This window comes from uncultured Allobosea sp. (assembly GCF_945957345.1).
GTDB lineage: Bacteria > Pseudomonadota > Alphaproteobacteria > Rhizobiales > Beijerinckiaceae > Allobosea.
Genome location: NZ_CAMFKW010000015.1, coordinates 1 through 53,469, shown reverse-complemented (window position 1 = coordinate 53,469; position 53,469 = coordinate 1). Strand labels below are relative to the sequence as shown.

General features: G+C 66.6%; 56 protein-coding genes (1 of these 56 only partly in view). 24 read left to right on the top strand and 32 right to left on the bottom strand.

Features of this window, described 5'->3' with window-relative positions; all coding sequences use genetic code 11:
- The 5 genes from Q0Q36_RS09860 to Q0Q36_RS09840 form a co-directional block, all read left to right on the top strand.
- A protein-coding gene (locus tag Q0Q36_RS09860; RefSeq protein WP_293797777.1) for an NADP-dependent oxidoreductase crosses the window boundary here: on the top strand, positions 1-660 show its 3' portion. The gene continues 360 nt to the left of window position 1, outside the view; the window shows 660 of its 1,020 coding nt (coding positions 361-1,020); its start codon lies off the left edge, out of view; its stop codon occupies positions 658-660.
- Positions 661-744: 84 nt separating this feature from the next.
- On the top strand, positions 745-1,599 hold the full coding sequence (lgt, locus tag Q0Q36_RS09855; protein WP_265055759.1) for a prolipoprotein diacylglyceryl transferase: 855 nt from the start codon (positions 745-747) through the stop codon (positions 1,597-1,599).
- Positions 1,596-2,687, top strand: coding sequence for an SAM-dependent methyltransferase (locus tag Q0Q36_RS09850; protein ID WP_293797775.1), 1,092 nt, complete (start codon positions 1,596-1,598; stop codon positions 2,685-2,687). Before lgt ends, Q0Q36_RS09850 begins: the two co-directional genes overlap by 4 nt.
- 45 nt (positions 2,688-2,732) lie before the next feature.
- On the top strand, positions 2,733-3,497 hold the full coding sequence (gene pgeF, locus Q0Q36_RS09845) for a peptidoglycan editing factor PgeF (RefSeq protein WP_265055757.1): 765 nt from the start codon (positions 2,733-2,735) through the stop codon (positions 3,495-3,497).
- Between the two features lie 139 nt (positions 3,498-3,636).
- Positions 3,637-3,921: a hypothetical protein gene (locus Q0Q36_RS09840; protein ID WP_293797772.1), complete on the top strand. Its 285-nt coding sequence runs from the start codon at positions 3,637-3,639 to the stop codon at positions 3,919-3,921.
- Between the two features lie 17 nt (positions 3,922-3,938).
- Here the strand turns inward: Q0Q36_RS09840 and Q0Q36_RS09835 are convergent, their stop codons facing one another.
- Positions 3,939-4,685 (bottom strand): SDR family oxidoreductase, encoded by a 747-nt coding sequence (locus Q0Q36_RS09835; RefSeq protein WP_293797770.1) that lies wholly within the window; start codon positions 4,683-4,685, stop codon positions 3,939-3,941.
- A complete protein-coding gene (locus tag Q0Q36_RS09830) occupies positions 4,678-5,493 on the bottom strand; it encodes a glycosyltransferase family 2 protein (RefSeq protein WP_293797768.1) in 816 nt (271 codons plus the stop codon). The genes Q0Q36_RS09835 and Q0Q36_RS09830 overlap by 8 nt, the downstream gene beginning before the upstream one ends.
- 374 nt (positions 5,494-5,867) lie before the next feature.
- Here Q0Q36_RS09830 and Q0Q36_RS09825 point away from each other — a divergent pair, with 374 nt between their 5' ends.
- Positions 5,868-6,524 carry an outer membrane protein gene (locus Q0Q36_RS09825; RefSeq protein WP_293797766.1) on the top strand — a complete coding sequence of 219 codons (657 nt, stop codon included), beginning with the start codon at positions 5,868-5,870 and terminating at the stop codon, positions 6,522-6,524.
- Between the two features lie 159 nt (positions 6,525-6,683).
- Here Q0Q36_RS09825 and Q0Q36_RS09820 read toward each other — a convergent pair whose 3' ends face one another.
- The 4 genes from Q0Q36_RS09820 to Q0Q36_RS09805 all read right to left on the bottom strand — a co-directional run bounded on the left by Q0Q36_RS09820 (position 6,684) and on the right by Q0Q36_RS09805 (position 9,375).
- Entirely contained in the window at positions 6,684-7,286 is a 603-nt protein-coding gene (locus tag Q0Q36_RS09820) for a glutathione S-transferase (protein WP_293797764.1), read from the bottom strand.
- A gap of 36 nt (positions 7,287-7,322) precedes the next feature.
- Positions 7,323-8,174 (bottom strand): 23S rRNA (adenine(2030)-N(6))-methyltransferase RlmJ, encoded by an 852-nt coding sequence (locus Q0Q36_RS09815; RefSeq protein ID WP_293797762.1) that lies wholly within the window; start codon positions 8,172-8,174, stop codon positions 7,323-7,325.
- Between the two features lie 63 nt (positions 8,175-8,237).
- Positions 8,238-8,903 carry a ribonuclease T2 gene (locus Q0Q36_RS09810; protein WP_293797760.1) on the bottom strand — a complete coding sequence of 222 codons (666 nt, stop codon included), beginning with the start codon at positions 8,901-8,903 and terminating at the stop codon, positions 8,238-8,240.
- 13 nt (positions 8,904-8,916) lie between these two features.
- A complete protein-coding gene (locus tag Q0Q36_RS09805) occupies positions 8,917-9,375 on the bottom strand; it encodes a hypothetical protein (protein ID WP_293797758.1) in 459 nt (152 codons plus the stop codon).
- Positions 9,376-9,557: 182 nt separating this feature from the next.
- Between Q0Q36_RS09805 and Q0Q36_RS09800 the strand changes: the two genes are divergently transcribed.
- Positions 9,558-10,193: a pyridoxamine 5'-phosphate oxidase family protein gene (locus tag Q0Q36_RS09800; protein WP_293797756.1), complete on the top strand. Its 636-nt coding sequence runs from the start codon at positions 9,558-9,560 to the stop codon at positions 10,191-10,193.
- 10 nt (positions 10,194-10,203) lie between these two features.
- On the opposite strand, the gene Q0Q36_RS09795 is transcribed toward Q0Q36_RS09800, so the two are convergent.
- On the bottom strand, positions 10,204-11,106 hold the full coding sequence (locus tag Q0Q36_RS09795) for a DMT family transporter (RefSeq protein WP_293797754.1): 903 nt from the start codon (positions 11,104-11,106) through the stop codon (positions 10,204-10,206).
- Between the two features lie 136 nt (positions 11,107-11,242).
- Here Q0Q36_RS09795 and Q0Q36_RS09790 point away from each other — a divergent pair, with 136 nt between their 5' ends.
- Together Q0Q36_RS09790 and Q0Q36_RS09785 are read left to right on the top strand one after the other, a co-directional pair.
- Positions 11,243-11,566: a metalloregulator ArsR/SmtB family transcription factor gene (locus Q0Q36_RS09790; RefSeq protein WP_293797753.1), complete on the top strand. Its 324-nt coding sequence runs from the start codon at positions 11,243-11,245 to the stop codon at positions 11,564-11,566.
- On the top strand, positions 11,563-12,117 hold the full coding sequence (locus Q0Q36_RS09785) for an SRPBCC family protein (RefSeq protein ID WP_293797752.1): 555 nt from the start codon (positions 11,563-11,565) through the stop codon (positions 12,115-12,117). Before Q0Q36_RS09790 ends, Q0Q36_RS09785 begins: the two co-directional genes overlap by 4 nt.
- Positions 12,118-12,130: 13 nt before the next feature.
- Here the strand turns inward: Q0Q36_RS09785 and Q0Q36_RS09780 are convergent, their stop codons facing one another.
- From Q0Q36_RS09780 to Q0Q36_RS09765, 4 genes are all read right to left on the bottom strand, one after another.
- Positions 12,131-12,655 (bottom strand): winged helix DNA-binding protein, encoded by a 525-nt coding sequence (locus tag Q0Q36_RS09780; RefSeq protein WP_265055744.1) that lies wholly within the window; start codon positions 12,653-12,655, stop codon positions 12,131-12,133.
- Positions 12,656-12,821: 166 nt separating this feature from the next.
- Complete coding sequence (locus tag Q0Q36_RS09775) at positions 12,822-13,811, bottom strand: TRAP transporter substrate-binding protein (protein ID WP_293797750.1); 990 nt, start codon at positions 13,809-13,811, stop codon at positions 12,822-12,824.
- Positions 13,812-13,851: 40 nt separating this feature from the next.
- On the bottom strand, positions 13,852-15,156 hold the full coding sequence (locus Q0Q36_RS09770; protein ID WP_293797748.1) for a TRAP transporter large permease subunit: 1,305 nt from the start codon (positions 15,154-15,156) through the stop codon (positions 13,852-13,854).
- Positions 15,157-15,158: 2 nt separating this feature from the next.
- Positions 15,159-15,707, bottom strand: coding sequence for a TRAP transporter small permease (locus Q0Q36_RS09765; protein WP_293797746.1), 549 nt, complete (start codon positions 15,705-15,707; stop codon positions 15,159-15,161).
- 222 nt (positions 15,708-15,929) lie between these two features.
- On the opposite strand from Q0Q36_RS09765, the gene Q0Q36_RS09760 reads away from it, so the two are divergent.
- Entirely contained in the window at positions 15,930-19,529 is a 3,600-nt protein-coding gene (locus tag Q0Q36_RS09760; protein ID WP_293797744.1) for a hydantoinase B/oxoprolinase family protein, read from the top strand.
- A gap of 27 nt (positions 19,530-19,556) precedes the next feature.
- Here Q0Q36_RS09760 and Q0Q36_RS09755 read toward each other — a convergent pair whose 3' ends face one another.
- Positions 19,557-20,348, bottom strand: coding sequence for a class I SAM-dependent methyltransferase (locus tag Q0Q36_RS09755; RefSeq protein WP_293797742.1), 792 nt, complete (start codon positions 20,346-20,348; stop codon positions 19,557-19,559).
- Between the two features lie 95 nt (positions 20,349-20,443).
- Here Q0Q36_RS09755 and Q0Q36_RS09750 point away from each other — a divergent pair, with 95 nt between their 5' ends.
- Positions 20,444-21,139, top strand: a complete 696-nt coding sequence (locus tag Q0Q36_RS09750) for an SDR family oxidoreductase (RefSeq protein WP_293797740.1) — start codon at positions 20,444-20,446, stop codon at positions 21,137-21,139.
- Positions 21,140-21,151: 12 nt separating this feature from the next.
- Here Q0Q36_RS09750 and Q0Q36_RS09745 read toward each other — a convergent pair whose 3' ends face one another.
- Positions 21,152-21,769, bottom strand: coding sequence for a LysE family translocator (locus tag Q0Q36_RS09745; RefSeq protein WP_265055737.1), 618 nt, complete (start codon positions 21,767-21,769; stop codon positions 21,152-21,154).
- 89 nt (positions 21,770-21,858) lie between these two features.
- On the opposite strand from Q0Q36_RS09745, the gene Q0Q36_RS09740 reads away from it, so the two are divergent.
- Positions 21,859-22,443 (top strand): GNAT family N-acetyltransferase, encoded by a 585-nt coding sequence (locus Q0Q36_RS09740; RefSeq protein ID WP_293797737.1) that lies wholly within the window; start codon positions 21,859-21,861, stop codon positions 22,441-22,443.
- A 14-nt stretch (positions 22,444-22,457) separates the two neighbouring features.
- Here Q0Q36_RS09740 and Q0Q36_RS09735 read toward each other — a convergent pair whose 3' ends face one another.
- Positions 22,458-23,447, bottom strand: a complete 990-nt coding sequence (locus Q0Q36_RS09735; protein ID WP_293797734.1) for an alpha/beta hydrolase — start codon at positions 23,445-23,447, stop codon at positions 22,458-22,460.
- A 183-nt stretch (positions 23,448-23,630) separates the two neighbouring features.
- Between Q0Q36_RS09735 and Q0Q36_RS09730 the strand changes: the two genes are divergently transcribed.
- The 6 genes from Q0Q36_RS09730 to Q0Q36_RS09705 all read left to right on the top strand — a co-directional run bounded on the left by Q0Q36_RS09730 (position 23,631) and on the right by Q0Q36_RS09705 (position 30,212).
- Positions 23,631-25,307 (top strand): methyl-accepting chemotaxis protein, encoded by a 1,677-nt coding sequence (locus Q0Q36_RS09730; RefSeq protein WP_293797732.1) that lies wholly within the window; start codon positions 23,631-23,633, stop codon positions 25,305-25,307.
- A gap of 82 nt (positions 25,308-25,389) precedes the next feature.
- Positions 25,390-26,481 carry an ATP-dependent RecD-like DNA helicase gene (locus Q0Q36_RS09725; protein ID WP_265055732.1) on the top strand — a complete coding sequence of 364 codons (1,092 nt, stop codon included), beginning with the start codon at positions 25,390-25,392 and terminating at the stop codon, positions 26,479-26,481.
- Positions 26,482-26,507: 26 nt separating this feature from the next.
- Positions 26,508-26,906, top strand: coding sequence for a DUF1801 domain-containing protein (locus Q0Q36_RS09720; RefSeq protein ID WP_293797728.1), 399 nt, complete (start codon positions 26,508-26,510; stop codon positions 26,904-26,906).
- Between the two features lie 100 nt (positions 26,907-27,006).
- Positions 27,007-28,479, top strand: a complete 1,473-nt coding sequence (locus tag Q0Q36_RS09715; RefSeq protein WP_293797727.1) for a DUF1800 family protein — start codon at positions 27,007-27,009, stop codon at positions 28,477-28,479.
- 2 nt (positions 28,480-28,481) lie between these two features.
- A complete protein-coding gene (locus Q0Q36_RS09710) occupies positions 28,482-29,735 on the top strand; it encodes a DUF1501 domain-containing protein (RefSeq protein ID WP_293797725.1) in 1,254 nt (417 codons plus the stop codon).
- Positions 29,736-29,840: 105 nt separating this feature from the next.
- Entirely contained in the window at positions 29,841-30,212 is a 372-nt protein-coding gene (locus Q0Q36_RS09705) for a GIY-YIG nuclease family protein (RefSeq protein ID WP_367187168.1), read from the top strand.
- An 11-nt stretch (positions 30,213-30,223) separates the two neighbouring features.
- Here the strand turns inward: Q0Q36_RS09705 and leuD are convergent, their stop codons facing one another.
- From leuD to kynA, 6 genes are all read right to left on the bottom strand, one after another.
- Positions 30,224-30,826, bottom strand: a complete 603-nt coding sequence (gene leuD, locus Q0Q36_RS09700) for a 3-isopropylmalate dehydratase small subunit (RefSeq protein ID WP_293797721.1) — start codon at positions 30,824-30,826, stop codon at positions 30,224-30,226.
- A 29-nt stretch (positions 30,827-30,855) separates the two neighbouring features.
- Positions 30,856-31,302 (bottom strand): metallopeptidase family protein, encoded by a 447-nt coding sequence (locus tag Q0Q36_RS09695; RefSeq protein WP_293797720.1) that lies wholly within the window; start codon positions 31,300-31,302, stop codon positions 30,856-30,858.
- Positions 31,302-31,547, bottom strand: coding sequence for a hypothetical protein (locus Q0Q36_RS09690; RefSeq protein ID WP_265055726.1), 246 nt, complete (start codon positions 31,545-31,547; stop codon positions 31,302-31,304). The genes Q0Q36_RS09695 and Q0Q36_RS09690 overlap by 1 nt, the downstream gene beginning before the upstream one ends.
- A gap of 22 nt (positions 31,548-31,569) precedes the next feature.
- Positions 31,570-32,988: a 3-isopropylmalate dehydratase large subunit gene (leuC, locus tag Q0Q36_RS09685; protein WP_293797717.1), complete on the bottom strand. Its 1,419-nt coding sequence runs from the start codon at positions 32,986-32,988 to the stop codon at positions 31,570-31,572.
- A gap of 109 nt (positions 32,989-33,097) precedes the next feature.
- Complete coding sequence (locus Q0Q36_RS09680; RefSeq protein ID WP_187640076.1) at positions 33,098-33,250, bottom strand: hypothetical protein; 153 nt, start codon at positions 33,248-33,250, stop codon at positions 33,098-33,100.
- A 103-nt stretch (positions 33,251-33,353) separates the two neighbouring features.
- A complete protein-coding gene (gene kynA / locus Q0Q36_RS09675) occupies positions 33,354-34,202 on the bottom strand; it encodes a tryptophan 2,3-dioxygenase (protein WP_293797713.1) in 849 nt (282 codons plus the stop codon).
- A gap of 87 nt (positions 34,203-34,289) precedes the next feature.
- On the opposite strand from kynA, the gene Q0Q36_RS09670 reads away from it, so the two are divergent.
- Positions 34,290-35,510 carry an aminotransferase class V-fold PLP-dependent enzyme gene (locus Q0Q36_RS09670; protein WP_293797711.1) on the top strand — a complete coding sequence of 407 codons (1,221 nt, stop codon included), beginning with the start codon at positions 34,290-34,292 and terminating at the stop codon, positions 35,508-35,510.
- Here the strand turns inward: Q0Q36_RS09670 and Q0Q36_RS09665 are convergent, their stop codons facing one another.
- The 4 genes from Q0Q36_RS09665 to rplS form a co-directional block, all read right to left on the bottom strand.
- Complete coding sequence (locus Q0Q36_RS09665; RefSeq protein ID WP_293797710.1) at positions 35,511-36,551, bottom strand: HlyD family secretion protein; 1,041 nt, start codon at positions 36,549-36,551, stop codon at positions 35,511-35,513.
- Positions 36,552-36,564: 13 nt separating this feature from the next.
- Complete coding sequence (locus Q0Q36_RS09660; protein WP_293797708.1) at positions 36,565-38,199, bottom strand: MFS transporter; 1,635 nt, start codon at positions 38,197-38,199, stop codon at positions 36,565-36,567.
- Entirely contained in the window at positions 38,196-38,645 is a 450-nt protein-coding gene (locus tag Q0Q36_RS09655; RefSeq protein ID WP_293797707.1) for a MarR family transcriptional regulator, read from the bottom strand. Before Q0Q36_RS09655 ends, Q0Q36_RS09660 begins: the two co-directional genes overlap by 4 nt.
- Positions 38,646-38,822: 177 nt before the next feature.
- Complete coding sequence (gene rplS, locus Q0Q36_RS09650) at positions 38,823-39,218, bottom strand: 50S ribosomal protein L19 (protein ID WP_265055719.1); 396 nt, start codon at positions 39,216-39,218, stop codon at positions 38,823-38,825.
- A gap of 176 nt (positions 39,219-39,394) precedes the next feature.
- Here rplS and Q0Q36_RS09645 point away from each other — a divergent pair, with 176 nt between their 5' ends.
- Positions 39,395-40,183 (top strand): SDR family NAD(P)-dependent oxidoreductase, encoded by a 789-nt coding sequence (locus Q0Q36_RS09645; protein WP_293797706.1) that lies wholly within the window; start codon positions 39,395-39,397, stop codon positions 40,181-40,183.
- A 144-nt stretch (positions 40,184-40,327) separates the two neighbouring features.
- Here the strand turns inward: Q0Q36_RS09645 and Q0Q36_RS09640 are convergent, their stop codons facing one another.
- Positions 40,328-40,516, bottom strand: coding sequence for a hypothetical protein (locus tag Q0Q36_RS09640; RefSeq protein WP_293797704.1), 189 nt, complete (start codon positions 40,514-40,516; stop codon positions 40,328-40,330).
- Positions 40,517-40,958: 442 nt separating this feature from the next.
- Between Q0Q36_RS09640 and Q0Q36_RS09635 the strand changes: the two genes are divergently transcribed.
- The 3 genes from Q0Q36_RS09635 (at position 40,959) to Q0Q36_RS09625 (ending at position 46,183) form a co-directional block, all read left to right on the top strand.
- Positions 40,959-43,043, top strand: a complete 2,085-nt coding sequence (locus Q0Q36_RS09635; RefSeq protein WP_293797702.1) for an elongation factor G — start codon at positions 40,959-40,961, stop codon at positions 43,041-43,043.
- Between the two features lie 216 nt (positions 43,044-43,259).
- Positions 43,260-44,975, top strand: coding sequence for an AMP-binding protein (locus Q0Q36_RS09630; RefSeq protein ID WP_293797700.1), 1,716 nt, complete (start codon positions 43,260-43,262; stop codon positions 44,973-44,975).
- Positions 44,976-45,073: 98 nt separating this feature from the next.
- Positions 45,074-46,183: a sulfite oxidase gene (locus tag Q0Q36_RS09625; RefSeq protein WP_293797698.1), complete on the top strand. Its 1,110-nt coding sequence runs from the start codon at positions 45,074-45,076 to the stop codon at positions 46,181-46,183.
- A gap of 129 nt (positions 46,184-46,312) precedes the next feature.
- On the opposite strand, the gene mtaB is transcribed toward Q0Q36_RS09625, so the two are convergent.
- Together mtaB and dapF are read right to left on the bottom strand one after the other, a co-directional pair.
- A complete protein-coding gene (gene mtaB / locus Q0Q36_RS09620) occupies positions 46,313-47,578 on the bottom strand; it encodes a tRNA (N(6)-L-threonylcarbamoyladenosine(37)-C(2))-methylthiotransferase MtaB (protein ID WP_293797833.1) in 1,266 nt (421 codons plus the stop codon).
- 127 nt (positions 47,579-47,705) lie between these two features.
- Entirely contained in the window at positions 47,706-48,590 is an 885-nt protein-coding gene (gene dapF, locus Q0Q36_RS09615) for a diaminopimelate epimerase (protein ID WP_293797696.1), read from the bottom strand.
- Positions 48,591-48,790: 200 nt separating this feature from the next.
- Between dapF and Q0Q36_RS09610 the strand changes: the two genes are divergently transcribed.
- Positions 48,791-49,615: a GyrI-like domain-containing protein gene (locus Q0Q36_RS09610; RefSeq protein WP_293797694.1), complete on the top strand. Its 825-nt coding sequence runs from the start codon at positions 48,791-48,793 to the stop codon at positions 49,613-49,615.
- A gap of 129 nt (positions 49,616-49,744) precedes the next feature.
- Here Q0Q36_RS09610 and Q0Q36_RS09605 read toward each other — a convergent pair whose 3' ends face one another.
- From Q0Q36_RS09605 to Q0Q36_RS09585, 5 genes are all read right to left on the bottom strand, one after another.
- Complete coding sequence (locus Q0Q36_RS09605; protein ID WP_293797692.1) at positions 49,745-50,803, bottom strand: MBL fold metallo-hydrolase; 1,059 nt, start codon at positions 50,801-50,803, stop codon at positions 49,745-49,747.
- 33 nt (positions 50,804-50,836) lie between these two features.
- Complete coding sequence (locus tag Q0Q36_RS09600) at positions 50,837-51,445, bottom strand: bifunctional 2-polyprenyl-6-hydroxyphenol methylase/3-demethylubiquinol 3-O-methyltransferase UbiG (protein ID WP_293797690.1); 609 nt, start codon at positions 51,443-51,445, stop codon at positions 50,837-50,839.
- An 8-nt stretch (positions 51,446-51,453) separates the two neighbouring features.
- Positions 51,454-52,080, bottom strand: coding sequence for a LysE family translocator (locus Q0Q36_RS09595; RefSeq protein WP_293797689.1), 627 nt, complete (start codon positions 52,078-52,080; stop codon positions 51,454-51,456).
- Positions 52,081-52,164: 84 nt separating this feature from the next.
- Positions 52,165-52,590 carry a hypothetical protein gene (locus tag Q0Q36_RS09590; protein ID WP_293797688.1) on the bottom strand — a complete coding sequence of 142 codons (426 nt, stop codon included), beginning with the start codon at positions 52,588-52,590 and terminating at the stop codon, positions 52,165-52,167.
- A gap of 34 nt (positions 52,591-52,624) precedes the next feature.
- On the bottom strand, positions 52,625-53,179 hold the full coding sequence (locus Q0Q36_RS09585) for a CAP domain-containing protein (protein ID WP_293797687.1): 555 nt from the start codon (positions 53,177-53,179) through the stop codon (positions 52,625-52,627).
- Between the last annotated feature and the right edge of the window lie 290 nt (positions 53,180-53,469).

The following is a 53,469-nucleotide window of genomic DNA, read 5'->3' as shown; positions in this document are numbered from 1 at the left end:
GTGACGACGGCGCTGGGCGTGCTCGGCATGCCCGGCTTCACCGCCTATGCGGGCCTGCTGACCATCGGCCAGCCCAAGCCCGGCGAGACGGTCGTGGTCGCGGCGGCAAGCGGGCCGGTCGGTTCTGCGGTCGGGCAGATCGCCCGGATCAAGGGCGCGCGGGCGGTCGGCATTGCCGGCGGCCCCGAGAAATGCGCCTTCGTGCGCGATACCTTCGGCTTCGATGCCGTCATCGACCATCGCGATCCCGAGATGGCGGCCAAGCTCGCCGCCGCCTGCCCGGATGGTATCGACGTCTATTTCGAGAATGTCGGCGGCCATGTCTGGGATGCGGTCTTTCCGCTGCTCAACACCTTCGCGCGCATTCCGGTCTGCGGCCTCGTCGCGCAGTACAATGCGAGCGGCGAATTTCCGGGACCGGACCGGCTGCCGGGGATGATGCGGCAGGTGCTGTCGAAGAGCCTGACGATCCGCGGCTTCATCCAACGCGAATTCGTTGCCGCACAGGGACCCACCTTCCGCGAGGACATGGCGCGCTGGATCGCTGAGGGCACGGTGAAGTACAAGGAAGATATCGTGACCGGACTGGCGAACGCGCCGGAAGCCTTCATCGGCCTGCTGGAGGGCAAGAATTTCGGCAAGTTGATCGTCAAGCTCTGAGGCAGGCTGCCACGGACAAGCCTTTTTCCTTGACCATTGAGCGGGCGCGCGGCCATCTCGCGGCGCCCGCCATCGGAACTTCCCATGCCCGTCTTCGCCATTCCCTTCCCGATGATCGACCCCGTCGCGGTGCAGCTCGGGCCCTTGGCGATCAAATGGTACGGGCTCGCCTATGTCGTCGGGCTGCTCGGCGGCTGGTGGTATGCGCGCAGGCTCGTCGCCTCCGACAGGCTGTGGGGCGGTAGGGCGCGGCCTCAAGCCGTCGAGCTCGACGACATGCTGCTCTTCGTCGCCTTCGGCGTCGTGCTGGGCGGGCGCATCGGCTTCGTGCTGTTCTACGACCTGCCGCGTTATCTCGCCCGCCCGCAGGACATCTTCGCGATCTGGCAGGGCGGTATGTCCTTCCATGGCGGGTTGATCGGCGCGACGCTGGGGCTGTGGTTCTTCGCCAAACGGCGAAATTATCCGGCGCTGTCGGTGTTCGATCTCGCAGCCGCGGTGGTACCGATCGGACTCATGCTCGGGCGCATCGCCAATTTCATCAATGGCGAGCTCTGGGGCCGGCCGGCCCCCGATTTCCCCTATGCGATGATCTTCCCGAATGGCGGGCCGTTGCCGCGCCATCCGAGCCAGCTCTACGAGGCCTTCGCCGAGGGGCTTCTGCTTTTCGTGCTGGTCAATCTGTTCGTCCGCTTCGGCGGCTTCCGGCGGCCGGGCCTCGTCGCCGGCGTCTTCGGCATGGGCTATGCTGTCGCCCGGATCGTCTGCGAGTTCTTCCGTGAGCCTGATCCGCAACTCGGCTTCCTGTTCGGCACGTCGGTCGACGCGCTTTCGGGCGGCATCACCATGGGCATGCTGCTTTCGCTGCCGGTGTTCTTCGCCGGCCTGTGGCTGGTGCTGCGCAGCCGGCGGGGGATGCCCGGCGGGGCGCGGGCGTGACCGCGCTCAAGGCCGAGATCATCGACCTGATCCGGCAGGAAGGCCCGATCGGTATCGGCCGCTACATGGCGCTGGCGCTCGGCCATCCCCGCCATGGCTACTACATGACCCGCGATCCGCTGGGGGCCGAGGGCGATTTCACCACGTCGCCCGAGATCAGCCAGATGTTCGGCGAATTGATCGGGCTCTGGGCGGCCCATGCCTGGCAGGCGATGGGCGCGCCGGCGCGGTTTCGGCTTGTCGAGCTCGGGCCGGGCCGGGGCACGCTGATGGCCGATATGCTCCGGGCGACGCGGATCGTGCCGGGCTTCCATGCGGCGCTCTCCGTCCATCTCGTCGAGACCAGCCCGGTGCTGCGCGCCCGGCAGGCGGCGACGCTGAAGGGATACGACCCGATCTGGCACGATACCGTTGCCGGCGCGCTCGAAGGCCCGGTGATCGCGGTCGCCAACGAATTCCTCGACGCGCTGCCGCTCGACCAGTTCGTGATGATGCCGGAGGGCTGGCACGAGCGGCTGGTCGGGCTCGACGATGCAGGCGCGCTCGCCTTCGGCCTTGCCGCGGCAAGCGAAGATGCGCTGCGAATCGCGGCTGCGGCCGGCGCGGTGTTCGAGCAGCCTGCCATCGCGCTCGATATCGTCACGCAGCTTGCGGGCCATCTGGCCTCGGCAGGTGGGGCGGCGCTGCTGATCGATTACGGCTCGATACGTTCGGGCTTCGGCGACACGCTGCAAGGGATGAAGCGGCATGAATTCGTCGATCCGCTGGCAGAGCCCGGCGATGCCGATCTCACCGTCCATGTCGATTTCGAGCGGATGGGGCAGGCAGCGCTCAAAGCTGGAACTGCCCTGCACGGGCCGGCGACCCAGCGGGATTTCCTGCTCGCTCTAGGCCTCCCGCAGCGGGCGCAGGCCTTGTCGCTCAAGGCGAATGCGCGGCAGCGCGACGCGATCTCCGATGCGTTCGACCGCCTGATCGCGCCGGGCGAGGCCGGCATGGGGGATTTGTTCAAGGTTCTCGCGCTATCGCAGCGGAACCTGCCGCCTCTGCCTGGATTTGACCTTCATCGGCTGCCAGATCGGGGCTGAACTCAGCGGAGCCGCTCGCGGCGCTGCGCAACTGGACCTGCTCCCATGTTCATCACCGCCCGCGAACTCGCCGGAGAAGCCGGAATACGCCACGCCTTCTTCACGCGCGAAGGCGGGGCTTCAAAGGGGATCTACGCTTCGCTGAACGGCGGGCTCGGCTCTTCCGACGATCCGGCGGCGATCACCGAGAACCGGGCGCGGATGGCGCGTCATCTCAGCGTCACGCCGGAGAACCTGATCAGCCTCTACCAGGTCCATTCCGCGGATGTCGAAGTGGTGACGGGGCCTTGGCCGGGCGAGCGGCCCAAGGCCGATGCGATGGTGACGACGGCCTCGCATGTGGCGCTCGGCGTCTCCACCGCCGATTGCGGGCCGATTCTCTTCGCCGATGGCGAGGCGCGGGTGATCGGCGCCGCCCATTCCGGCTGGAAGGGTGCTTTCACCGGCATCGTCGGCGCGACGGTGACGGCGATGGAGAAGCTCGGCGCGCGGCGCGAGCGCATCACGGCCGTGCTTGGTCCGACGATCAGCGCCAAGGCCTATGAGGTCGGGCCGGAATTCATCGAGCGCTTCAAGGCCGAGAACCGGACCTATTCGCGCTTCTTCGTTCCGTCCGAACGCCCGGCCCGCGCGATGTTCGATCTGCCGGCCTTTATCGGACTCAAGGCGCAGGAGGCAGGGATCGGCCGCTTCGTCGACATGGGCCTGTGCACCTATGGCGACGAAAAGCGCTTCTTCAGCTATCGGCGCACCACGCATCGCGGCGAGCCTGATTACGGCCGCCTGATCGCGGCAATCGTGCTCGATTGAGCAGATAGCGGTTGACGAGACGGTGCGGCGACTTGTCGCACCGCTTCAACTGGAGCATCGTTCCCGCTGCCGCGGGGAACGCATCGCTTCCTCCAGGCCCATGTTCTTCGGGCGATGCATCGAGATGCAGGGGGCCGGGATGGAACAGATCCTGATGAACCTGATCGCCGGTGCGATCGGCGGCAATGCGGCGGGCAAGGCCAGTCCGAGCTTCGATCTCGGCACGCTCGGCAATACGATCGCGGGGCTCGTCGGCGGTGGCGTGCTCGGGCAACTGATCCCGATCCTGCTGCCGGCGATCAGCGCAGCGGCGCAGGGCGGCAATCTCAGCGTCGGCGGTGTCCTGACCAACCTGATCTCGGGTGGTGCCGGTGGCGCGATCCTGACCGCGATCATCGGAGCGGTGAAGAACAAGGCGGCCTGAGGCGCCGCCTTAGCGATTCAGCCGATGATGTCGGGCGTGCGCCAGCCGAGATGCTGGCCGGCATCGACGGCGATCATCTGGCCGGTCACGGAGCTGGCGCGGGCGAGATAGAGTACGGCCTCGGCGATCTCGTCGGGCGAGATCCGATGCCCGAGCAAGGTTCCCGCAGCTTCCTGCTGCAGCCGGTCCAGCCCGTCATAAGTGTTGGGGAAGGTCGGGCCGGGGCCGACCGCGTTGACGCGGATGCGCGGGGCCAGCGCCTGGGCCAGTGTCTGGGTCGCGGTGAGCAAGGCCGTCTTGGTCAGGGTGTAGGAATAATATTGCGGCGTCAGCTTCCAGACGCGCTGATCGACGATGTTGACGACGGCACCCTTCGCATCGGCCGGGAGACGTTCGGCCATGATTCCGATCAACTGCGACGGCGCGCGCAGGTTGATCGAGAACTGGCGGTTCCAGGTGGCGATGTCGAGCGAGCGAACATCGTCGGCAACGAAGCTCGCGGCATTGTTGACCAGGAGCGTGACCGGGCCGAGCGCTTCCTCCGCCGCGGGAATCAAGGTCGCGACCTGTGCGGGGTCGACGAGATCGGCGCCGAGAAGGCAGGTCTTCGTGCCGCCTGCTTCGAGTTTTCGGGACAGGACCTCGGCCTCTTCGCGGCTGCCGCCGTGATGGATCGCGATCGCGTAGCCGGCGTCAGCCAGCTTCTCGACGATGGCGCGGCCGATTCGTCTGGCGCCGCCCGTGACCAGCGCGACCTCAGTCATCGCGGCCATCGTAATTCGCGGGAGGCGCGGCGTTCTTAACCGAGGCACGCCGCTGCAGGCGGCGCTCCCAGTGCTTGGCGGCGCGCAGATAGCGGTAGAAGGCGAAGTTCATCGCGGTCATGAAACCATAGATGCCGCGCAGCGCGTGACGGCGCCCGATATAAGCCTTGAGGAAATTGGCAGGAAATTCGGCGACCAGTCGGAAGACTGAAAGCGTCCCGCCACGGGCGTCGAGGTCGTCGGCCTGCGCATCGCTATAGGCGTTGAGCTTTTCCATCTGCTCGCCGAGCGAGCGGACGGAGAAGTGATGGATCGTCCCGCGCAGGCGTCCGACACGCGCATCAGGCGCGAGATCGACGCGGTCATGCACAGGGGAAGAGGAATAGCGGCCCTTGCTCTTGCGATAGAGGCGCACGGGTGCGAGCGCGTAGGCAAAACGATGCGGGGCGCCTTCACCCGGAAAGATCTCGGCGATTCGCAGCTTGTAGGCATCCTTCGGCGGTAGTCCGCTGGCGAAGAGTGCGGTGATCTCCGCGGCAAGATCGGGCGGAATTACTTCGTCGGCATCGAGATTGAGCAGCCAGTCGTGACGGCATTGCTCCTCGGCGAAGCGCTTCTGCTGGCCATAGCCCGGCCAAGCATTGAAGATGACACGGGCGCCGCGCGACTCGGCCACGGCCTGCGTGCCGTCGGTCGAGCCGGAATCGACGACGATGACGTCATCGCTCAGCCCGCGCGCGGCTTCGATCGTGCGGCCGATCCGGTCTGCCTCATTCTGGGCGATGATGAAAATCGAAAGAGGCGGCACTGTCTTCTTGGTTTCCTGCTTGTCTCTAGGCTTAAGCACGCTCGCACGGGAGCGGCAAGATAGGCCAAAAAAGCCGCAATCTACGTGGGAACCTTGATAAATCTCCGGCGTTTGTAGGCCGGGCCATGTTCCTATGCCAGTGGGGCTTCATAGCTCTGTTAGTATTCGATTTACCATGCTGGCTAGTCTGTGGTTGGTTAACTCGGTTTTACCTATTTGCGTCCAGTTATCGCATTCGTGCCGCATTTCTGCCGCGGTCTGCAAGGCAGATGTGCTTCCGATGCAACAGACAAAGCCGGCTCCCGGTCTTATAACGGGTTCATCGAAATCAACCGCCGGGTTTTCCGGCGACAGCGACGACTAAGGAGTTTGTCATGAAGAAGTATCTGCTTGCGAGCGTTGCCGCGCTCGGTCTCGTCGCCGCTGGCGCCGCTTCGGCTGCTGACCTGCCGTCCCGCAAGGGCCCGGTCGCTGCCCCCGTCTACATGCCGCCGGCGTTCACCTGGACCGGCTTCTACGTCGGCGCCAACGCCGGCTATGGCTGGGGCAACGTGAACACCAACGGTTTCACGGTGACCAACACCGGTGACCTCGACGGCTTCGTCGGCGGTGGTCAGGTCGGCTACAACTACCAGATGGGCCAGTTCGTCGTCGGCCTGGAAGCCGACATCCAGGCGGCTGACCTCAGCACCGGCAACACCTTCGCCGGCGTGCGCGTCAAGACCGACTACTTCGGCACCGTCCGTGCCCGCGTCGGCGTCGCCTTCGACCGGTTCATGCCCTACGTGACCGGTGGTTGGGCCTACGGCAACGTGAAGACCTCGATCCCGGCTCTCGGCTTCTCGTCGGATGCCAGCCACACCAGCGGCTGGGCTCTCGGCGGCGGTCTCGAGTACGCTGTCACCAACAACCTGATCGCCGGCGTCGAGTACCTCTACGTCGACCTGGGCGACAAGCGCATCCTGAACACGGGCACCAAGATCGGCACCGACTTCTCGGTCGTCCGCGCCCGCCTCAGCTACAAGTTCTGATCCTCTCCTTCCGGAGACAGAACGGACCCGGTGGCTTCGGCCACCGGGTTTTTTGTTGCCTAGGTGCCGGTCGCGTATGAGGGCGAGACGTGAAAAAAGCCGGCGACTTCGGGCGCCGGCTTTGCCGTTCGAGCGCGGTTTCGGCTGCGGCCGCCTCCGTCAGCCCTTGAAGCGGGTCGTCTCGAAGGCGGGGACTCGGGCGGCGAAATCGTCGAGCCAGGCGACAAGCTTCGGATGTTCGGCGCGCCATTTTCCTTCGAAGCGCAGGTCGAGATAGCCGAGCGCGCAGGCCAGAGCGATCTCGCCGATATGCGGGCGATTCGCGAAGGCGGGCGGAGCGGCTTCGAGGGCCGCCAATCCGCGGGCGACCTTGCCGTCCTGATGCGCGACCCAGTTGGCATTGCGGGCTTCCTCCGGCCGGAAGCGCCCTTCATAGACCTTGAGCAATGCCGCGTCGCAGATGCCGTCGGCCAGCGCCTGGAGCCGCAATTGGGCGAAGCGCGCCTCGCCGGCCGGGATCAGCTTCCCGCCGCTGAGATGGTCGAGATAGTCGACGATGACGCGGGAATCGAACAGCGTCGTGCCGTCCTCCAGCACCAGCGTCGGGATCTTGCCGAGCGGGTTCTGCTGGCGCAGGACTTCGGACGGGTCGTTCGTATCGGCGGCGACGATCTCGATCCGGTCCATCAGCCCGAGTTCGATGGCCGCCATTTTGACCTTTCGGCCGAACGGGGAGGCGGGGGAGGAGCGCAGGACGAGCATCGGCGATATCCTTGATGCGAGGCGAAAAGAGATCGATCAGCCGTCGGGGCGGATCGCCTCGCAGTGATAGCGCGGTCGCGGTCCCTGGGCGAGCCGCTCGGTCAAGGCTGGCAGCAGTGCTTCGGCTTCCTCCGCCAGGCGCCAGGGCGGGTTGACGACGAGGAGGCCAGTGGCGCTGAGTCCGCCGGCCGCTTCAGGGCGGTCGACATCGATCTCGAGGCGCAGGAGCCGGCCGATTCCGGCATCGAGCACCGCGCCCATCAGGGATTCGACGCCGCTGCTGCCCTTGATCGGATACCAGAGCGCGTAGGTCCCGGTCGGCCATTTGCGATGCGCCGCGATGAACTGGTCGGCGAGGGTGGCGAACTCGTCCTTATCCTCGAAAGGCGGGTCGATCAGGACGAGGCCACGGCGCTCCTTCGGCGGGACGTTGGCCCGCAATGCCGTCCAGCCGTCGATGGCGAGCGGCTTGCAGCGCTTGTCCTTGCCGATCGATTCGACGAGCTTCCTGTAGGTCGGGGGATGGAGCTCGGCAGCGACCAGCCGGTCGTCCGGCCGCATTACATGGCGGCAGAGCCAGGGCGAGCCGGGGTAGGCACCGGCGCCATAGAGCGCGCGGGCGCCCGCCAGAGCGGCACGATAGGGAACGAGCAAAGCCTCGACTGCGGGAGACAGAGGCGAGCGGTCGATGCGCGCGATGCCGTCCTTCCATTCATGCGTCCTGAGCGCCTCTTCCGAATCGAGGTCATAGCGGCCGCTGCCGGCATGGGTGTCGATGATGCGGTAGGCCGCCGGTTTGGCGTTGAGATGCAGCAGGATGCGCGTCAGCACGACGTGCTTCAGCACATCGGCGAAATTTCCGGCGTGGAAGCCATGGCGATAGTTCATGACGCCGTTGGTAGAGGAAGCTGCTGCCGACCGGAAGCGGCAAAGTCCGGCCGTCTCAGGCTTTCAACGCGGCGCGACCACGGTGAAATCGCGCGCGCGGCAGCCGGAACGGTCGATCTGCTGGCACGTCCGGAAATCGCGGAGATCCTTGGTGAGGCAGATGCGGACTTCCTGCAGCACGCCGCGCTTGCAGGTGACAGACATCATGTCCGTACGCAGGCCTGGATTGGCCGCGGCGAAGGCGCGCTCGAGATCGATCGCGGTCCAGGTCTGGTCGCGATCAGCCTTGGCCAGGGCAGGCGGGATCGCGATCTTGTCGCGGGCGCGGCGGACATCGCGGAAATAGTCGCTGGGGCTCGAACCCGTGCAGGTGCCATGCTTGCGCCACTCGTAGCGGGCGAGGTTCTCGGTCGGGAACACGCCTTCGGCCTGTTCCAGCGCGATGCGCGAGGGCGAGCGGCCGGCGGGGCCGCAATCGCTGGGATAGCCGCGCTCGTTCTGCGGCCAGAGGCCATGCACCACGAAGCGCAGGCCGGCGCCTTCGCCGCATTGCTCGCGATTGCGCGAACGGTCGCCGTCGAGCTCGCAGAAGCCCGGCGACCAGGACAGGGCCAGAACGTAGAAGTCGAAATCGCCGGGCGCGCTGCTGCGCTGGCCGAAGCCCTGCGCATGCCCGGCTGTGGAGAAGCCGAGCAGCGTCAGGGCCGCGATCGCCAGCCACTTCTTCATCGGTCGACCTGCGTCAGGGGCGTGCCATCTTGCAATCGGGCGCGTAGGTGCGCTCACGATCGAGGCCGTTTACGCACCAGTTGACGTTCCAGGTCATGCCGAAGAGGCCCAGGCTTTCGCGCACGGAGTAGTCGACCCGGCGGAATTTGCCGTCGTTGAGCAGGACACGACCGCTGCAGAAACGCCGCGGGATGAAGTCCGCGCCCCAGCTGCGATAGCCGATCTGCGCGATGCGATCATAGGACAAGGCCTGGAGCGGACCCCAATAGGTGTCCTCGCGCGAGTTGAAGTGGCTTGTGACTTTGCCGAGCACAGCCGGATCGTCGCAGCCTGGAAGGTCACCGCTCATCGGGAAGGTCCGGTTCTCGGCCCGGTCGGCGGGGTTGACGAAACGGCCATTCGCCGCGCCGGCGGCAAAGGCCGTGAAGCAGGCGAAGGAGACAAGGGCGGTTCGCAGCAGGGCGCGGCGCATCGAATCAGGCCTCGTACGGGAGGGCGAAACTAAGGCGCACGATGGCGATGCGCCGGTCACCGGTCAAGGCCGCAGAAGGCCGGAGGGCGCCATGCGGGGAAAGGCTGGCAGGCACGAGCCGCCCGCGCTGGCGCCAAGGACGGCAATCGGACAGATTGAGCGGAGAAAAACGGGGAAACGATATGACGGACTGCTTCGACGATCCGGCGGCGCGTATCGAGGATGCGGACGCGCTGCGCGGGCATATCGGCCCGGTCTCGCCCTTGGCGACCGGCAAGGTGCTGCGCCGGCTCGACCAGTTCTGCCGGGACTTCATCGCGCTCTCGCCCTTCCTCGTGCTCGCGAGCTGCGATGCGCAAGGCAATGCCGATGCGAGCCCGCGTGGCGACGGGCCGGGCTTCGTGCGCGTGCTCGATGACACGACCCTGCTGATCCCCGACAGGCGCGGCAACAACCGGGTCGATTCCTTCGGCAATATCCTATCGTCGCCGGGTGTCGGGCTCGTCTTCATGGTGCCGGGCATCCCCGAGACTCTGCGCGTCAACGGCAAAGCGCATGCGACGCGCGATGCCGCCCTGCTGGCTCCTTCCGTCATGCAGGAGCGTGCGCCGGTAACCGGCCTCATCGTCGCGGTCGAGGAAGCCTATTTCCATTGCGGCAAGGCGCTGATCCGCTCGAAGCTGTGGGACCCTGCGACACAGGTGCCGCGCCACTCCTTTCCGACGCTCGGCCGCATCATCGCCGACCAGACCAAGGCAGTCGACGGCGACGAGGCTGATCGCAATCTCGAGGAAGCCTACCGCCTGCGCCTTTACTGAGGCGGGATCGTCAGGGTGCGCCGGCGCCTGTCGCTTCGAGCACCGCCGGCGCCGATGAAGCCCGGCGTTCGAGAATGAGCAGGACGAGCCCCGCCGCAACGATCAGGGCCGCGCCGCAGAGCATGGCCGGCGTCGGCCAGTCGCCGAAGACGAACCAGCCGAAGACCAGCGCCCAGACGATCAGCGTGTACTGATAGGGCACGACCACGGAGGCCTCCGCCAGCTTGAGCGAGCGGGTGACGCAGATATGGGCGCCCATCGCGACGATGCCGAGCAAGGCGAGGAGGGCGGTGTCCTTCAGGCTCGGCGTCACCCAGCCGAAGGGCAGGAGCGCGAGGCCCATCAACAGGGCGCCGAACGTCTGCCAGGCGACCAACGTGACATCCGGCGTGCCGCGCAGCCGGCGGCCCGCGATCATCATCGCGGCGAACAGGAAGCTGCCGAGCAGCGCGATCAGCGCGGGCATCGAGAAGCTGGCGCCGCTCGGATTGAGCGAGACCGCGACGCCAGCGAAGCCCAGCGCGATGGCGAGCCAGCGCCGGCTGTCGATGCGCTCGCCGAGCAGCAGCGCGGCGAGGATCACGACCCAGACGGGAGCCGCGAGCCAGATCGTCATCGCGTCGGCGAGCGGCAAGTAGGTCACGGCGAGATAGAACAGCGCGACCTCGCCCGAGCTGAACAGAACGCGCAAGGCCTGCAGCCCGGGCTTCTCCGGCCGCAATGTCCGCTGCACGCCTTGCTTGAAGACGAAAGGCAGGATCACGACCAGCGCCGCCAGGCTGCGGATCAGCAGGAGCTGGCCGACCGTGTACGTCGCGACCAGCCATTTGCCCATCACGTCGTTCAGCGAAAACAGCAGGATGCCGATCAGCATCATGGCGATGCCGGTGACAGAGGCGTTGCGGGTGGTCATGTCAGGCGAAAGGGGTCCCAAAGGCGCGCTTCAACTGGCCGAGTCCAGCGCGCGTGGCAATCCGCCTCGCCGCATGCCTGCATGATCTCCTGATATTAAGTGTTGACTTAATTAAGTATAATCGAAATCATTGGCCATGGATCGTTTTGCCGCCCTTGCCGACCCGACACGCCGCAGCATCATGGAGATGCTGGGGGAGCGGGCCCTCTCGGCCGGGGAGATCGGCGCCCACTTCAGTGCCAGCGCGCCGGCGATCTCGCAGCATCTGAAGGTGCTCAGGCAGGCCGGGCTGGTGAGCGTCGAGGCTCGCGGCCAGCAGCGGATCTACAGGCTCGATCCGGCGGGGCTCGAGGCTTTCGATGCCTGGATCATCAAGGTCAGGCGCTTCTGGAGCCGCCATCTCGATGTCCTCGAACAGGAACTCGCAAAGCCCGAAACGGGCGAGGGAGACAACCGATGAACGCCTATGGAGTCGTGCTGGAAAGCGGCGCGGTGCGCTTCGAGCGCCTGCTGCCGGGGCCCATCGAGCGGGTCTGGTCCTATCTCACCGAGTCGGAGAAGCGCGGACGCTGGCTGGCGTCCGGCGTCTTCGACCTGAGAGTCGGCGGCCGGACGGAAATGCTGTTCAAGCATTCCGAGATCACCGACGAGACGCCGCCGGAAGCCTATCGCGAGGTGCATGAAAACGGCGTGCGCTCGACCGGAACGATCACGCGCTGCGAGCCGCCGCGGATCATCGCCTTCACCTGGGGCGGTGACGGTGAGCCGGAATCCGAGGTCGAGTTCGAGCTGGTGCCGAAGGGCGAGAAGGTCTTGCTGGTGCTGACGCATCGCAAGCTCACCAGCAAGGCGGAGATGACCAGCGTCTCCGGCGGCTGGCACATGCACCTGGACCTGCTGGAGGATCAGCTCGCCGGCAGCAAGCCGCGCGGATTCTGGTCGCGGTTCAAGGCGCTCGATGCGGAATACGCTGCGCGTTATGCGGACCTGCCCGAGCCGGGCAAGGGCTGACGGGCGAGGCCGATCAGAGGCTCGCCGCCGCACGTGCCGCCTGGTCGTACTGGCCGGAGAGCGAGCGCATCGCGGCGGCGATCTCGGAGAGCCGCGCCGGGTCGGCGCCGGTGGCGCGGACCGATTTGACCAGAAGCTGCTCGCGGATCTGGGCATAGCGCCGGCAGGCTTCCTCGCCGGCCGGCGTGACCTCGACGGTCTTCTCCTTGCCCTTGCGGCCGCCCTTGAGCAGCTTCAGCCGCTCGAGCTTCTTCAGCGAATAGTTCACCAGATGCGTGTCCTCGATATTGAGGACGAGGCAGATATCGGCGAGCCGCTTGGCCTTGCCGCGGTGATTGACGTTGTGCAGCACGAGCACGTCGAGCGGCGAGAGATCGGGCATGCCGGCGGCCGCCATTCCGCGCACGATCCAGCGGTGAAAGGCATGGACCGTCATGCTAAGCGCGAACTCGAACTCCGAGAGCGCGGGAAGAGCCCCGGCGGCGAGATGGCCGGAGGAGACGATCGGGCCGAGATTGTCAGGGGCGGGAGAGGTCATCGCGCTCAATCATCCTGAATAGAAGCAACACGTCATCCCGGACAAACCGCTTCGGTGGCGCCGAGCCGGGATCCATGCCTGAACCGCTTCGGTATGGATCCCGGGCCTCCCTCCGGTCGCCCGGGATGACTGCATTCTTGATGCGAAGCGTGGCGGAGTGCCCGCTTCACATCTTCTTGTAGGCGTCGACGATGGCCTGGCCCTCGGCGCCGGCCTTCTTCAGCCAGTCGGCGGTGAGCTGCTCGCCCGCCTTCTTGAAGCCGGCGGAGAGCTCGGGTGACGGGGGCTGCACCTTCATGCCCTTGGCCTTGAGCTGGTCGAGATACCAGCCGGCCTTGTCCTGCCACATCTTCCAGCCGCGCTCTTCGGCCGTCGCTGCGGCCTTGAGGATCGCGTCCTGCGTCGCCTTGTCGAGGGCGTTGAAGGCGGCCTTGTTCACGAAGGTCGCATCCTTCGGGATCCAGGCCTGCACGTCATAGAAATGGTCGAGGGATTCCCAGACCTTGGAATCATAGCCCGTGCCGCCCGACGACATGAAGGAATTGACCACGCCGGTCGCCAGCGCCTGCGGCAGCTCCGCCGCCTGGATCGTGACCGACTGCATGCCGAGCAATTCGCCGAGGCGGGCGGTGCCGACATTGTAGGAGCGCCATTTCAGCCCCTTCATGTCCTCGACCGTGTTGATGTCCTTCTTGGCGTAGACGCCTTGCGGCGCCCAGGGGACCATGAAGAGGAGCTTGATGCCCTGGGCGTCGAGCTTCTTCTCGATCGCCGCCTTGGAGGCCGTGTAGAGCTTGCGCGAGTCGGCAAAGGAGGTCGCCAGGAACGGCACCACGTCGACGCCGAAGATCGGATCCTCGTTCTCGTGGATCGACATCAGAATCTCGCCCATCTGGGCCTGGCCGGAGGCGACGGCGCGTTTGATCTCGGGCGCCTTGAACAGCGCGGCGTTGGCGTGGACCGTGATGAGGAGCTTGCCCGAGGTCGCGGCCTCGACGTCTTTGGCGAAGAGGGCGAGATTCTCCGTATGCGGATTGTCCGTGGGATAGGCGTTAGGCAGGTTCCACTTGGTCTGGGCTGCCGCCGGCATGGAGAAGGAGAGCGCGCTGACGCCAAAAGCGAAGGCGGCAGCGGCAAGATGTCTGCGGTTGATCATGTCATTCCCTCTCTGTTGCTTGTGGTGATTGGGCCGAAGATCAGTCCGGGAAGGCGAGCTTCGGCAGGTAAAGCACGATCTGCGGGAAGGTCGTGATGATGATGACGGCCACGTTCAGCAGAATGAAGAACGGAAACGCTGCCTTCGCAATCGTCATCGTGTCCTTGCCGCTCATGTTCTGCAGCACGAACAGGTTGAAGCCGACCGGCGGGGTGATCTGCGCCATCTCGACGTGGATGACGAGGTAGACGCCGAACCAGACGAGGTCGAAGCCGGCTTCCTTGACCATCGGGAGGACGATGACGGCAGTCAGCACGATCATCGAGATGCCGTCGATGAGGCAGCCCAGGATGATGTACATGCAGGTCAGCGCCAGCACGAGCATATGCGGCGATAGCGACTGGCCCTTGACCCAATCGGCCAGTGCCGCCGGGATGCCGGTATAGGCCATTGCCGCGGTGCAGAAGGCCGCACCCGCCAGGATCAGCATGATCATGCAGGTCAGGCGCGTCGCGCTCATCACGCTTTCATAGAAGGTCTGCCAGGTCAGCGTGCCGCTCCACCAGGCCAGCACCAGCGCGCCGGTGACGCCCCAGGCTGCGCATTCGGTCGCCGTCGCGAAGCCGAGCACGAGCGAGAGGAAGACGGCCGCGATCAGCAGCAGGCAGGGCGCAAGATTGGCCGACTGGCGCACCTTGGCCATGAAGGACATCGGCGGATCGCGCGGCGGAATCTTGCCCGGGTTCAGCCAGGACCAGACGATGACGTAGCCCATGTAGAGCGCCATCACGAGAGCACCGGGCAGGAAGCCGCCGAGGAAGACCTGCAGCACAGAGACATTGGCGGTGACGGCATAGACCACCATCGGGATGGACGGCGGAATCAGCAGGCCGAGCGTGCCGGAGCCGGCGAGTGTGCCGATGCTGATGCCCTCGTCATAGCCGCGCTTCTTGAGCTCCGGCAGCGCGATCTTGCCAATGGTGGCGCAAGTGGCGGCCGAGGAGCCGGAGACGGCGGCGAAGATGCCGCAGCCGACGATATTGGTGTGGACGAGGCGACCGGGCAGCCATTGCAGCCAGGGCGAGAGGCCCTGGAACATTTGCGCCGAAAGCCGCGTCCGGAACAGGATTTCGCCCATCCAGATGAAGAGTGGGAGCGCGGCCAGCGTCCAGGACGCGGAGGCACTCCAGACGGTGGTTGCCAGGACCTGGCCGATCGGGATGTCGGTGACCAGCATCATGGCGAGCAGGCCGACGAGGCCGAGGCCCACCGCGATCCAGACGCCGCTGGCGAGGATCAGGACGAGGAAACCGAGCAGGACGATCGAAAGAATGGGGAGGCTCATGGTCAGACGCCTCCGCCCTGCGCGACGCGCTCGATCAGTTCTTCCGTCGTCGTCGGCGGCTCAGGCTCGTAAGTCGGCTTGCCGCCGCGCGCGACGATGACCCATTCCTCAGCGACCGCGATCAGGAGGATTGCGAGGCCGGCGACCATGCCGAGCTGCGGGATCCAGAGCGGCACCGAGATGACGCCGGTCGACATGTCGAAGAAGCGCCAGGAATCATAGGCGAGGCGGCTGGCCTGCCAGGTGAAATAGGCGAGGAAGGCGGCCGCGATCGTCAGCGAAACCAGCTCGGCGATGCGGCGTGTCCGGCCGTGCAGGCGCTCCAGCAGCAGGCCGACCCGGATCATCTCGCCGCGCTTGAAGGTATGGGCGAGGCCGAGGAAGGCCATCGCGACGAGCGACCAGCCGGCGAAATCGTCTCCCGAGGGCACGTTCAGATTGATCTCGCGCCCCACGGACAGGAGCATCATCAGGACGAAGATCGCGACGAGGAAAAAGCCGGCGAGATAGCCCGCGAGCAGATAGAGCGCATCGAGCGAACGGCGGATCATGGGGCGCGGTGCTCCCATCGGACGGAGGCGCCTGCGCGCCCGGTTGCCAGGATTGCCCGCATCGTCGCATCCTCCGCTTTCTGCCGGCCTGGCCCCTCAGCCATGTTCCAGCCACAATTGGGATCGTAGCCGGCGGAATCGCCTTGTCAATAACTCATCGACGATTTATCGATAAAACGTCAGCATAGATCACGGCTGGCTTGACGAAGGGGAGAGCGTCTGATGTTGGCAGCCCATTGGGATTTCTGGATCGATCGCGGCGGCACCTTCACCGACGTGATCGGGCGTGATCCGGCTGGCAATCTCCATGCCAGGAAGATGCTCTCCGAAAATCCCGGCGCCTATCGCGATGCGGCGGTGCAGGGCATCCGCGAGCATCTCGGGCTGAGGGCAGGCGAGCCGATCCCGACCGGGACCATCGGCGAGGTGCGCATGGGCACGACGGTCGCGACCAACGCACTGCTGGAGCGCAAGGGCGATCGCACGCTGCTGGTGACGACCAAGGGTTTCCGTGATGCGCTGCGCATCGGCTACCAGGCCCGGCCCGACATCTTCGCCAAGCAGATCATCTTGCCCGAGGCGTTGTACGAAGCGGTCGAGGAGATCGAGGAGCGCGTGCTGGCCGACGGCACGGTCGAGCGTGCGCCCGACGAGGTAGCGATCCGCAGCGCCCTGCAGGCGCAGTACGATGCGGGCTTCCGAGCCGTCGCGATCGTCTTCATGCATGGCTATCGTTACACGGCGCATGAGCAGATCGCGGCCCGGATCGCGCGCGATATCGGCTTCCCGCAGGTTTCGGTCAGTCATGAGGTCTCGCCTCTGGTGAAGCTGGTCGGGCGTGGCGATACCGCCGTGGTCGATGCCTATCTCTCGCCTATTCTCGGCCGCTATGTGCAGCAGGTCTCCGAGGAGCTCGACGTCGCCCGCACCGGCGCGCGCCTGATGTTCATGATGTCGTCGGGCGGGCTCACCGCCGCCGAATTGTTCCAGGGCAAGGACGCGATCCTCTCCGGTCCGGCCGGAGGCGTGGTCGGCCTCGCCGAGACCGGCCGCTCGGCCGGGTTCGACAAGGTGATCGGCTTCGACATGGGCGGTACCTCGACCGACGTCGCGCATTTCGACGGCGAGTATGAGCGCGCCTTCGAGACCGAGGTCGCCGGCGTGCGCATGCGTGCGCCGATGATGCTGATCCATACGGTCGCGGCCGGCGGCGGCTCGATCCTTCACTATGACGGGGCGCGCTTCCGCGTCGGCCCGGATTCGGCCGGCGCCAATCCGGGCCCGGCCGCCTATCGTCGCGGCGGGCCGCTCGCGGTGACCGACGCCAATGTCATGGTCGGCAAGCTGATCCCGTCCTATTTCCCTGCGATCTTCGGACCGAAGCAGGATGAGCCGCTCGATGTCGGCATCGTCCGCAACAAGTTCGCGGTGCTAGCGGCCGAGGTCGGCGACGGGCGCACGCCTGAGGAGGTCGCTGATGGCTTCATCCAGATCGCCGTCGCCAACATGGCCGAGGCGATCAAGAAGATCTCGGTGCAGCGCGGCTACGACATCACCCGCTATGCGCTGAATTCCTTCGGCGGCGCCGGTGGGCAGCATGCCTGCCTCGTGGCGGATGCGCTCGGCATCAAGACCGTATTGCTGCACCCGTTCTCGGGCCTGCTCTCGGCCTACGGCATGGGACTCGCCGAAATCCGCTCGACCCGCACCGCGGCGCTGGACGTTGCGCTTGACGGCGAGGCAAAGGCGGCGATCGAGGCGGTGGCGGCGAAGCTCGCCGCCGACACGAAAGCGGAAGTCGCGGGGCAGGGCGTCGCCGAGGGCGATATCGCGATCCATACACGCGCCCATATCCGCTATGCCGGTACCGATACCGCGATCGCTGTGCCGGCAGGCACGCGCTCCGAGATGCAGACGGCCTTCCAGACCGCGCATAAGGCGCGCTTCGGCTTCATGGACGAGACCAAGGCGCTGGTCGTCGAGGCGGTCGAGGTCGAGGCGGTCGGTGGCGGCGCGAAATTCGAGGAGGCCGCCGCGGCCGAGCAGGCGGGCGAGCCTATTGCTGCCGAACGCACGCGCTTCTTCGCGAAGGGACAGTGGCATGATGCGGCGATCGTCCGCCGCGAGGCGATGAAGCCCGGGCACAACGTCGCCGGTCCCGCCATCATCATCGAGCCGAACCAGACCGTCGTCGTCGAGGAAGGCTGGAGCGCGCAGCTCACGGCCAAGGACCATCTCGTCCTCGTCCGTGTGAAGGCGCTGGTCCAGCAGGCAGCGATCGGCACCAAGGCCGATCCGGTGATGCTCGAGATCTTCAACAACCTGTTCATGTCGATCGCCGAGCAGATGGGCGTGACGCTGCAGAACACCGCCTATTCCGTGAACATCAAGGAGCGGCTCGACTTCTCCTGCGCGGTGTTCGACCAGACCGGCGCGCTCGTCGCCAATGCCCCGCATATGCCGGTGCATCTGGGCTCGATGGATCGCTCGGTCGAGACGGTGATCGCCAACAATCCGGTGATCAGGCCGGGCGACGTCTACTGCCTGAACGCGCCCTATAACGGCGGCACGCATCTGCCGGATATCACTGTCTGCACCCCGGTCTTCGACCCCGAGGAGAAAGGCATCCTGTTCTGGGTGGCGAGCCGCGGCCATCATGCCGATGTCGGCGGCACCGCGCCGGGCTCGATGTCGCCGCTGGCGACCAATATTGAGGAAGAGGGCGTCTATATCGACAATTTCAAGATCGTCGATCAGGGCCGCTTCTGCGAGGAGGAGCTGGTCAAGCTCCTGACCGGCGCGCGCTATCCCGTCCGCAACGTCGTGCAGAACGTCAACGACCTGAAGGCGCAGATCGCCGCCAACGAGAAGGGTCTGGCGGAGCTGAAGAAGATGATCGGCTCCTTCGGCCTCGATGTCGTGCAGGCCTATATGGGTCATGTCCAGGACAACGCGGCCGAGAGCGTAGCGCGGTTGCTCACCAAGCTGCACGATTCCGAGTTCACCTATCCGATGGACCAGGGCTGCGCGATCAAGGTGAAGATCACCATTGATCGCGCGAAGCGCGAGGCGACGGTCGATTTCACCGGCACCTCCGAGCAGCGGCCGGACAATTTCAACGCGCCCGCGCCCGTCACCCGCGCCGCCGTGCTCTATGTCTTCCGCGTGATGGTCGACGACGCGATCCCGATGAATGCGGGCTGCCTGCGCCCGATTAGGATCATCGTGCCGGAGGGCTCGATGCTGGCGCCGCGCTATCCGGCTGCGGTCGTCGCGGGCAATGTCGAGGTGTCGCAGGCCGTGACCAACACGCTGTTCGGCGCGCTCAAGGCGATGTCGTGCTCGCAAGGCACGATGAACAACCTGACCTTCGGCAACGACCAGTATCAGTATTACGAGACGATCTGCTCGGGCTCGCCGGCCGGCCCCGGCTTCAACGGCACGTCGGGCGTGCATGTCCACATGACCAATTCGCGCCTGACCGACCCGGAGATTCTGGAGACGCGCTTCCCGGTCGTTCTGGAGGATTTCCACATCCGCAAGGGCTCGGGCGGCAAGGGCGAATGGTCGGCCGGCGACGGCACCTCGCGCACCATCCGCTTCCGCGAGACGATGGATTGCGCGATCCTCGCCTCGCATCGCCGGGTCCGGCCTTTCGGCGTCGATGGCGGCGAGGCGGGCGAGCTCGGCAAGACGCTGGTACGCAGGCTCTCCGGCGCGGTCGAGGAGCTGAAGCCCTCCGACCAGACCCTGCTTCAAGCCGGCGAGGCGGTGACGGTGATCACCCCGACGGCCGGCGGATACGGCAAGGTGAAGGGCTGAAACCCGAGGGCTGGGGACTGCGTGACCTCAGCCCGCGGGCACCCGGCCTTTCACGGCGTTGGCGCGCGCGACATAGGACGCGCTGCCATCGTCCGCGATGGCGATGCGCGCGCGGACCTTGTCCTTGAGCTGGGCGAGGTTCTCCGGAGATAGGGCTGCAACGGCCGGTGCCACCGTCGCGCCGAGCGTGCAGGCATGCCAGAACGCGTCGAAATCGGCGAAATGGCGGCGCACGCTGATCTCGTGCGTTTCGACATCGCGCAACCCGGCCTGCGTCCAGAGCGCGACCAGGCTTTCTAGCCGCGAGACATCCGCGCTCGGCGGGCGCGGCGGGGTCATCCCGAGAGCCTTGAGTTCGGTCAGGACGGGATCGAGCGGAAAGCCGCCGCCCGGCATGTCCCAGGCATAGGCGGCGATGAGCCCGCCCGGCCGTGTGATCCGGACCATCTCCGCCACGCCCTTGGCCGGGTCGGGCACGAAGAAGATGACCAGGGCCATGATCGCCGCGTCGAAGCTCCGGTCCGGATAAGGCAGCTCCATGGCATCGCCCAACGTGAATTCCGCCAGGCCCGCGACAGGGCGTTTGCGGGCATAGTCGAGCTGCCCCGGCGACGGATCGATGCCGCTCAGGGCCGCCGGTGCGCAGCGATCGAAGAGCAATTGCGTCGAAGCGCCGTTGCCGCAGCCGATATCGGCCCAGCGCAGGCCTGCGGGCGCAGCGAGCCAGTCGAGGAAGACATCCCCGGCAAGCCGGCTCCACTTGCCCATCATCTCTTCATAGGCGGCGCCATCATTGAATCGGATCTGCTGTTCGGTCATGACGACGGCCTTCTCCAACTATTCAAGATAGGACGAACGATCTGGAAATAAGGGCCGCAACGCCCTACCTCCAGTCCCTCTCACGGAGAAGTCTCATGCCCCAGACCTGGATGATCACTGGCGCCAATCGCGGCATCGGGCTTGCCGTCACCATCGAGTTGCTGCGCCGGGGCGATCGTGTGATCGCGGCAGCGCGCAATCCCTTGGGCGGAGCGCTTGCCGAGCTTGCGGCCGAGCATCCGGCGGCGTTGATCCCGCTGGAGCTTGACGTCACCTCCGATGCCAGCGTCGCGGCGGCCAAGGAGGCCCTCGCCGGGCAGCCGATCGACGTGCTCCTGAACAATGCCGGGCTTTATGGTCCGCGCGACCGGCAGACCGGGCTCGATGTCGATTTCGACGCCTGGCGCGAGGTCTTCGAGGTGAATGTCTACGCGCCGATCCGGGTGGCGCAGGCCTTCCTGCCGAATATCGAGGCCGGGCAGGCCCGCAAGATCGCGACGATCACGAGCCGGATGGGGTCGATCAGCGCCAATCCCGGCAACGCGCTGATCTACCGCTCGTCGAAATCGGCGGTGAACATGGCGATGGTCGTGTTCGGCAATGCCGTGCGCGACCGCAATGTCAGCGTGATGCTGTTCCATCCGGGCTGGGTTCAGACCGACATGGGCGGCAGCGGCGCCGACATCACACCGGCGCAGAGCGCGGGCGGGCTGATCCGCACCATCGACGCCTCCGGGATGGCGCAAACCAACAGCTTCCGCGACTATACCGGCGCGGCTATCGCCTGGTGAGGGCAGACGGCCTCAGCTCGCCCGCGTCGAGGCGAGCCAGAGGCCGCCGCCGACCAGGAAGCCGCCGCTGAGCTTCGACAGCAGCCGCACGCGGCTGCGCGACAGCAAATGGCCGGCCTTGCCGGAGAGCAGGGCATAGGCGCCGTCGCTGAGCGCCGCGAAGGCGAGCGCGGTCGCCCCCATGATCGCGATCTGGGTGGCATGGTCGCGCGCCGGATCGAGGAATTGCGGGAAGAAGGCGCCGAAGAACAGCAGCGTCTTCGGGTTGCTGAGGGCGACCAGCACGCCCTGCAGGAAGAAGCCGCCGCGCGGCGGCTTCGCCGGGGCCGAGCCGTCGAGATCGGCGCCGGCCGAGCGGAACATCTTCCAGCCCAGCCAGATGAGATAGGCCGCGCCGGCCAGCCGTACCCACTCGAACCAGTGGCCGAGCGCTGCGATGACCGAGCTCAGCCCGATGCCGGCGACGAGGACCATGATACCGAGGCCGAGCTGGGTTCCTGCCACGTTGAGGAGGCCGGCGCGGGTACCGTGCTTCAGGCTGTTGGCGACGATCAGCGTGACCGTCGGCCCGGGAACGATGATGATGACGATGCAGGCGAGGAGATAGGCGGCATAGGTTTCGAGCGACATGGCGCTGAGCTCCGGCGGTGTCGCGTAGTGATCTGCCGATCCTGTTGCCTTGTCCAGATGCTCCGCATGATGCGGAAGGGGAGGTGGCGATGAACCGGCCGGGTTTTGACGTAAAGCCCCTCACGCCTGAGCGCTGGAGCGATCTGGAGGACCTCTTCGGTCCGCAGGGGCCCTGCTACGGCTGCTGGTGCAACCATTTCCGCATGCCGCAGCGGCTGCGCAAGCCTCTGCTTGGCGATGGCGCCCGGCAGCTTTTCGAGGACCGGGTGAAGAAGGGGCCGCCGCCCGGCGTGCTCGCCTATGCCGATGGCAAGGCCGTCGGTTGGCTGCAGGTCGGCCCGCGCGTGGACGTTCCCGAATGGAACAACCCGCACCGGGCTTCGACGCCGCTGCCGGATGCGCCTGCAGAGGATGCCCGCAACTGGGCTGCGTCCTGCTTCTTCGTGCGCCGGGGCTTTCGTGGGAGGGGCGTCACCGGCGCATTGATCGAGGGGGCCGTTGCCTTTGCACGGGAGAGCGGTGCGCGACTGATCGAAGCCGCTGCCATGGACAACGAGGAAAAGCGCAGTGCGGAGGGGCTTTATGTCGGGGCCGAGAGTACGCTCCTGCGCGCCGGATTCGTGGAGGTCGCCCGGCAGAAGCCGGGTCGGCCATTGCTCAGGCTAGTGCTGTAGGCAGGGCGGGGCGGTCAGCGCGAGAGTCCGTTCAGGAAGACCGTCAGCCGGTCGAGCGCCTGCTTCCCTTCCGGGCGATTGAGATCGAACTGGTATTCATGCGGCAGCTTGGGCTCGGTCTCGAGCGGGAAGAACAGGGTGTCGGTCCTGACACCACGATCGCGCAGGGCCTGCGCCATCACCACCGATTGCGGCGCCAGCGGGTCGCCATTGCCGACCGAGATGAAGCTCGTCGGGAAGGCCTCCGTGACATAGCGCGGCACGGCGGCCTCGGTGATGCGTTCGCTGTCGAACGGGTTCGAGGTGCCGAAATAGGCGAGGAGCACCGAGCGGACGAAGCCGCCGAACGGACCGGTCAGCTCGAAAGCCGTGGGATCGAAGGCGCCGCAGAACAAGATCGTGCCGCGCAGGTTCTCCGGCCCGACAGCCGGTTTCAAGCCCAGCAGCTCCGCGTAGTCCTTTCCAGTCAGGCCGGCTGCGAGCTGCGACGCGATATGCGCGCCCGCCGAGTCGCCTGCCAGCACGATCCGCGACGGATCGATCCCGAGGCGTTGTCCTTCGCGCTGCAGGAAGCCCAGAGCCGCGTTGGTCTGCAGCACGGGGCCGGGATAGCGGGCGGTCGGTGCGCGGGTATAGCCGATTGCGACGGTGGCGAAGCCGCGTCCAGCCAGGATCTTGAGATAAGGCGCGACATCCGCGCGGTCTCCCGCGACGAAGGCACCGCCATGGATCCAGACGACGGTCGGGCGGCCTGTCTGGGCTCCGTCTGGCGGGAGATAGATATCGAGCTTTTCGTCCTCGGCGCTGCCGTAAGCGATGTCGCGCCGCTCCCGGATGCCGGCGGGGACGTGGGAAACGAGCGCTGCGGTGGTCTTCGAGGCGCCGTAGCCGAAGGCGAGACGGGTCAGCAACGCCGAAGGCCAGGGCGACAGCACGAAAGCGGCGTAGCCCAGGAAGGCGAGGCCGAGGCAGAGCAGGAAGATTCGTCGGGCGCGTCGTCTCATGACGCGAAGCTAGGCTGCCCGTCGATCCCTAGCAATCGCGGCGGAGGGGCGTTCTCAGGGTTGCACGACGTATGGTTCGATATCCGGCTAAGTTATTGATATCTCTGCGTCATGATGCCTCGCGTTAACCTCGTGTTCGCTCGCATCTGCGAAACGGGCGGGGGTTACGGGACTGAGGCGACGATGCGGCGACTGGGACTGACGGCGAAGATCATGATTTTCTTCGCGCTGCTGGGTCTCGCCGGGGCGCTGGGCCTCGCCAGCGCCCTGCGCGGCTTCGATGAGGCGCGGCGCATCGATGCCGCCGCCTTCTCGGATATCCGCCTCGCCGGCAGCGCCTCGTTGCTGTCGAGCCGGATCGCTGCTGCCGCGCTGCTCAGCCGGGTCGAGGCGGACAGCTCCCCGGAGGAGATCGCGGCGATGCTCGGCCGGCTCGATGCGGCGATCGAACAGGTCGACGCGGCGCGGGCGCATCTGCTCTCCGCACTGCCGGCCAGCCTGCGCGAGGCCAATCCGACACTAGACGCCAGGATCAGGACCTTCATCGCTTTCCAGCGCGGCATCGTCGATATCGGCCAGCGCGTCTCGGCCAAGGCCGCCTTGCTGGAGGCGGGCGCAGCCGAGGCACGCGCCAATGTCGACGAGATCGTCGCGACGACGGCTGCCCTGCGCGACGAGCTCGCCAAGCGGGCAGGAGAGGCTTCCATGCGTGCCGCTGAACGAGCCGAGGCTGTTCGCTTCCGGACGATCCTTTTGGCCATCCTCCTGCCGCTCGGCGGCGGACTCCTGGCCCTGCTGATGCTGCGCAGCCAGTTGACCCGACCCCTGTGCAACCTGATGGAAGCGATCCGGCAGGCCGCAGAATCCGATCGTGTCATCGCCGTGCCGCATCGTGACCGCGCCGACGAGATCGGCCAGCTTGCCCGTGTCGTGCGCCAGTTCAGCGAAGTCAGGGCGACGCTGGTGACGCGCGAGAGCGAGGCCGATGATGCGCGGCGCCTGGAACAGCTCCGCAATGCCGAGCTGGCGGGCATCGCCGACGAGTTCGAGGCGCGGCTTGGAGTCCTGCTCGGCGAGATCGGTCAGGCCAGCGAGGTGCTGCGCATGGCATTGCAGGACGCGGCAGTGCGTGTTCACCAGATTTCGCGGAGCACCGAGACGGCGGCTGCCTCCGTGGACGGCGCAGGGATCGACGCGCGCCATACCAGTGAGGCCGCGCTGAGGCTCGACCATGTCGTCGGCCAGATCAATATGGAAGTCCGGCGCGTATCGGAAATGGCGACCGAGGCGACCCGCGAGGCCGCGGGAACCCATGCGCTGGTGACGCGTCTGACCGAAAATGCCGCCCAGATTCGCGATGTCGTGGGGATCATCGAAGCCGTGGCGCGCCAGACCAACCTGCTGGCGCTGAACGCCACGATCGAGGCCGCGCGCGCCGGAAGCCATGGCCGCGGCTTCGCGGTGGTTGCTGCCGAGGTGAAAACGCTTGCCAACCAGGCTTCGGAGGCCGCCGGCCGGATCGTCAGCCGGATCGCGCAGGCTGAAGAGGCCTTGTCCCATGCGGCGGAAGCCGTTTCGGCGATCGGCGCCAGCGTCGCGGCGGTCGAGCAGACAGGAACCGAGATCGCGACCATGGTCGGTTCGCATGTCGAGTTGCTGGGCTCGCTCGGCGAGACCGTAGCCCGCATCTCCGACGTGACCGGCACCGCTGCGTTGGCGATGGGCGAGATTGCGGCGGCCAATCTCCAGACCGTCGGCCAGGCCGATACCGGGGCGGCAAGCGCAAGGGAACTCGATCAGCGGATCAACGCCCTGCAGGCGGAAGCTACCGCCTTCGTCCAAAGGCTGCGTGCTGCCTGAGCGGTTTCGGGCATCGCCGGGCTTGCCTCGCGGCCCGACTCGGCCCCATCTGCGGCATGCCCTTTTCGACGATGGTCGCGCGATGAGCTGGTCGCCCCAGCAGGATATGGCTTTGACTGCCGTGGCGCGCTGGCTGCAATCCGGCGAGCCGCAGCTCTTCCGCATGTTCGGCTATGCCGGCACGGGCAAGACCACGCTGGCGCGCCATATCGCGGAAGCCGTCGACGGCGACGTCGTCTTCGCCGCCTATACCGGCAAGGCCGCGCTCGTGCTGCGCAACAAGGGCTGCCATGGCGCGCAGACCATCCACTCGCTGATCTACCGCTCGCGCGGCGTCGAGGAGGAGAGCCCGATCTTCGCGCTCAACCGCGACAGCGCGGCAGCAAAGGCCAAGCTCATCATCATCGACGAGTGCTCGATGGTCGACGAGGAACTCGGCCGGGATCTGCTCTCCTTCGGCACGCCGGTGCTGGTGCTCGGCGATCCCGCGCAGTTGCCCCCGGTCAAGGGCGGCGGCTTCTTCACCGAGCAGGAGCCGGACGTCATGCTGACTGAGGTCCACCGGCAGGCGGCGGACAACCCGATCGTGCGGATGTCGATGATCGTGCGCGAGGGTGGGCAGCTCGAACTCGGCGAATACGGTCCGAGCCGCGTGATCCGGCGCGGCGAGATCAACCCCGAGATCGTCATGGGCGCAGATCAGGTTCTGGTCGGCATGAACAAGACGCGGCGCAACTACAATGCCCGCATCCGCCAGCTCATGGGCCGCACCGATAACAGCCCCGTCGCCGGAGAGAAGCTGGTCTGCCTGCGCAACGACAAGAGCAAGGGGCTGCTCAATGGCGGTTCCTGGATCGTGCAGGAGATCAAGACCTCGAAGAAGGGGCTCGTCACCATGCGCGTCACGCCCGAGGACGATGTCGGCGGCAAGGCGGTGAAGGTCTCGGTGATGCCGAATTTCTTCGACGGCACCGAGGACGAGGTGCCGTGGGAGCTGCGCAAGCACACGGACGAATTCACCTTCGGCTATGCGCTGACCGTGCATAAGTCGCAGGGTTCGCAATGGGATGATGTCGTGCTCTTCGACGAGAGCTTCGCCTTCCGGGAGCACCGCGCCCGCTGGCTCTATACCGGCCTGACGCGCGCTGCCGAGACGGTTACGGTCGTGGTCTAGGCACTCCGGCAGGGAAGGACGTCGCCATGGCGAAGGACGAGGCTCAAGACCAAGCTGCTTCCCGGCTGATCGACGAGAAGATCGCGGCGCTGACCGACTGGCGGGGCGCGATGCTGGCGCGTATGCGTGCCTTGATCCATCAGGCCGACTCCGACGTCATCGAGGAGGTGAAGTGGCGCGGCGTGCCGGTCTGGTCCCATGGCGGGATCATCTGCACCGGCGAGACCTACAAGAGTGTGGTCAAGCTGACCTTCATGAAGGGCGCTTCGCTTGCCGATCCCGCTGGCCTGTTCAACTCGAGCCTGGAGGGCTATGCCCGCCGCGCGATCGATGTCCGCGAGGGCGAGGCGATCGACGCCGACGCCTTCAAGGCCCTGATCCGCGAAGCGGTCACCCTCAATACCGCGCGCTCGAAGCCGCGCTGAGACGCCCCGCCTGCCACATTGCCGATTTGTCATGAAACCCAACGGTTTTTTGCCATAGTCGGCGCCGATCCTCTCCCCATGACCAGCGGAGACCTTGCAGATGGCAGGATCGGGCGAGCTGACGGCGGGAGCGGTGGCATTGCAGCGCTTCGGTCTCGGACCGAAGCCCGGCCAGGGCGAGGCCTTCCGGGCGCAGATCCGCGATAGGCTTCTGGCCGAGATCGCGGCCGGCGGCGTCGCGCGGCCCCAGGGCGTGCACTTCTCCGGCACCGTCGAGATCGGCAAGGCTCTCTTCGCTTTCGAGGATCAGGAGAAGCGGGAGCGCGAGGCGCGCCGCATCGCTGCCGCGGGGCCTGCGCCGGGCTCGCCGCAGGCCATGGAGATGGCGGGCGCCGCACCGCAGGCGCAACCGGCCGGGCCGCAGAACCAGATGGCTGCGGCGAAGCCTCCGAACGAGCCGGCCCTGCCATACCGGACCTATCGCGACGAGGTGAAGGCGCGGGTCGATCTCGCGCTTACGGCCGAAACCGGCCTCAGTGAGCGGCTGGTGATGTTCTGGTCGAACCATTTCTGCATCGGTGCGACCAAGAGCAATATCGGGCGGATCATGGCAGGTGCCTATGAGCGCGAGGCGATCCGCCCGCATGTCTTCGGCCGCTTCGAGGACATGCTGATCGCGGCGGAAAGCCACCCGGCGATGCTCGACTTTCTCGATAACCGCCAGTCGATCGGGCCGAATTCACCCGCGGGCCGCCGGCAAGGCCGTGGGCTCAACGAGAATCTCGCGCGCGAGATCATGGAGTTGCATACGCTCGGCGTCTCCGGCGGCTACAGCCAGGCCGACGTCACCAACCTCGCGCGCATCCTCACGGGATGGACGATGGCGGGGCGTGATGGGCGGCTCGGTTTCCCGGGCTCCTTCATCTTCAATCCCGGCCAGCATGAGCCGGGGGCGACGCCCTTGCTTGGCCGGGATTATGCCCAGCCGGATCTGGCGCAAGGCGTCGCGGCGCTGACCGATCTCGCCCATCAGCCTGCGACCGCGCATTTCATCGCGACCAAGCTCGTGCGGCATTTCGTGGCAGACGACCCGCCGCCACCTCTCGTCGAAGCGCTGGCCAAGACCTTCCGCGACAGCGACGGCGACCTCAGGGCGGTCTACCAGGCATTGATCGGCAGCGAATCCGCGTGGATGGCGCCGGCCACAAAGATCCGGTCGCCGCAGGAATTCATGCTGGCCTCCTATCGCGCGCTCGGCCGCAAGCCGGATTTCGGCCAGATCATCGGCCCGGTCGGCGTGATGGGCCAGCCATTCTGGCAGCCTTCCGGCCCGAACGGATACGCCGACAGCAATGCCGCCTGGGGTTCGGCCGAAGGGCTCAAGACGCGGGTCGACGTCGCTGCCGGCTGGGGGCGACAGGCCGCGGGCACGGTTGCCGATCCGCGCGTGCTCGCCGACGACATCCTCGGACCGCTCCTCTCGCCTGAGACGAAGCAGGCGGTGGCGCGGGCCGAGAGCAAGCCGCAGGCGATCGCGCTCTTGCTGATGTCGCCAGAATTCCAGCGGAGGTGACGATGATGGCTCCTCACGACGATGACGATTGCGAACGGATGACGCCGTCGCGCCGCGCCGTGCTCGGTGCGGCCGGCGCCCTCTTCGCCTGGTCCTTCGTGCCGAAATTCGCCTATGCGGCGGCGGGTGCGCGCGATCCGCGCTTCGTGCTGGTCATCCTGCGCGGCGCGCTCGATGGGCTCTCGGCCGTGCCGCCGATCGGCGACCCCGATTATGCCGGCCTGCGCGAGGGCATCGCACTCGCCAAGGACGGGCCGGAGGCGGCGCTGCCGCTCGACGGGTTCTTCTACCTGCATCCGGCGATGCCGAACCTGGCGCGGCTCTACAAGCAGGGGCAGGCGACGATCGTCCATGCCGCGGCGACGGGCTATCGCGAGCGCTCGCATTTCGACGGGCAGGACGTTCTGGAAAGCGGCCAGCCCGGCGCGGGACACACGCAGAGCGGCTGGCTCAACCGACTTATCGCCAATCTGCCGGCTGGCGACGGCGTCTCGCGCAAGGGCGTACTCGGTGTCGGCGTCGTGCCGCCGCTGGTGGTGCGCGGCGCCGCGCCCGTGCTGGGCTGGGCGCCGCCGCGGATGGCGCGCGCCGGCAGCGACCTGACGATGCGGCTTGCCGATCTCTATGGCCAGCGCGATCCGGCTTTGGCGCGGGCGCTGGCAGAGGCGATCGAAACGGAAGGGGTCGCGCAAAGGCGCGGCATGGCCGGCGAGCAGAAGGGTGGCGGCGGGCCTGACACGGCCGACGGGATGCGCCGCATCGCCGAAGGCGCGGCGGGGCTGGTCGGCGCCGATGACGGGCCGCGCATCGCCGCGCTCGCCTTCGAAGGCTGGGATACCCATGCGAACGAAGGCGGGGCCAAGGGAAGGCTCGCCAATCTGCTCGGCGGGCTCGATGGCGCCTTCGCCGCCTTCGAGCAGGGCTTGGCACCGGTCTGGAAGGATACGGTTGTGATGGTCGCGACTGAGTTCGGCCGGACCGCTGCGGTCAACGGCACGACCGGGACCGATCATGGCACCGGCACGGTCGCCTTCCTCATAGGAGGCGGCGTGAAGGGCGGTCGGGTGGTTGCCGATTGGCCCGGCCTGAAGCCCGAGCAGCTTTACCAGAACCGCGATCTCAAGCCGACGACGGATGTCCGGGCCGTGGCCAAGGGGGTGGTCTCGGAGCTCTTCGGCTTATCTGGGCCGGTTCTGGCCGAGAAGGTGTTTCCGGAGACGGGTGGGCTCAAGCCTTTGCAGGGGCTGGTGGTCTGATATTGCTTTCGAACGCAGAGCCCTCATCCTGAGGAGCCGCGAAGCGGCGTCTCGAAGGATGGTCCAGAGTACGCGGGACACTCAAAACCGACGCATCTGGGGAGCATGGGAATGCAAGACGCAGATGGGTGTTGGGTCTACATTCTTCGCTGCGCCGACGATTCCTATTATACCGGCTCGACACGCGAAGCTGTGGAGAAGCGTGTCGCTGAGCACAACACTAAGCGGTACGAGAACTCGTTCACTGCGACACGTCTTCCTGTCGAGCTAGTGTTTGCCCAGCATTTCCCGGTTATCACCGACGCGATTGCAATGGAACGTCGGATCAAGGGCTGGTCTCGCCGAAAGAAAGAAGCTCTTGTCGCCGGGCAGTTTGACCGTCTTCGAACGCTCTCAAAACGCGGCAATCGACCCGCAGCCCCCGTCCTTCGAGACGCCGTTCCTGACGGAACGGCTCCTCAGGATGAGGGCTGCTAGTCCGCTGTCGCTCAAGCCCAAGCGCGCTGCTTCAGCTTTTCCTCGTAGGCGTCGATCTTCGTGCCCTTCTCCATGGTCAGGCCGATGTCGTCGAGGCCGTTGAGCAGGCAGTGCTTGCGGAACGGGTCGATCTCGAAGGTGATCTCGCCGCCATCCGGACCCTTGATCGTCTGGTTCGCGAGGTCGATCGTCAGCGTCGCGTTGGAGCCGCGCTCGGCATCGTCGAACAGCATGTCGAGCTGCTGCGGGGTAACCTTGATCGGCAGGATGCCGTTCTTGAAGCAGTTATTGTAGAAGATGTCGGCGAAGCTGGTGGAGATCACGCAGCGGATGCCGAAATCGAGCAGCGCCCACGGCGCGTGCTCGCGCGACGAGCCGCAGCCGAAATTGTCGCCGGCGACGAGGATTTCCGCCTTGCGATAGGCCGGCTGGTTCAGCACGAAATCGGGGTTCTCCGAGCCGTCGTCCTTGTAGCGCATCTCCGAAAACAGCGCGGTGCCGAGGCCGGTGCGCTTGATCGTCTTCAGGTACTGCTTCGGGATGATCATGTCGGTGTCGACATTGACCACCTTCATGGGGGCGGGCGTCGAGGTCAGCGTGGTGAAGGGCTGCATGGTCTTTTGTCCTTGCTTGAAGGCCGGGCTCAGCCGGCCGCCTGTTCGATGGCTTCCATGTCCTCGTCGGAGAAGCCGAAATGGTGGCCGATCTCGTGGACCATGACATGGGTGACGATCGAGCCGAGGTTCTCGTCATGTTCGGCCCAGTAGTCGAGGATCGGACGGCGATAGAGGTGGATGGTGTTGGGCATCTGGCCGGTCTGGGGACTGAAGCCCTGCTGCGGCAGGCCGACGCCGCTGAACAGGCCGAGCAGGTCGAACGGGCTTTCCGCCTCCAGCTCCTTCAGCACGTCGTCCTCGGGGAACTCGGTGACGTTGAAGATCACGTCGGAGCAGAGCGCGCGGAATTCCTCCGGCAGGCGGTCGAAGGCGGCTTGCGCCAGAACCTCGAACGCCTCCTGCGACGGCGCCTTGACGCCGTCCCAGTCGATCTCTGTTGTTGTCGTGACCCTGGCGTCCACGGCCTTGCCCATCACCAGATCTTCAATTGGTGGCCGAGCCACCAGGCCAGCACGATGACGCCGACGAGCGAGAGGGAGCGGCCGATGCGCCGGCCCCAGAGCTCGACCTTGTCGCCCTCGGGTGCATCCGCGCCCGAGAAATGATCGGCCGCCCGGCCCATCGAGGAGCCGAGCAGGCTTTCGCTGTCGCGCTTGACCCGGTCCAGCGCCGCCTTGGATTCGGCGGCGCGGGCGGCTTCGCGGGGATCGTTGGACATGGTCAGCTCCCCGCTGTGCACGTCAGCCCAGCGTACGAACGTCGACGAAGCGGCCGGTGAGGGCCGCCGCCGCCGCCATGGCCGGCGAGACGAGGTGGGTGCGGCCGCGATAGCCCTGACGACCCTCGAAATTGCGGTTCGAGGTCGAGGCGGCGCGCTGGCCGGGCTTGAGCTGGTCCGGGTTCATGCCGAGGCACATCGAGCAGCCGGGCTCGCGCCATTCGAAGCCGGCGGCGATGAAGATCTTGTCGAGACCCTCGGCCTCGGCCTGCTCCTTCACCAGGCCGGAGCCGGGAACGATCATGCCGTAGTCGAGGCTTTCATGGAGTTTCTTGCCCTCGACGATCTTGGCGACCGTGCGTAGGTCCTCGATGCGGCCATTGGTGCAGGAGCCGATCCAGATCACGTCGAGCGGGATGTCGGTGATCTTGGTGCCGGCGGTCAGGCCCATATACTCAAGCGCCCGCTTCTTCGAGGCGCGCTTGACCTCGTCGACGATCAGCTCCGGGTCCGGAACCGCGCCGGTGACCGAGATCACGTCCTCGGGGCTGGTGCCCCAGGAGACGATCGGCGGCAGGTTGGCGGCGTCGAGGCGGACGATGCGGTCGAAATGCGCGCCCTCGTCGGTGCGCAGCGTCTCCCAGTAGCGCACGGCGGCATCCCAGGCGGCGCCCTGTGGCGCTTTCGGGCGGCCCTTCAGATAGCTGAAAGCCTTCTCGTCCGGCGCGACCATGCCGGCGCGGGCACCGCCCTCGATCGACATGTTGCAGACCGTCATGCGGCCTTCCATGGTCAGGCCGCGGATCGCTTCGCCTGCATATTCGATCACCGAGCCGGTGCCCCCGGCAGTGCCGATCTCGCCGATGATCGCCAGCGTGATGTCCTTGGCGCCGACGCCGGGCGCAGGCGTGCCGTCCACCTGGACGAGCATGTTCATCGCCTTCTTCTGGATCAGCGTCTGGGTGGCGAGCACATGCTCGACCTCCGAGGTGCCGATGCCGTGGGCGAGTGCGCCGAAGGCGCCGTGCGTCGAGGTGTGCGAGTCACCGCAGACGATCGTGGTGCCGGGCAGGGTGAAGCCCTGCTCGGGGCCGACGATGTGGACGATGCCCTGGCGCTTGTCGAGCTCGTTGAAATACTCGACGCCGAAGTCGCGGGCGTTCTTGGCGAGCGCCTCGACCTGGATGCGGCTTTCCTCTTCCGCGATGCCCTTGGTGCGGTCGGTCGTCGGGATGTTGTGGTCGACGACGGCGAGCGTCTTCTCAGGGCTGCGGACCTTGCGGCCGGTCATGCGCAGGCCCTCGAAGGCCTGCGGGCTCGTGACCTCGTGGACGAGGTGGCGGTCGATATAGAGCAGGCAGGTGCCGTCATCCTGCCGGTCGACGACGTGGTCGTCGAAGATCTTGTCGTAGAGCGTCTGGGGACCCTTGGTCGCAGTCATGGCTTGGTCTCGGTCTTCTGAAATCGGTTTTGGAGATCATGCGCCGGCTCGCTTCGGGCCAGCGCGCAAAACGCTTCGCCTGTCGCCGGCCGCGCGCAAGCGGCCGGTCTCAGGCGCCGGTAAGGCCTGCGGCAATCGAAGCGGTGAAGCGGCCGAAAAAGCGCCAGGGCAGCCGGGCATGGTCATGCAGCGCGGCAAAGTCCTGCGTCGTCGGCAGGGGCGGCAGATGGCCCTCTCCCTGCACGGCGCAGAAGCGCTGCAAATGATGCTCACACGGCGACATGGCTACTGTTTAGCAGTTCCAATCAAGCCGGACAATCGATGCCGTTGCAGCCGCGTCATCGCGGCGACGCAGGGCGCAGGCCTCACAATTCGCTGCGCAATTGCCAGAGTTCGGGAAAGAAGGAGCGCTCCAGCGCGGTCTTGAGGAACTTGACGCCGCTGGAGCCGCCGGTGCCCGGCTTGAAGCCGATGATGCGCTCGACCGTCTTCATGTGGCGGAAGCGCCATTGCTGGAACTGGTCTTCGAGATCGACCAGCTCCTCGGCGAGCTCGTAGAGATCGAAATGAGCTTGCGTATCGCGATAGATCGAGAGCCAGGCCGCCTTCACCGCGTCGCTGACGGCATGCGGCACGCTCCAGTCGCGCTCGACGCAGTCGGACGGGATCGCCAGCCCGCGCCGGGCGAGCAGGCGCAGCGCCTCGTCATAGAGGCTGGGGGCCTCCAGCAGTTCTTGCAGATGGGCGTGGTTCTCGGGGTGGTGCCGGTGCATCGCCAGCATGCGCGGGTCCTTGGCGCCGAGGCGGAATTCCAGCGCGCGATACTGGTACGACTGGAAGCCGGAGGACTGGCCGAGCGCATCGCGGAAGGCGAGGTAGTCGGCCGGCGTCATGGTCGAGAGCACGTCCCAGGCGGTGACGAGCTGTGACTGGATGCGCGAGACGCGCGCCAGCGACTTGAAGGCGGGCTGCAACTGGTCGTCCCGGATCGCCGCGATGGCGCCATCGAGCTCGTGCGTGGCGAGCTTCAGCCAGAGTTCCTGGACCTGATGGATGGTGATGAAGAGCAATTCGTCGGGGGCGTCGCTCAGCGGCTTCTGCGCCGCGAGCAGCAGGTCGAGGCCAAGATAGGAGCCGTAATCCATCCGCTCCTTGAAGTCGGTCTGCATGCCGGGTTCGATGCGGCTGTGCTGCTCGCCCGTGCCGGTTGCCATCGCTTAAGCCCTCGCTCGCGGCGCGCCTTGACGACAGGAAGGCGCGATATATTTTAAGTTTAAAGTATTTTAGCGGGCGGGCAAGGCATGACGATGGCGAGCGACCAGGCGACGACCGTTTCCGCCCAGGCCATCGGGGCGGCCCTCGATCTTGCGGCGGAGTTCTCCCGGTTCCGCCAGAACTGGCCGGAACAACTGCATTTCGCCGCCCACAGCCATCATTTCTGGCCGGATGTCACCCGCGAAGCGCAATTGCGCTGCTGGGACGATGCAGCGCGTCTTATCGACGGCAAATGGGAGGAGGTACTCGGCCCGGTCTGGCAGAAGGCCGCGCAAGGTGTCGCCCGTCATCTCAATCTGCCGGGGATCGGCGGGCTTGTACCCGCCAACAACACCCATGAATTCGTCAACCGGCTTCTCTCCTGCCTGCCACGGGACCGGGTGCCGCGCATCCTGACCAGCGATGCCGAATTCCACTCCTTCCGGCGACAGATCGAGCGGCTGGCCGAGGAAGGGCTGATCGCGCTCACCATCGTGCCGGCCGAGCCCTTCGCTGATTTCACCGAACGTCTGGTCGCCGCTGCTGAGGCCGGCAATCCCGACATGGTCTTCGTCAGCCAGGTGCAGTTCAATTCCGGTTACGCGCTGACCGATCTGGAAGGGCTCGTCGCCGGCGTCTCCGCACCGGAGCGCCTCGTCGTCATCGACGGCTATCACGGCTTCCTGGCGCGGCCGACCGATCTGTCCGCCGTCGCCGACAAGGTGTTCTACATCGCCGGCGGCTATAAATACGCCATGGCGGGCGAGGGGGCCTGCTTCATGCACTGCCCGCCCGGCTTCGCGATGCGGCCGCGCGATACCGGCTGGTATGCCTCGTTCGGTGCGCTCTCGGGGCCGCAAGGAGGCGTGGCCTATGCCGAAGGCGGCTGGCGCTTCATGGGCGCCACCTTCGATCCATCCGGCCTCTACCGCATGGGTGCGGTGTTCGACTGGCTCGGTGCGAAGGGCCTCGACGCGGCTGCGATCCATGCTCATGCCCATGCCTTGCAGGCCATCGTTGCGGAAGGACTCGCGCACCGGCCTTGCGGCGTGCTCGCGATCGAGAACCTCGTCGTGCCGCCCTCGGATCCGGCGCGCGGCAATTTCCTGACCTTCCGCCATGCCGACGCCCCGGTCTGGCATGAGAGGCTGGCGCAGGCCGGCATCGTCACCGATCTGCGTGGAGACCGTCTGCGCCTCGGTTTCGGGCTCTATCAGAATGCCACGGATACGCGGCTTCTGCTGGAGCGGCTGGCGACGCTGGCCTGATCAGCGCTGCGCCGTATCGACGCTGACCACCACCGACATGCCGGGCGCCAGCTCCTTCGCGAGAGGCTGTCCGGGATCGACGATGATGCGGACCGGCACGCGCTGGGCGATCTTGATGAAATTGCCGGTCGCGTTCTCAGGCCTGATCACGCTGAACTCGGAGCCGGCCGCCGGCGAGAACCGCTCGATCTTGCCGGTGAGCCGGGCATGGCGCAGGGCATCGACGGTGAAGCTGACCGGTTGGCCGGTGCGCATGCCGGCGAGCTGTGTCTCCTTGAAGTTGGCGATGACCCAGACTTGGGTCGGCACCAGCGCCATCAACTGCGTGCCGGCCGAGACGTATTGGCCGAGCCGGGCCGAGACTTCGCCCAGCCGCCCGTCCTGCGGGGCGATGACGCGCGTGTTGCTGAGATCGATCTCGGCGAGATGGACGGCGGCTTCCGCACCCTCGACGGCCGCGACGAGCGACTGGCGGTTGACGATGGCGGTCTGGATGTCCTGGCGGGCGACTTCGGCGGCGGCATTGGTCGATGTGATGGAAGCGCGCGCCTGATCGAGCGCCTGCTGGCTCTGGTCGGTCGAGGTCTGGCTGACGACGCCGCGCTCGCGTAGCGGCTCGATGCGGCCCCAGTTCGCCTCGGCCGTGCGCAAGGCGGCTTCGGCGCTGGCGACATTGGCGACGGCGGCGCGCAGCCGGGCTTCGGCGGCGGCGCGGGACTGGTCGGAATTGGCGAGCGCGGCGCGCTGGGCGGCCAAGCCGGCGCGGGCCTGTTCTAGCTTCTGCGCATAGATGCGGTCGTCGATGCGCAGGAGCAGATCACCCTGCTTCACGGTCGCGAAGTCCTGCACCGGCACCTCCGCGACATAGCCGGCAAGCTGCGGTGCGATCACAGTGACCTGGCCTCGGACATAGGCGTTCTCGGTCACCTCGATCGCGCTCGTGAAGGGCGGCAGCCGCCAGGCGTAGAGAATGATGCCGAGGCCGATGAGGCCGATGGCGAGCGCTACATAGGTCGAGACGGAGCGGAAGATGCGGGTCATGGGGGCTGGGCGATCAGGGAGCGGGTTGAAAGGTGGGAGCCGCCACGCGCGAGCGTAGCTGCAGATAAGCGAGGTGCGAGAGCAGGCCGATCAGGGCGAGGCCGGCTATGGCCGAGATCAGCATGAAGGCGTCGTTATAGGCGAGCACGATCGCCTCTTGCGTCGCCCGCTGGGCGAGGAGCGTCACGCCTTCCGCCCGCAGCAGCGCCGGGTCGTTCAGGACATGGCTGTAGATGTTGCCGTACTGACTGATGCGCTGGGCGAAAAGCGGCTGAGACATGACGAAATGCTCTGCCAGTGCATTGTAATGGAAGCTGGTCCGCAGCGTGATGAAGCTGCCGAACAGGGCCGAGCCGAGCAGGCCGCCGATGCTCTGCGTGAACAGGAAGACGGTGATGAAGCTCAGGATGTAGATCGGGCCACGCGCGATGGCTCCGCCCATGCCTTGCGCCATCGCCGCGGGCAGAAAGAGGCCAGAGCCATAGGCGACGAGTGCCTGGCTCAGCCAGATGTCGTGCGGCCGTGTCTGGCTGGTGGCGCCGCTGTCCAGCCAGGCGCCGAGCGCGACGCAAGCCAGCGCGGTGCCATAGAACCAGTTCTCGCGACCGGGCCGCAGCAGCAGCGCGCAGGTCACGCCGCCGGCCACGATCGCGCAGAGTATCACGCCGTAGAGCGGCAGTGTCTGCTCATTCTGAATGCCGAGCGCCTGGAAGAAATTGGAGGCGCCCACCGTCTGTTCGGCCAGCACGACGCGCAGCAGGAGAATGGCGCCGGCGAAATGCAGCGTCGCCGGGCTGGTCAGCCAGCGTATGTCGATCAGCGGGCTCTTCCGATGCAGTTCGGTGATCACGGCCAATGTCAGGCAGATGACGGCGCAGGCGAAGAGCCAGCCCAGCCATGGCGCCTCGAACCACCAGTAGATTCGCCCCAAGCTGAGCGCGACCGCGATCGAACCGAAACCGATCGCGATCAGGAGATAGCTGACGATGTCGAGCGGGCCGATCCACTTCACGCGCGGCGGCGTGGTCAGCGGCAGCGCGTAGACGAAGCCGAAAGCCACCATGGCGAGCCCCGCCTCGAACAGGGTCAGGCCGTGGAAGCCGCCGAGATCGAGCAGCCAGGGCGAGATCAGGCGCGTGACGGGGATGCCGAGCGTCGTGTTCGTCAGCGCCAGCGAGAGGCCGACGGTGAGCTTCTTCTCCGGCGGGAGCGGCTCGATCATGTAGAAGAAAGCGAGCGAGGACATTGGCGCCGCCGCCATGCCGCTCATGAAGCGCACGACCACGGCCGATGGCAGGTCGTGGACGAAGGCGAGGTTCAGGAAGGCGGCGAGGACGAAGCCCGCGAGGCTCATCTCGGCGAAATTGCGCAGGCCGTACTGCATCCGGATCTTGATCAGGGCGATCGAGAGCGAGACGTTCGGCGCCATGTAGGCGGCGATCAGCCAGTTGGTCTCGGCGACGGTGGCACCGAGCTCGCCCTGGATCTGGTAGATATTGGTGTTGACCAGGTTCGCGCCGATCTGCTGCGTCATCGCCAGCGTGACCGAAGCCAGCATATAGGCCAGCGCGCGGGCCGGCGGCATCGTCAGCCCGGCAGGCGCCGGTGGCGGCGCGGCTGGGGCAGCGGATGTTTCCGGCGTGCTCACGGGGCGGCGCTCCGGCCGGCGGCGATGTTGCGCGAGGTCCGGCGCAGCACGTCGAGCGCGGCCTCCAGTTCTTCGGGGGCGATACCCTGCAGGATACCGGCGCGCAACTCGGTGAGGAAGTCCAGGATGTCCTGCGCCTGGGCGCGGGCGCTCTCGGTCAGGAAGACGCGGCGCGCGCGACGGTCGCCCTCGACCGCGCGGCGCTCGATCATGCCGTTGCGTTCCAGCCCGTCGAGAAGCCGAACCAATGTCGGCTGCTCGATGTCGAGCAATCCGGCGAGGTCGGACTGGATCGGCCCGTCCTCGCGAGCGAGCTCCATCAGCAGGCGTGCCCGCGACAAGGTCAGCCCCATGTCGCGCGCACGGTCGTCGACGAGCGTCCTCAGCTTGCGGTTGACGGCGGCAAGCTCGCCGGTGAATGCGGCCTGAAGCTGGGTGATGTCCATAGCAACAACATAAATAGCATGCTAATGATTGCCTTACTTATATGTGCATTTAATGCATATCAAATGATAATTTGATAATCCGATATGCGTTTTTGGAATGCTATGGTGCGCGCGCGGTAACAAAAAAACGCGGCCCCGAAGGACCGCGTTTCAAATTTTCCGCCTTGAGGCTTCGGCTTACTTGCCGGCGCCCTTCTGGCCCTTGGCGGGCTTGGCATCGACGCGCTCGGCGATACGGGCCGACTTGCCGCGACGATCGCGCAGGTAATACAGCTTGGCGCGGCGCACCTTGCCCTTGCGGATGACCTTGATCGAATCGAGGTTCGGCGAGAACAGCGGGAAGACGCGCTCGACGCCCTCGCCGTAGGAAATCTTGCGGACGGTGAAGCTCTGGTTGAGGCCGCCGCCGTTGCGGGCGATCACGACGCCTTCATAGGCCTGGACGCGGCTGCGCTCGCCTTCCTTGACCTTGACGTTGACCTGCACGGTGTCGCCGGGCTGGAACTGCGGGATCTCGCGGCCTTCGCTCAGCTTGGCAATCTGCTCGGCATCGATCTGCTCGATGATGTTCATGGGTCTCTCCATGGCCGTATTCGCGCGGAAGCGCGGGCTTTCGGCTCGCTGTTTTCAGTTGAGTGCGGGGCCTTACAGGAGCGCGCGGGATTTGTCGAGCGGCAATCCCGGCTTGTTGGTCACGCTGCCGGCATGCATAGCCTGTGCGCAAGCGACACGCCACCGGACGAGATGCCATGACCGACGCCACCCCGAAGACCGCTCTCGTCACCGGCGCCGCGCGCGGCATCGGGCTTGCCACCGCCAAGCGCTTCCTCGCCGAGGGCTGGCAGGTCGGCCTGCTCGACATCGATGGGGCGGGGCTTCAGCGCGCGGCGGCCGAGATCGCCACGCCCGAGCGGACGCTGGTGCTGACCTGTGACGTAGCGATGCCCGCGCAGCTCGAATCGGCCTTCGCCGGCATGGCCAAGCGCTTCGGGCGGCTCGATGCCCTCGTCAACAATGCCGGCACGGCGGTGTTCAAGCCGCTGCTGGAGACCACGCATGACGAATGGCAGCGGGTGATGGCGGTGAATCTCACCGGCCCGTTCCTGGCGACGCAGTTCGCGGCGCGGGCCATGGCCGACAATGGCGGTGGTGCCGTCGTCAACATCACCTCGATCTCGGGGCTGCGCGCCTCGACGCTGCGGGTCGCCTACGGCACGTCGAAGGCGGCGCTGGCGCATCTCACCAAGCAGCAGGCTGTCGAGCTCGCGGGGCTTGGCATTCGCGTCAATGCGGTGGCGCCGGGGCCCGTCGAGACGGCGATGGCCAAGGCCGTGCACAGCCCGGAAATCCGGGCCGATTACCGCGATGCCGTGCCGCTCGGCCGCTATGGGCTGGAGGAGGAACTGGCCGAGGCGATCTTCTTCCTCTGCTCCGACCGGGCGACCTATATCACCGGGCAGGTTCTGGCGGTGGATGGCGGCTTCGACGCGGCCGGCATCGGGCTTGCGACGCTCCGGGGTGAGCGGCGCAATCTTTGAGAGCGCCTGCGGAATTCCTAGCCGAGGCGTCGCTCCCGCTTCGTCATGCGCGCCCTTGTGGCAAGCATCCACGTCTTGAACACTGCGCTTCATCCGTGATGGCGCGGATGGTCGGGACAAGCCGGACCATGACGGGAGGTGGTTTTACCCCATCGCCTCGCGTTTCTTCAGCAGCTCGTTGAGCATGTCCTGCTGCTCGCCGAGGCGGTTGGCGAGCGCTTCCTCCACGGCGGCGCCGGAGGCACCCGTCGCCTGTTCCATCAGTTCGGCGATGTTGCGCCTGAGGAGGGCGATGCGCTCGTCGAGTTCCATTTGCGACGCGTTCTCGGGCATCGGCCGGTTCTCCCTCTTCCATCGTCGCCGCGTCGGCGGCCCGCTCCGTAGAATGTCCGGCGACGCCTGAGGTTCCCCGCTCGCGGAGCGGCAGGGAGCCGCAAGTTCGCCGTTGCTCAGTCGCGCGTGGCAGCCAGCGGAAGCCCGATGAAATCACAGGTCGCGACGGTCGGATAGCCGTCCCGGCGACGCAGGCAGCGGTATCGGCAAAGCCGGTTTCCTGCGTTCGCCTCGGCCATGGCCGACAAAGCGCTTGCGTCCGCCTCCGTTCGGCGCGAACCTCTTGCGACCTGCCTCTCCGACGGCCGCCCGACCCTGTCGGGCCCGAGCGACCGCCGCCCGTCCGGCGTGAGCGCATGCGCTGTTCCCGCCGGGTCCCCACCGCGCCGGAGCCGAGGTCGCGACCTTTCCTCCAGTGCGGTCAGCCCTGAAGGAGGAAGTCATGCCCGCATCGGCACAGAACGGCGGCTCCGCAGCCGGTACCCGAAGCGCGGGGCCGCGATGCATCGCGATCGTCGGCCCCTTCCAGAGCGGCAAGACGACGCTGCTCGAAAGCATCCTGATGCGATGCGGCGCGCTCACGCGTACCGGCACGGTCAAGGGCGGCAACACGGTCGGCGATGCGGCGCCCGAGGCGCGGGTGCACCAGATGAGCACGGAGCCGACGGTCGCGACGGTCGACTTCCTCGGCGACACCTTCCATTTCATCGATTGCCCCGGCTCGGTCGAGTTCCTGCACGAGATGCGCCATGTGCTGCCGGCCGTGGATGCCGCAGTGGTGGTCTGCGAGGCGGATGACCGCAAGGCGCCGGCACTGGAGCTCGTTCTGCGCGAGCTGGAGGAGGCCGACATTCCGCGCTTCCTGTTCCTGAACAAGATCGACACGGCCTCGCGCCGGGTGCGCGAGACGCTCGGCATCCTGCAGCGCGCCTCGCGGACGCCGCTGCTGCTGCGCCAGATTCCGATCTGGAAGAACGGCATCGCCGTCGGCTTCATCGACCTCGCCTTGGAGCGGGCCTTCATCTATCGCGAGCATGCGCCGAGCGAGATCGTGCCATTGGCCGTCGACGAGTCCGGCCGCGAGAAGGAGGCGCGCTTCTCGATGCTGGAGCGGCTGGCCGATTACGACGACGAATTGATGGAGGAGCTGCTCGGCGACATGGAGCCGCCGCGCGACCGCGTCTTCGACGATCTCGCCCGCGAATTGCAGCATCGCCATGTCGTGCCGGTGCTGATCGGCGCGGCCGAGCGCGGCAACGGCGTGACGCGGCTGCTCAAGGCGCTCAGGCACGAGGCGCCGGGGCTTGCGGAAACCCGTGGCCGGGCCGGCCTTCTCGCGGAGGGGCCGCCGCTCGCCCAGGTAATGAAGACCTGGCATTCGAGCCAGGGTGGCAAGCTCTCGCTGGCCAGGGTGATGCGCGGCCGGCTGGCGGAGGGCGATGTCGTGACCTCATCGGGCGGCGTCGAGGCGCGCATCGCCGGCGTCGTCTCGCTCAAGGGTTCGGAGCAGAGCCGGAAGCCCGCGGCGCAGGAGGGCGAGGTCGCGGGCTTTGCCAAGCTCGACGGCATCGCGACCGGCGAGGCCTTCATGCTCGGCAAGACACGGGCGAGCGTGGTCAGCGCAGTTGCGCCGCCCGAAGCGGTCCACGCCTTCGCCATCGCGGTGAAGGACCGCAAGGACGATGTCAGGCTGGCGGCGGCGCTGCAGCGCCTGACCGAGGAGGACATGGCGCTGGCGGTGACGCAGGTGCCGGAACTTGGTGAGACCCGCCTGTCGGGCCAGGGCGAGATGCATCTGCGCGTCGCGCTCGAAAAGCTCGCCGGCCGCTATGGCGTCACGGTGACGAACAAGACCCCGCAGGTCGGTTATCGCGAGACCATCCGCGGTCAGGCCGGGGCGCGCGGCCGGCATCGCAAGCAGAGCGGCGGCCATGGCCAGTATGGCGACGTGGTGATCGAGGTCGCGCCGCTGCCGCGCGGGGAAGGTATCCAGTTCGTCGACAGGATCAGCGGCGGCGTCGTGCCGCGCCAATATATCGGCTCGGTCGAGGCCGGCATGCGCGATTTCTGCGAGAAGGGGCCGCTCGGCTTCCCGATCGTCGATGTGGCGGTGACGCTGACGGACGGCTCCTATCACACGGTCGATTCCTCTGACATGGCGTTCCGGCAGGCGGCGCGGCTCGCCATGAGCGAGGCGATGCCGCAGGCCAAGCCGGTGCTGCTCGAACCGATCCTCTCGGTCGACGTGGTGATCCCGTCCGAGGCGATGTCGCGGGCCTCCGCCCTGATTTCCGCCCGGCGCGGGCAGATTCTCGGCTATGACACCCGCCCCGGCTGGCGCGGCTGGGACCAGATCAAGGCGCTGGTCCCGGAAGCGGAGATGACCGGGCTGATCGTCGAACTGCGCTCGGCGACATCCGGCGTCGGCTCGTTCAGCGCGCGCTTCGACCATCTTGCGGAACTCGCCGGCAAGCCGGCCGAGGCTGTGGTTTCCGCCCAGGCGCTGGCCCTCGCGCAAGGGCGCTGATCCCAACCCAAAATTCAGGCTTATCTCCCGCCGGGAGCCCTTATCGGGCTCCCGGTTTGGGCTTGATTTAGTGCCGAGCGGATTGTTTAGATATGAACATTCTGCCGGTTATGGCGGCTGGCGCTTGCGCTGCCGGCCGCTGTTCCGCACTGTACGACCATGAAAATGCACCGGAACCCGCTTCAGAGTGGCAAACCGGGCGAGTGGGAGGGAAATATGACTGCGACTGGCGCCACGCAGGCCAGGAATGCCTCGCGCCCCTGGCTTGCACATTATCCGCCGGCCGTTCCGCCTGAACTCGACGAGGCGAAGATCGGCACGCTGGCCGACCTGATCGGCTCCGCCTGCTCGACCTATCCCAACCGCCCGGCTTTCGAGAGCTTCGGCAAGACGATCACCTTTGCCGAGACGCGCCGCGCCGCCGAGGCCTTCGCCGGTTGGCTGCAGGCGAAGGGGCTCAAGAAGGGCGATCGTGTCGCCCTGATGATGCCGAACATCCTGGCCTATCCGGCGGCGATCTTCGGTGTCCTGCTCGGCGGCTTCACCGTCGTCAACGTCAACCCGCTCTATACGGCGCGCGAACTGACGCATCAGATCAACGATGCCGGGGCGCGCGTGCTCGTGGTGATCGAGAACTTCGCCCATGTCGTCGAGGAGGCGAAGCCGAACCTGAAACTCGATGCCATCGTCATTGCCACGGCCGGCGACCTGATGGGCTTCAAGGGCAAGATCGTCAATTTCGTCGCGCGCCGGATCAAGAAGGTGGTGAAGCCTTTCGACCTTCCGGGCTCGATCGGTTTCCAGCAGATCCTGCAGGGCGGCGCTCGGATGGCGCCTGTGACGGTCGTGCCGGAGGATGTCGCCTTCCTCCAGTACACGGGCGGCACGACCGGCGTCGCCAAGGGCGCGACGCTGACGCATCGCAATGTCGCCGCCAATGTGCAGCAGGCCGGCTTCTGGCTCGAATGGGTGCTGGAACCGCCACTCGGCCGCGACGACTACCAGCATGTCATGGTCACGGCGCTGCCGCTCTACCACATCTTCGCGCTGACCTGCTGCTGTCTGTTCATGCTGCGCATCGGTGCCAAGGGCCTGCTGATCGCCAATCCCCGCGACATTCCCGGCTTCATCAAGACGCTGAAGGCGAGCCGCTTCACGCTCTTCTCCGGGGTCAACACGCTCTACAACGCGCTCGCCAACCATCCCGAGATCAAGGAAGTCGATTTCTCCGAGATGCGCTTTGCGGTCGCCGGCGGCATGGCGACGCAGGCCGCCGTCGCCAAGCAGTGGAAGGCCGTGACCGGCCGCCCGATCATCGAGGGTTACGGCCTGTCCGAGACCTCGCCGATCGCCACGATAAACCGGCCGGACCTGACCGAGTTCAGCGGCACGATCGGCTATCCGATTCCCTCGACCGAGATCGCGATCCGCGATGCCGAGGGCAACGACATGCCGCTGGGCGAAGCCGGCGAGATCTGCATCCGCGGGCCGCAGGTGATGGCCGGCTACTGGAACCGCCCGGACGAGACCGCCAAGGCGATGACTGCGGACGGCTATTTCCGCAGCGGCGATGTCGGCGTCATGCTGCCGGATGGGCAGATCAAGGTCGTTGACCGGATGAAGGACATGGTCCTGGTCTCCGGCTTCAACGTCTATCCTAACGAGGTCGAGGATGTGCTGGCCTCGCATCCCGGCGTGCTGGAATCGGCGGTGATCGGCCTGCCGGACGAGCATTCCGGCGAAGCGGTCACGGCCTTCGTCGTGCGCAAGGACCAGACGCTGACGGCGGACGCGCTGCGCGCCTACTGCAAGGAGAACCTGACGGGCTACAAGGTGCCCAAGCAGATATTCTTCCGCGAAACCCTGCCGAAGACCAATGTCGGCAAAGTGCTGCGCCGGGCGCTGCGCGAGGAGGTCGTCGCGAAGCGCTGACGCAGGGCGACGGTCGACAGGTGGGCGACCGGCATGTCATCTCTTGTCGGCTTTCGCGGGGCGGGTGACCGCCCTGCGCTGCCGGAGATCATCGCCGCTTGCCCCATCGCCTCGTCGAACTGCCCTTGCTGCGCCGCCTGAAGCCGGGCCTCCATGTCTATGAGGAGGAGGCGCTGAATGCCGAGCCGGCGCTCGCACTGCTCGACGAGCCGATCACCCCGGTCGATTCCTTCTTCATCCGCAATAACGGCCATCTGCCGGAGATCGACGAGGACAGCGATTGGACGCTGACGATCGACGGTGAGGTCGAGCGCCCGGCTGTCTGGAGCGTGGAGGGCCTGCGCCAGCGCTTCGAAACCGTCACGGTCACCGCGGTGCTGGAATGCGCCGGCAATGGCCGCTCACAGTTCTCTCCAGCGACGGACGGGCTGCAATGGCGGCTCGGCGCCGTTGGTTGCGCGCGCTGGACCGGGGTCAGGCTGGCCGACGTGCTCGAACATGCCGGCCCCAGGCCGGGCGCGGTCTATACCGCGCATCACGCGCCGGACCGCCAGATCGGCAAGCCCGAGAAAGCCGCGCTCTCGCGCGGCCTGCCGATGGCCAAGGCGGTGGCTCCGGAAACTCTGATCGCCTTCGCCATGAACGGCGAACCCCTGCCGCGCCTGCATGGTGGGCCGCTGCGCATCGTCGCGCCGGGCTATCCCGGCTCGGCCTGGCAGAAATGGCTGGACCGGATCACGCTCCGCGATGTCGAGCATGACGGCGAGAAGATGCGCGGGACGGATTATCGAATGCCGATCCGCCCAGTTCGCCCGGGCGAGCCGCTCGACCCCGCGAATTTCGCCGTCATCACCGACATGCCCGTTAAATCGCTGCTTACGGCGCCGCTCGACGGCTTCGTGGCGAAGCAGGGCGAGCGATTGAAGGTCGCGGGTTTCGCCTGGAGTGGCGCCGTTCCGCTGGAATCGGTCGCGATCTCCAGCGATGGCGGCGAAAGCTGGAGCGAGGTCGACTTGCAGGCCGGCGAGGGGCGCTTTGCCTGGCGACGCTTCGAGGCGGAGATTGCCACCGAGCAAGCCGGCCCGTTCGTCGTCATGGCGCGGGCACGCGATGCCGAAGGTAATATCCAGCCGCTAGAGCCGCTCTGGAACCCGCGTGGCTACTGCAACAATCAGGTCCAGCGGGTGCGCGGCTCGGTCGTTGCGTGAGGTTTTGAACCTTTTGGCGGGCTGCCGCGTCTAACGACTGGGTCTGCCATTCCGGGCATGGCTCTGCCGCCTCGGTCACTCCTCCTCCCATCGGCGACCGAGGCGGCTATTCCTCTCCGAAAAACGAATTCAGGCCGCGAGAAGCGCCTTGCCGTCGGCGGCGTGACCGGTGACCGGCACGATCTCGCCCGGCGCGATGTCTCTCGCGAAGCGGACCAGCGTGAAATCCTCGGCGCGGCCGGTGTTGCCGCGTTCGGTCAGGACGCTGAGCGGGCGGCCGATACGCGCGGCCAGATGCCGCTGCTGCGCGGCGCCTGCTGCAGCGCGCAGCCTTGCGGCCCGCTCCGAGACAATCTCTCCCGAGAGCTGCGGCATCCGCGCGGCCGGTGTGCCGGGGCGGGCCGAATAGGGGAAGACATGGACGAAGCTCAGCCCACATTCCGCGACGAGCTCGAGCGAGCGGGTGAACATCCCCTCGTCCTCGGTCGGGAAACCGGCGATGAGATCGGCGCCGAAGACGATGTCGGGGCGCAAGGTTCGGATCTCTGCGCAGAAGCGGATGGCGTCATCGCGGCCGTGGCGGCGCTTCATGCGTTTGAGGATGAGGTCGTCGCCGGCCTGCAACGAGAGATGCAGATGCGGCATGAGGCGCGGCTCGGTCGCGAGCAGGTCGCGCAAGGTATCGTCGACCTCGACGGCGTCGATCGACGAGAGGCGCAGGCGCGGCAATTCGGGCAGGGCGCGCAGGATCGCTCCGGTAAGCGCGCCCAAGGTCGCCTCTCCGGCCAGGTCGCGGCCATAGCTGGTGAGGTCGACGCCGGTCAGCACGATCTCGCGCGCGCCTGCTTCCTGCAGGGTGCGGCATTGCGCGACAACGTCGGCGATGGCTAGCGAGCGCGAATTGCCGCGTCCGAAGGGGATGACGCAGAAGGTGCAGCGATGGTCGCAGCCGTTCTGGACCTGGACGAAGCCGCGCGTATGGCTGGTAAAGCGGCCGGTGACCGGCGCGCGCATTGCGGTCTGGGTCATGATGTCGCCGACATCGAGCTTGTCGGCGGCAGCTGTGTCGGGATGCCCGAGGCTGTTGGAGCGGGCGAGCGCCGCCCAGCTCCCGGGCCGCAGCTTCTCATCATTGCCGAGGATGCGGTCGACCTCGGGCATGGCGGCGAAGCGCGCGGGCTCGATCTGTGCGGCGCAGCCGGTGACGATTACGGGCCGGTTAGGCTGCTCGCGCTTGAGGCGGCGCACGGCCTGTCGTGCCTGCCTGGTCGCCTCGGCGGTGACGGCGCAGGAATTGACGATCGCGGCACCCTTCAGGCCGGCGGCTTCGGCCTGAAGCCGCAGCGCCTCGCTTTCGACGATGTTGAGGCGGCAGCCGAAGGTGACGACCTCCAGAGCATGTCCACGTTTCTCCGAAACGTGGACATGCTCTGGGTTCTTGTTTGGTCGTATATTCGCTGACGCGGACCGTTGGTTCTTCACGCGAACCGGCACCACTTCGCTTGAAAATGCTCCGAGGCCATTACGCGGCGCTCGAAAACAACGCCGGATCGAGCGTGCCTTCCCATTCGAACTCGACCGGACCGGTCATCAGGACATGGCCGTCGCGCTCGCGCCATTCGATAGCGAGGTCCCCGCCGGGCAGGCTGACGGTCGCCTTGCGGGCGGTGAGCTCGCGGCGCACGCCCGCGACCAGCGCCGCACAGGCGCCCGAGCCGCAGGCCTGGGTGATGCCGGCGCCGCGCTCCCAGACGCGCAGCACGATATGGTCGGGTGCCTTCACCGCGGCGAGCTCGATATTGGCGCGATCCGGGAAGATCGGATGGTTTTCGAGCAGCGGGCCGATCTGTTCGAGATTGTAGGCATAGGGGTCCGCGACGAAGAAGACCGCGTGCGGATTGCCCATGTTGACGGCGCAAGGCGTGTGCAGGATCGGGTTGTCGATCGGGCCGATCTGCAACTCGAAACGGCTGGTGTCCTCGAAGGGCTCGGCCAGCGGGATCTGGTCCCAGGCGAGGCGGGGTGCGCCCATGTCGACGGTGAAAAGCGTCTCGCCCTCGCGGACCGCCGGCAGCAGGCCTGCCTTGGTCTGGAGGGCAAGCCGGCTCTTGGCGGCATCGCCCATCTGCGGATCGGCGATCATCGCCCAGGCGACGCAGCGCGTGCCGTTACCGCAGGCACCGGCTTCGGAGCCGTCTGTGTTGTAGATGCGCACGAAGGCGTCGGTGCCGGGCGTCGCGGCATCGTGAAGGACCATGAGCTGGTCGAAACGAGCGCGCGGCTCGGAGGCGATGGCGCGGGCCTCGCTTTCGCTGACGACATGCTTGCTGCCGCGCAGATCGAGCACCGTGATCTGGTTGCCGAGCCCGTTCATCTTCAGGAACCGGCGATTGGCCAGAGCGTTCATTTGGTCACACGTCCCGTGAATAGTGGGTCTATGACGGAGGCGACGTGAAAAAGCCACCCTCATCCCCGTTCCTGAGAGAAGGTGGACATTCTATGTTGCGCTGCAAGGGCGCGAATCGCGTGAAACTCAGGGCCGTCACGATGCGGTATTCCCGGATTTGTGTTCTGACGCTTGCCGGCTTGGCGAGTGTGTCGAGCGGAATGGCCGTCGCACAGACGCGGGTTGCGCCGCCACCCGCGGTGGAGACCACGCCTCTCGCGCCGCCGCCGGGTACCAGCCCCGTCCAGATGCCGTCTGCTCCGGCACAGACGCCGCCTGCGCCCGTGCCCGATGCCCAGCCGGGGCCGCAGCCGGTCCAGCCGGCTCCGTCGCTGCCGAACCCGGTCGTGCCGCAGCCGGTGCAACCCGCGCCGACCTTGCCGGGACCGGCCGAGCCGCAACCGATGCAGCCGCCACCGACCCTGCCGCCTTCGGGGCAGCCTGCGCCGCCTCCCGCCCAGCAGCAGACCGGCGTGCCCGACCCCAACGCGACGCTCGCCGGGAAGCGCGGCGATGCCAGCGATATCGACGAGGTCGTTCTGGTTGCGAAGCCGGTGCTGCTGCTGTCCGGGCAGGCGACTTGGGATCAGGGCTTTCAGAAACTCTCCGAAACCTTCAACGTCCTGCGAGCGGAAGCACAGAAGGCGGGCTTGACGGTCGCGGGGCGGCCCCTCTCGCTGTTCGTCGAGACGACGGATGACGGTTTCCGCTTCGATGCGATGCTGCCGGTGGCGGCGCCAGCCGGAGGGCAGGCCCCGGCCTTTGGACCGGGAGTCAGGCTGAGCGCTTCGCCGACGGGCAGGGCGCTGCGCTTCCTGCATGTCGCGCCCTATGACGACATCGATTCCACCTACGAGACGATCACGGCCTATCTCGAGGCCAAGAGCATCACGGTGAAGGACGCCTTCCTCGAAGAATATGTCAGCGATCTCAAGGATCCCGGCGATCCGAATCTCGAGATCAACGTCTACGTCCAGCCGAAGTAGCTGGTTCCACCGTCATGCTCGCCCTTGTGGCGAGCATCCACGCCTTGAACACGGCGTTCGGCCAGTGAAGACGTGGATGGCCGGGACAAGCCCGACCAGGACGAGCGTTTGTGCGGGTGAAAGGCCTTCTTACGCGCTCCAGCTCAGACCCGGCCGCATCGGCCTGAAGCGCTCTTCCGGCAAGCCGGCTTCAGCCAGCGCGGCCTTCAGCGCTTCGGGCGGGCGCTCGACGCCTTCATCGGTGAGCTGGAACGTGCCCCAGTGATGGCCGATCGCCTGCTTTGCCCCGAGCGCCAGCATGACCTTCACCGCCTCGTCCGGGTTCATGTGGTTGTCCGACATGAACCAGCGCGGCTCATAGGCGCCGATCGGCAGCACGGCGAGATCGAACGGCCCGTGCTTGCCGCCGAGATTCCGATAGAGCGAGCCGTCATGGTAGCCGGTATCGCCGATATGGAAGATCTTCGTGGCCGGCGTTTCCAGGATGTAGGAGCACCAGAGCGCCATGCGCCGGTCGAAGGCGCCGCGCGCCGACCAGTGATAGCTCGGCACCAGCGTCACCGCGACCTTGTCCGAGAGCGCGAGCCGGTCGTTCCAGTCATGCGCTTCGGCGCGAGCATCGGGGATGCGGGCCCGGACGATCGCGTCGTTGCCGAGCGGCATGATCATGCGCGGCCGGTCGCGCTCGTGCAGCAGAGCCAGCGTTTCGATGTCGAGATGGTCGTAGTGGTTATGCGTGACCAGAACCGCGTCGATCTTCGGCAAATCGGCGAAGACGACGCCGGGTGCGTTCACGCGCTTCGGGCCGATGAAGGAGAAGGGGCTGGCGCGCAGGGAATAGACCGGGTCGATCAGCAGGTTGAGGCCGGCGACCTGATACAGGAAGGAGGCGTGGCCGAGATGGACGATCCGGGCTCCCTCGATGCGGGCCGGGGGCTTGTCCTGTGGCGGAGCCTGATAGGCGAGAGGAAAGGCCTCGCGCTCACGCTTGCCGGTCTGCCAGCGCAGCACGTCGGCGAGGCCCTTGTTCACCGTGCGCCCGTCGCTGAAGACGAGGCCGTTGAAATGGTCGCTGACGGGCCCCTGGTAATAGGGATTGCGCGAGCGGGTGATCGCTGCCCAGGCGGCGCCGGTCGAGGCCAGCAATGCACCGAGGCCGACGAAGGAGAGGAGTTTGCGGCGGGTCATCGTCCAGAAGAGGTAGGCCGCTACGACCCAGCGTCAAGGCTCGGACGATCTGATTGCCAGGGCGTGAAGCCAGCGCGTCGGCTGGCGGTCGTAGCCGGAGCCGGTATCCTCATCGATCGTCAGGGACTGCCAGCGTCGTTCCTCACCGAAGGCGCTGCGCAATTCGGCAGCCGAGAGATAGTTGAAATAGCGGCCGAGACCGTCGCGCCCTTCTGCTTCGCCAGCCTTGAAGCTGGCATAGAGAATGCCACCCGGGCGCAAGGCGCGGTGTATCCGGTCGATGATGCCGGGCAGCGCCGGGCGCGGCGCGTGCAGCAGGCAGGCATGCGCCCAGACACCGTCATAGGTCGATACGTCTTCCAGGTCCTCGAAGAGCAGGACGCCGACCGGGCGGCCGAGGCGCAGCTCGGCTTGCCGCGCCAGTTCCGGTGAGCCGTCCGTCGGCACGACGTCGAAGCCGCGCCGCAGCATCTCCTCGCTGTCCTGCCCGCCGCCGCAGCCGAGTTCGAGAATCCGCGCGCCGGGCTTGAGGCCCGCCACGAAGGGATCGATGCGGCTGTGCTCGGCCTGCCTGTCGCGACCGGCATAGGCGCTCGCTTCCTCGGCATAGAAGCCGAGCGTCTGGTCGTCCTTGCTCGACATGGCCGGAGTCAGTTGCTGCCAGAGCGGATAGCGACGGTCGCGACACCGGCGCCGATCAGCAGCGTGCCGCCGGCCTTGTTGAAGAGCCCGATCGCACGGGGATTGCCGATCACGGCCCGCGCCCGCGAGGCGATCAGCGCGTAGCCCATGGCGTTGGCGAAGGCGAGCGTGATGAAGGTCGCCTCGAAGATCAGCATCTGCGTCCAGAAATCGCCCTTGGTGTCCAGGAACTGGGGCAGGAAGGCGACGAAGAAGGTGATGCTCTTCGGGTTCAGCGCCGTCACCAGCCAGGCATGGCCGAGCATCTTCCAGGCGGGAGCGGCATCCTCGCGCGGCTTGGCGTCGAGCGTGCCGCCGGCGCGAAAGAGCTTGATGCCGAGCCAGACCAGATAGGCCGCGCCGATCCATTTCAGCGTCGTGAAGATCAAGGCGGAGGTGGCGAGCAGCGCGCCGACGCCGAGCATCGACAGCGTCATGGCCGTGAAATCGCCGAGCGCGACGCCGACGGCGATCGGGAGCGCGGTGCGCCAGCCCTGGCCGAGTGCATAGGAGATGACGAGGAGGATGGTCGGTCCGGGGATCACAAGAAGGACCGCAGTGGCGGCGGTGAAGGCGATCCAGGCTTCGAAGGTCATGGTCGTGATGGCTCCGTTAAAGACGAGAGCCATCACCAGAAGCGGGTGTTTGTAAAGGGGCGAATTGCCCCCTTCGAGGCCAGTTCAGAGCGCGCCGCTGAGGAAGTCGCAGAGCGCCTTCCGAACGGCGGCTTCGGGAGCCATCTGGCCGGGCTGGACGGTGAAGGCGATGTCGATTCGCGTGCCGGTGGGCTGCTTGCGGGTCGTCACCTTCAGCAGCTGCGGACGGCCGGAACCCGTGACTTCCTGCACGGCCGTGATCGTGCCGCTCGCCTTGTCGGCGCGGATGTCCATGAAGTCGCCATCGGCCTGGATCGCCCGGGTGATGATCGGCAGCACGGCGGCAGGCGATTTCCTGGTCAGCTCCCAGGTCTTGTAGGTGATCTGCGAGACCATCGGGACGCCGGAGGAGGTGAAATTGGTGGCGCAGGGCTGGGCCTGGGCGCCGTTCAGGCCGGCGAAAGAGGCGGATGCGACAATGATGAAAGGAATAAAGGAACGAATGGACATCTGAACGCTCGCTGGGAGTGACGGATGTCGCTGGTTAGCGAGGCTGCGGCGGCCTGTCACCGTAACCCAGGGGCACGCGCGGCTCGGGGTCGGCCGCAATCACCAGCGCCCACCAGACGCGATACGTGGTGCGCGGATCCTTGGAGAGCGCGATGCCGTAGCGGGTGGCTTCCTTCATGCGCAGGTTGGTGTCGTGGCCCGGCGACTTGCGCCAGCCGTCGAAAGCCTCCTCGGTCGAGAAATAGCCGCCGCCGAGATTTTCCGCGGCACGGGCGCTGTCGATGCCGGCGGCGTGGATGCGGGCGGTGAAGTCGCCGCCGGCATCATGCGAGAGCGCATTGGCCTTGACCATCGCGTCGGCCTGGCGCTGTGCCATCGCCATCAGGCGCGGATCGGGCCGGACCGGGCCAAGGCCCTGGCTGGCGCGATAGGCGTTGAGGATGCGCCCGGCCTGGGCGGGGTCGAGCGTGACGGCCGCGACCTTCTCGACCATGCGCGGATCGAGCGGGCCTTCGCGCCTTGGATCGCCGGCGCAGGCGGCGAGCAGAAGGGCGAGAGCCAGCAGGGTCGAGGCGGTTTTCAGTTTCATGGGCCGGCATGTCTCGCGAATCGGGCGCGCAGCGATGCCGCCAGATCAGGGCCGTTCTGCGACCAAGGCTCACAAATTCGTGTAGAGCTTGAATCGAACGGCTCGGGCGAACCTGGCCGGAAGCTCCGTCATGGACCGAAGATGTCTTTCTGTCGTGGTGCGAAGGGCGCCTGCGCCAAGGAAAACCATCGCGAAACTTGACTTTCGCCACGGTCTTCCGCTTTAAGACCGCATCCGTTTCGCCGACATCGCCGAAACCACATCCGCCGACCGGGCCGCGCAAGCCGCTT

Bases quoted from the DNA above. Each gene is read 5' to 3' on its own strand.
- lgt (WP_265055759.1), top strand. From the start codon at position 745: ATGCCCGTCTTCGCCATTCCCTTCCCGATGATCGACCCCGTCGCGGTG.
- pgeF (WP_265055757.1), top strand. From the start codon at position 2,733: ATGTTCATCACCGCCCGCGAACTCGCCGGAGAAGCCGGAATACGCCAC.
- Q0Q36_RS09840 (WP_293797772.1), top strand. From the start codon at position 3,637: ATGGAACAGATCCTGATGAACCTGATCGCCGGTGCGATCGGCGGCAAT.
- Q0Q36_RS09835 (WP_293797770.1), bottom strand. From the start codon at position 4,685: ATGACTGAGGTCGCGCTGGTCACGGGCGGCGCCAGACGAATCGGCCGC.
- Q0Q36_RS09825 (WP_293797766.1), top strand. From the start codon at position 5,868: ATGAAGAAGTATCTGCTTGCGAGCGTTGCCGCGCTCGGTCTCGTCGCC.
- Q0Q36_RS09820 (WP_293797764.1), bottom strand. From the start codon at position 7,286: ATGCTCGTCCTGCGCTCCTCCCCCGCCTCCCCGTTCGGCCGAAAGGTC.
- Q0Q36_RS09815 (WP_293797762.1), bottom strand. From the start codon at position 8,174: ATGAACTATCGCCATGGCTTCCACGCCGGAAATTTCGCCGATGTGCTG.
- Q0Q36_RS09810 (WP_293797760.1), bottom strand. From the start codon at position 8,903: ATGAAGAAGTGGCTGGCGATCGCGGCCCTGACGCTGCTCGGCTTCTCC.
- Q0Q36_RS09805 (WP_293797758.1), bottom strand. From the start codon at position 9,375: ATGCGCCGCGCCCTGCTGCGAACCGCCCTTGTCTCCTTCGCCTGCTTC.
- Q0Q36_RS09800 (WP_293797756.1), top strand. From the start codon at position 9,558: ATGACGGACTGCTTCGACGATCCGGCGGCGCGTATCGAGGATGCGGAC.
- Q0Q36_RS09795 (WP_293797754.1), bottom strand. From the start codon at position 11,106: ATGACCACCCGCAACGCCTCTGTCACCGGCATCGCCATGATGCTGATC.
- Q0Q36_RS09790 (WP_293797753.1), top strand. From the start codon at position 11,243: ATGGATCGTTTTGCCGCCCTTGCCGACCCGACACGCCGCAGCATCATG.
- Q0Q36_RS09785 (WP_293797752.1), top strand. From the start codon at position 11,563: ATGAACGCCTATGGAGTCGTGCTGGAAAGCGGCGCGGTGCGCTTCGAG.
- Q0Q36_RS09780 (WP_265055744.1), bottom strand. From the start codon at position 12,655: ATGACCTCTCCCGCCCCTGACAATCTCGGCCCGATCGTCTCCTCCGGC.
- Q0Q36_RS09775 (WP_293797750.1), bottom strand. From the start codon at position 13,811: ATGATCAACCGCAGACATCTTGCCGCTGCCGCCTTCGCTTTTGGCGTC.
- Q0Q36_RS09770 (WP_293797748.1), bottom strand. From the start codon at position 15,156: ATGAGCCTCCCCATTCTTTCGATCGTCCTGCTCGGTTTCCTCGTCCTG.
- Q0Q36_RS09765 (WP_293797746.1), bottom strand. From the start codon at position 15,707: ATGATCCGCCGTTCGCTCGATGCGCTCTATCTGCTCGCGGGCTATCTC.
- Q0Q36_RS09760 (WP_293797744.1), top strand. From the start codon at position 15,930: ATGTTGGCAGCCCATTGGGATTTCTGGATCGATCGCGGCGGCACCTTC.
- Q0Q36_RS09755 (WP_293797742.1), bottom strand. From the start codon at position 20,348: ATGACCGAACAGCAGATCCGATTCAATGATGGCGCCGCCTATGAAGAG.
- Q0Q36_RS09750 (WP_293797740.1), top strand. From the start codon at position 20,444: ATGCCCCAGACCTGGATGATCACTGGCGCCAATCGCGGCATCGGGCTT.
- Q0Q36_RS09745 (WP_265055737.1), bottom strand. From the start codon at position 21,769: ATGTCGCTCGAAACCTATGCCGCCTATCTCCTCGCCTGCATCGTCATC.
- Q0Q36_RS09740 (WP_293797737.1), top strand. From the start codon at position 21,859: ATGAACCGGCCGGGTTTTGACGTAAAGCCCCTCACGCCTGAGCGCTGG.
- Q0Q36_RS09735 (WP_293797734.1), bottom strand. From the start codon at position 23,447: ATGAGACGACGCGCCCGACGAATCTTCCTGCTCTGCCTCGGCCTCGCC.
- Q0Q36_RS09730 (WP_293797732.1), top strand. From the start codon at position 23,631: ATGCGGCGACTGGGACTGACGGCGAAGATCATGATTTTCTTCGCGCTG.
- Q0Q36_RS09725 (WP_265055732.1), top strand. From the start codon at position 25,390: ATGAGCTGGTCGCCCCAGCAGGATATGGCTTTGACTGCCGTGGCGCGC.
- Q0Q36_RS09720 (WP_293797728.1), top strand. From the start codon at position 26,508: ATGGCGAAGGACGAGGCTCAAGACCAAGCTGCTTCCCGGCTGATCGAC.
- Q0Q36_RS09715 (WP_293797727.1), top strand. From the start codon at position 27,007: ATGGCAGGATCGGGCGAGCTGACGGCGGGAGCGGTGGCATTGCAGCGC.
- Q0Q36_RS09710 (WP_293797725.1), top strand. From the start codon at position 28,482: ATGATGGCTCCTCACGACGATGACGATTGCGAACGGATGACGCCGTCG.
- Q0Q36_RS09705 (WP_367187168.1), top strand. From the start codon at position 29,841: ATGGGAATGCAAGACGCAGATGGGTGTTGGGTCTACATTCTTCGCTGC.
- leuD (WP_293797721.1), bottom strand. From the start codon at position 30,826: ATGCAGCCCTTCACCACGCTGACCTCGACGCCCGCCCCCATGAAGGTG.
- Q0Q36_RS09695 (WP_293797720.1), bottom strand. From the start codon at position 31,302: ATGGGCAAGGCCGTGGACGCCAGGGTCACGACAACAACAGAGATCGAC.
- Q0Q36_RS09690 (WP_265055726.1), bottom strand. From the start codon at position 31,547: ATGTCCAACGATCCCCGCGAAGCCGCCCGCGCCGCCGAATCCAAGGCG.
- leuC (WP_293797717.1), bottom strand. From the start codon at position 32,988: ATGACTGCGACCAAGGGTCCCCAGACGCTCTACGACAAGATCTTCGAC.
- kynA (WP_293797713.1), bottom strand. From the start codon at position 34,202: ATGGCAACCGGCACGGGCGAGCAGCACAGCCGCATCGAACCCGGCATG.
- Q0Q36_RS09670 (WP_293797711.1), top strand. From the start codon at position 34,290: ATGACGATGGCGAGCGACCAGGCGACGACCGTTTCCGCCCAGGCCATC.
- Q0Q36_RS09665 (WP_293797710.1), bottom strand. From the start codon at position 36,551: ATGACCCGCATCTTCCGCTCCGTCTCGACCTATGTAGCGCTCGCCATC.
- Q0Q36_RS09655 (WP_293797707.1), bottom strand. From the start codon at position 38,645: ATGGACATCACCCAGCTTCAGGCCGCATTCACCGGCGAGCTTGCCGCC.
- rplS (WP_265055719.1), bottom strand. From the start codon at position 39,218: ATGAACATCATCGAGCAGATCGATGCCGAGCAGATTGCCAAGCTGAGC.
- Q0Q36_RS09645 (WP_293797706.1), top strand. From the start codon at position 39,395: ATGACCGACGCCACCCCGAAGACCGCTCTCGTCACCGGCGCCGCGCGC.
- Q0Q36_RS09640 (WP_293797704.1), bottom strand. From the start codon at position 40,516: ATGCCCGAGAACGCGTCGCAAATGGAACTCGACGAGCGCATCGCCCTC.
- Q0Q36_RS09635 (WP_293797702.1), top strand. From the start codon at position 40,959: ATGCCCGCATCGGCACAGAACGGCGGCTCCGCAGCCGGTACCCGAAGC.
- Q0Q36_RS09630 (WP_293797700.1), top strand. From the start codon at position 43,260: ATGACTGCGACTGGCGCCACGCAGGCCAGGAATGCCTCGCGCCCCTGG.
- dapF (WP_293797696.1), bottom strand. From the start codon at position 48,590: ATGAACGCTCTGGCCAATCGCCGGTTCCTGAAGATGAACGGGCTCGGC.
- Q0Q36_RS09610 (WP_293797694.1), top strand. From the start codon at position 48,791: ATGGCCGTCGCACAGACGCGGGTTGCGCCGCCACCCGCGGTGGAGACC.
- Q0Q36_RS09605 (WP_293797692.1), bottom strand. From the start codon at position 50,803: ATGACCCGCCGCAAACTCCTCTCCTTCGTCGGCCTCGGTGCATTGCTG.
- Q0Q36_RS09600 (WP_293797690.1), bottom strand. From the start codon at position 51,445: ATGTCGAGCAAGGACGACCAGACGCTCGGCTTCTATGCCGAGGAAGCG.
- Q0Q36_RS09595 (WP_293797689.1), bottom strand. From the start codon at position 52,080: ATGACCTTCGAAGCCTGGATCGCCTTCACCGCCGCCACTGCGGTCCTT.
- Q0Q36_RS09590 (WP_293797688.1), bottom strand. From the start codon at position 52,590: ATGTCCATTCGTTCCTTTATTCCTTTCATCATTGTCGCATCCGCCTCT.
- Q0Q36_RS09585 (WP_293797687.1), bottom strand. From the start codon at position 53,179: ATGAAACTGAAAACCGCCTCGACCCTGCTGGCTCTCGCCCTTCTGCTC.